The following is a 55,582-nucleotide window of genomic DNA, read 5'->3' as shown; positions in this document are numbered from 1 at the left end:
AGGTCGGCGAGGCCGATGTCCTCGCTGGCCGAGATCATCAGTCGGCGCGCGAGGAACTTGGGGTCCTCCCCCGCCTCCACCATCCGCGCCAGGTAGTGCAGCGCCGCGTCGACGTCCGATCCACGGATCGACTTGATGAGCGCGCTCGTGACGTCATAGTGCTGGTCGCCTTGCCGGTCGTACCGGACGGCCGCCCGGTCAACGGCGCTCGCGGCATCGTCAACGGTGATGCGGTCACGGTCCTGGGCCTGCGCCGCACCGGCCGCCGCCTCTAGGTAGGTCAGAGCCCGTCGTGCGTCACCCCCGGCGAGGCGTACGAGGTGGTCACGGGCCTCGTCCTCGAGCACCACCGCCCCCGCGAGGCCGCGCTCGTCGGCGACCGCACGCTCCACGAGGGTGGCGATGTCATCGTCGCTCAGCGGCTCGAGGGTCAGCAGCAGCGAGCGGGACAGCAGCGGCGAGATCACGGAGAAGTGCGGGTTCTCGGTGGTGGCGGCGATCAGCGAGACCCAACGGTTCTCGACGCCGGGCAGGAGCGCGTCCTGCTGCGCCTTGGAGAAGCGGTGGACCTCGTCGACGAACAGCACGGTCTCGCGCCCGCCCTGCGCCAGCATCCGGCGGGCGGACGCGAGCGTCTCACGCACCTCCTTGACGCCGGCCGACACCGCCGACACCTCGACGAAGCGGCGGTTGGTCTGATGGCTGACCAGGGAGGCGAGCGTCGTCTTTCCCGTCCCGGGCGGACCCCACAGGATCAGCGACATCGACTGGTCGCCGTGCACCATCCGCCGCAGGGGTGTGCCGGTGCGCAGGAGCGCCTCCTGGCCGACGAGCTCGTCGAGCGTGCGCGGCCGCATCCGGACCGCCAGCGGCGCGGCGCGGTGGGCCGCGTCGGTCAGGCTGCCGCCACCTGACGGTGCAGGGGCGACGTCGGGGACGTCGAAGAGCCCGTCCGGGGGTGCGCCGTCTGAGTCCACCCGCCCAGGGTACGCGGCCCGGTCAGCCGCTCTGGTCGACGTACATGTCAGCAAAGACGGGCATCGCGAGCAGCTGGTTGACGGCCATGCCGCCGACCCTGCTGCCGTGAGCCAGCACCACACCACCGTGGCCGAGGACGACCGCGGGATAGTGCTTGCGCCCGACCCGTTCATCGAGCGCGCCCCACGCGCGGGCCGCGTCGGCACCACTGAGGGTGTCGAGGGTCTTGTCGATCGCGTCGTCGACGTCCTCGGCAGCGAGCATCGACGGGTTCGGGCGGCTCGGGTCGTCGACGATCTCGCTCGACCACTGTGCTGGGAACCACGACGAGCCGGTGGGCCAGTCGGAGCACCAGCCGGAGTCGACGACGTTGTGCGGACCGTCCGGGTCGAACTGCATCGCGCGGATCTGCTTGGCGGTGGTCGCGACCGGCTGCGGCTCGAACCCGGCGCGCCGCAGTGCTGTCACCACGGCGTCCTTGATCGCGACCTTCTCGGGCACGTCGCTCGCGTAGTACCAGCGGACGGCGAACCCGAGCGCGTCCGCCTCCTCGAGCAGGGCGTGTGCGCGCTGCGCGTCCGTCCGGCGGCCGCCGTTGCCGAGCGGGTCGTACGAGCGACGGCCAGCAGTCCCCGGCGGGAGCAGGGTCGTGCCGGGGAGCCTTGTCGTCCCCACACTCTCGCGGCCGGCCTTCCAGGCGGCGTCGTACGGGTACGCCCAGCCGAGCGCCTGCCGGACGCGGCGGTCGGAGATCGAGCGGGTGTCGAGGTACCAGAGATAGGTGCACGGCGTCCCGGCCGCGACCAGCCGCTCGGGCGCGTCGTCGCGCATCCGCTCGAAGGTGTCGGCCGCCACCGAGTCGTACGAGAGCGCGTACTGCGCGTCGCCGGCGTCGTCGACCATCAGCCCGTCGATGCGGTCGGGATCCTGGCCCCACAGGAACGTCCACCCGTCCGCGTACTGGTGGCGTGCCGGGTCGGTCGCCGGGTCCCACCGCGAGTTGCGCTCGAGCGTCAGGGTCGTGCCGTCGCGATAGGTCGAGACCGCGTAAGGACCGGTGGCGACCGGCCGCCGACCGTACGCGGCGGGGTCGGCGTCGGCGCTGCGCGGCACCGGTGAGAACTGGGGGAACGACGCGAGATAGGGCATGTCGGCGAACGGGCGCCGCATGTGGAACGTGATCCTGCGGCCCGTGACCTCGATCGCACGGAAGTCGTCGCCGGCGTACCAGTCGGGTTCGTACCCCTCGCGCTGCTTCAGCTCGGCCTTCGTCGCGTACGGGCCGCGGTAGCGGTTGCCGTCGAGGAAGAACGTCTGGAGGTACGCGGGGGCACCCGGCAGCTCCGTGCTGGCGAACGCGCGCTTGACCCCGTACGCGACGTCGGCGGCGGTGATCGGCGCACCGTTCTCGAAGTTGACGCCGGGGCGCAGCGTGAACGTCCATGCGGTGTTGTCGTCGTTGGGGGTGCCGAGGTCGGTGGCGAGGTCGGGGACCAGCACCATCCGCCCGGTGTCGGGGTCGCGGTGGAACTGCGTCAACGACCGCGTGACGAGGCCCGACAAGATGCCCCGCGTGTCGGTGAACGACGACCTGGCCGGATCGAGCGACTCGGGCACGTGCGAGCTGAGGACGGTCAGGGTGCCTCCGCGGGTGGCGCCCTTGATCTCGGGTGCGGGCGCCGGCGCGTCGGGATCGCGTGCGCTGCCCTCGCGCCCTGCAGCGACGTGGTCGAGCGTCGTCACCGTCGGGGAGGATCGTGCGTCGTCGGCCACCGTGCAGCCCACGACGAGCGCACCGACACAGCACAGGGCGATCATGCGCCCGAGCCGGCGTCCCACCCTGACCTCCCTCGTCGTCTCGCCCGCCGACACGACGGCGGGCGCTCACAGGAGCCTAGGCGAGACCCCCGACACGTGACGACCACACGACGATAACGATCCGTACGCGCCCTGCACCCGCCGTGGCCCTCTGGGCCCCTAACATGTGGGTCCCATGAACGATCTCCAAGTGGCCACCCAGGAGCTGCGCGACCTCGGCACCCGCCTGACGACACTGTGCGACCGGTTGAAGTCCGCCGACGGCAGAGCCTCGTACGGCAAGGAGCACCTCGCGCACGAGGATGTCGTCGACGCCATGGACAAGTTCCGTAAGAACTGGGACGACAACCGTGACCACCTGGCCGACAAGCTCTTGAAGCTGGGCGAGCTCGCCACGGAGACCGCCAACGGGTTCGAGGAGGCCGACGAGAAGCTCGCCGCCGAGCTGGTGAAAGCGATCAAGGAAGCGAAGAAGGAGCCGTGACCAAACGCAGCGGAGACTGGGACCTCGTCGGGCACGCGTCCGACCCGATCGAAGCATCAGAGTCGGAGGTACGGACGGTCGCCGACGCGATGCGCTCCCGCGCCGACGAGGCCGACGAGATCAAGCGCATCCTGAAGGCCGTCTCCGACCTCGACGGCTGGCGCGGCAAGGCCGCCGAGGCATTCGCCGACAAGGCGGACGACGTCCTCGAGGACCTCGGCAAGGTCGTCCAGCGCTACGAGGCCGTCGCGACGGCGCTTGACAGCTGGAAGACCAACGTCGAGACCGGGCGCAACGACACCTGGAGCGCCCTCAAGAAGGCCGAGGCCGCCCAGAAGACCGTCGACGAGAACAAGCCGTTCGAGGGTGAGGGCGAGGCGCCGACCGGGCAGGACAAGACCGACGAGACCCGCGAGGGCGCCGAGGGCGACCTGGGCCGCGCGGTGTCGCAGATGCGCGAGGCGATGGAGGTGCTCAACCGCGCCGCCCGCGACCGCAAGAACGACATCGAGGACGCCGCCGAGATCTGGGACGACGGCTGGTGGGGCGACTTCAAGGGCTCCGTCCGCGACATGGCCGACGTCATCCATCGCGTCGTGGAAGTGCTGAAGATCATCGCGCTCGTCCTTGGCGCCCTGATCCTCGTGCTGGTGTTCACGATCGGCGCACCCTTCGCGCTCGTCGTCGCCGCTATCGTCCTCAGCGTCGCGATCCTGGCCGGCACGCTGCTTCTGTACGCAGCCGACACCGGGCACTACAGCGGTGCCGACGTCGGATGGGCCCTCGTGGATGTCGCTCTGTCGCTCGTGGGCGGCAAGGCTGCGTCCGCTGCGCTGCGCGGGATCAAGAGCCTCGCGCCACAGGTCGCCTCGCGCCTGAGCCAGACCACCAAGGCCGCTGCACTGAACAGGCTCATCAGTGGCAAGGTGACGCAGTTCAACAACGCCCTGAAGATCAGCAACCCGAGCAACAACCTCGCGCGCTGGACGCAGAAGCTGACCGGCGCCGCGGCGCAGGAGGGCCAACGTGCCGCCGACGACCTGATCGGGCTCATCAACACCGCCCCGACGAAGCTGCCGGCCACGGTCGCCGAGAGTCTGCGCAACGGTGGCCGCGAGCTGGCCGGGCTGAACCAGCAGCTCGCCGCACTGCGCCGCGCCACCGACGACGCCGCCCATGCCCTGCAGCTCGACAAGGTCGCGCGCAACATCAAGATCGAGCAGATCGTGTTCACCACCGACTTCGCCAACAAGGTCCGTGACGCCGTCGGGTCGGTCCCGAAGCTCCCTGAGACGTTCGACACGATCAGCGGCAAAGATCCTCAATGACTGAGACCCACCAGGTGAGCTGGGCGACGGGACGGGGCTTGTCGATCCCCGCTGCGCGCCACGTCCGCCTCGTCGCCGACGGCGGTGAGCTGTGGCTCCACGACTCGGACGCCGAGCCACGGCTCCTGGGGACGGCCGCCTCCCTCACCCGCGCACATCCGCGCACCCACAGCGAGCTGCGGTCGCTACGGCGGTGGCCCGCCGACCCTGCCGACGAGAGCCTGCTCCGACAGGTGCCCGCGTCTGGGGTGGTGCGCCGGATCGAGGCCGAGCGGGACCGTCAGGAGGCTCTCGCCCCCAGCGGCGCGCTGGTCCTGTCCGGCCCGGACGGACCGGTGATCACCGTGCCGCTCCTCGACGTCGTGCCGCCGGGAGCCCCTGCGAGCGACGCTCTGCGGGCCTCCGGTGCAGCGGCACTGGTCCGCGCGCTGGGGCTGACTCTGCAGGAGGGCCCCCCGCTCGACCGGACGCAGCGGGCCGCGGAGAGCCGGGTTCTGCTGCGGCCGCAACGTCGGCAGCTGAGGCTCGCCCGGCTCGTCTGGACGATGGCCGTGGTGTCCGTCGTCATCGTCCTGGTCGCCTTGCAGGCCGGCGTGGACTGGCCCGCGTGGCCGCACGCCGTGGCCTGCCTGCTCGCGGTCGCCGCCACCGCCGGCCTCGTACGAAGCCGCCTGGCATTCCGACGTCTCACCCGCACCCCGCTCGAGGCAGCCGGACGGTCGGTGTACGACGTGCCTGGCGGCGTTGCCGGGACGCAGGTGCAGTTCGGGCGTGACGACGTCGTGATCGTCCGCCCGTACGAGGCTCAGGAGATCTGGCTCCGTGGACCGGCCACGGGCGGGGTGGCGCTGGTCGAGCTCGGAGCCGCACAGGTGCACCTGCGAGATGCCGAGGGCGCGCTGTTGGCAGGATTCGACACCGCTGAGCTGGTGCCCGCCACCGCCGATGCGGACCGGTTGCGCGCCTGCTGCGAGACGGCCGGCATCGAGGTCACGGCCGGGAGGCTTGACGCCGAGGTCGGCACCGGTGCGACGACTCCGTTGCGACCGATCGATGGCCGGGCAGGGTGGGAGCTGACCGAACGAGAGTCCGGAGCACTGGGCCTCAGCGTCCCGATCGTCTGTGGTCTGGCCGCAGTCCTCGGGTTGGTCGCACCGCTCGGTCCAGGGGCGAAGGTCGACGCCTTCGGCTGGCTCCTCGTCGCCGCGGGCGTCGCCTGTGTCCTGGCGGTGCTGTGGGGCGCGGTCAGCCAGCAAAGGTGGCGCCGCAGCGTCGGACGCGATCATGGACAGTACGAGCAGGAGCGTGCACGTTGAGTGACATCGAGGCCACGGGACACGTCGACTGGGTTCCGATCCCGCTCGACGCCGACGCCGACAGCCTGGACGTTCGGTGGCGCGAACGCTTCGGCGACGCCCGCGAGGTCGTCGACTCGATCGCGTTCATGCTCGGCGTTCGGGCCAGCCTGCTGCGCGCCAACGCCGACGCGGACGCGAGCCAGGTGCTCAACCTGGCCGGCTGGGTGATGACCACCGAGCCCGACGATCTGTCGCGGCTGTCGGCATACGCGGTCCTGCGGGCGTTCCCCGCGAGCCCCGCCCTGGACGCCACGCACCTCGTGGCCCAGATCGTCGGCGACGAACCGGTGTTCTCCGGACCCGAGATCACCGAGATGGAGACCAAGTCCGGTACCGCGGTGAACGTCGTGTTCCGGCCGTTCGTGGGCGACGAGGTGCACGAGCACCTGATGGTGCTGTGGTCGCGGCCGGACCAGGGGATCTGCTACCAGCTGGCGGCCTACCAGTCCGACCTGCTCACCTCCTACCGGGTGCAGCCCTCGTTCGAGGAGCTCGCCGCGGGGATCGAGGGACTGTGAACACACGCGAACGCACCGTCGTGGTGGCACCGGGCTGGCGGGTGATCCTGCCAGCGGGCTGGATCTCGCTGCCGACTGACCCTGAGCAGGCGCCGCGGGCGATCACGGGGCTGGTCGACGCCGCACTCGAGGGCAAGCCCCGCGACGAGCTCATCACCACGCGCATCGAGATCGAGCGGACGTTGCGCGAGCAGTGCGACCAGGCTCACCGCCAGGGTGCCCGCTACCTGCACTCGCTGTTCGAGCCCATCGCCGGTGCCCTGGTCAGCGCCAGCCTGGTCGCCACCGAGTTCGTCGTCGAGGACACCGACTCGCTCGCCAACACGCTGCTGATGGACTTTCGGGAGGGCGACGCCGCGGTCGACGTCGGGTTCGTCGACGTCGGCGAGCACGGCGCGCTGCGCCGGGTGCGTGAGGAGGTCGCGACCGATCTGTTCCCCGACCAGCCGCAACCGGTCAACACCCTCAGCGTCGACTTCGTCGTGCGCCTGGACGCCACCCACTTCGGCCTGCTCACCTTCGCGACGACGACGATGCCGCTGCGCGACGAGCTGGTGCTCCTGTTCGACGCCATCGCCGCGACGCTGCACCCCGTCCCTGCCGCGGCGACCCCCACTGCCAGCTGAGCGAGCCGCCGCGACACCGCCCTACTCGGCCGGCGCCGACTTCGGCTCCGGCGGCGGCGCGTCGACGCCCGCCTCCTTGCGCTGCGCTGCCGTGATCGGCGCAGGCGCACCGGTCAGCGGGTCAGCGCCCGAGGCCGTCTTCGGGAAGGCGATGACGTCGCGGATCGTGTCGGCGCCGGTCAGCAGCGCCACCACACGGTCGATGCCGAGGGCGATGCCGCCGTGCGGGGGCGGACCGAACTGGAACGCCTCGAGCAGGAAGCCGAACTGCCCCTGCGTCTGCTCCGGGGTCAGCCCGAGCACCTCGAAGACCCGCTCTTGCATCTCCGAGCGGTGGATACGGATCGAGCCGCCACCGAGCTCGTTGCCGTTGAGCGTGATGTCGTACGCCTGGCTCAGCGCGGTGCCCGGGTCCTTGTCGAACGTGTCGGCGTACTCGGGCGCGGGAGCCGTGAACGGGTGGTGGATCGACGTCCAGGCCTCGTGCGAGTCGTCACCGACGTACTCGAACATCGGCGCGTCGTTGACCCACAAGAACTCCCACCGGTCGTGGTCGATCAGGCCGCAGCGCTCGCCGATCTCCACGCGGACCGCCGCGAGCAGCGCCTTGGCGGTGTTGTACTGGTCGGCCGCAAAGAAAATGCAGTCACCGGGCTTCGCGCCCGCGTGCGCCACGAGGCCCTCGCGCTCGGACTCGGACAGGTTCTTGGCGACCGGCCCGCCGAGGGTTCCGTCCTCGTTCACGAGCACGTACGCCAGCCCCTTCGCGCCGCGTGCCTTCGCGAACTCCTGCCACGCGTCGAGCGTGCGGCGCGGCTGGTCGGCGCCGCCGGGCATCACGACCGCGCCCACGTGCCAGTGGCGACCCTTCGGCGCGAACACGCGGAAGGGCGTGTCCGTGAAGTAGTCGGTGAAGTCCACAAGCTCGCAGCCGAACCGCATGTCGGGACGGTCGATGCCGAAGCGCGCGACGGCCTCGGCGAACGACATCCGCGGGATCGGCAGCGTGATCTCGTACCCGAGGATCTCGCGCCAGAGGCGCGCGAGGATCTCTTCGGTGAGAGCGTAGACGTCCTCCTCCTCGAGGAAGCTCATCTCGATGTCGAGCTGGGTGAACTCGGGCTGACGGTCGGCCCGGCTGTCCTCGTCGCGGAAGCATCGCGCGATCTGGTAGTAGCGCTCCATCCCCGCGACCATGAGCAGCTGCTTGAACAGCTGCGGCGACTGCGGCAGCGCGTACCAGGTGCCGGGACGCGTCCGGGCCGGTACGAGGAAGTCGCGCGCGCCCTCAGGCGTCGACGCCGTGAGGTTCGGGGTCTCGAACTCCAGGAAGTCGTGCTCGGCCATCACCTCGCGGATGATCCGGGTGACGGCGGCGCGAGTCCGCAGGTTCTTGGCCATCTCGGCCCGGCGCAGGTCGAGGTAGCGGTACTTGAGGCGGACCTCCTCGCCCACCGGGCTCGCGTGGAACTCCTCGACCGGGAACGGCAGCGGCGCCGACTCGCTGAGGACCTCCACGGTGTCGGCGATCACCTCGATCTCACCGGTCGGAAGGTTGGGGTTGTCGTTGCCCTCGGGACGCAGCTCGACGGTGCCGACGACCTTGAGGCAGAACTCGCTGCGCAGCGGGCGCGCAACCTCTTCGTCGCGGATCACGACCTGGGCGACGCCGGACGCGTCGCGCAGGTCGATGAAGGCCACTCCCCCGTGGTCGCGGCGTCGCGCCACCCAGCCGGCCAGCGTGACGCGGGTCCCGGCGTCGGTGGCGCGCAGGCTCCCTGCGTCGTGGGTGCGGATCACGATGTTGCTCCTCGGGTGTCGAGTGGGGTGATGACGGCAGGGCGGAGATCGTCCGCGGGCGGGGTCCAGGTGTCGCCGTCGGCATCGGCCTGGTCGCCGCTGCGGATGTCCTTCACCTGGTCGGCTCCGTCGCCGGCCGCGGGGAACCAGACGTACGGGATGCCGCGGCGCTCGGCGTACCGGATCTGCTTGCCGAACTTCTGCGGCGAGGCAGCGACCTCGGTGGGGATGCCCCGGGCGCGCAGTCGTCCGGCGATCGCGTTGCTCGCCGGACGCGACTCCTCGTCGACAAGAGCCACGAGGACGGCCGACGGGACGGCGCGTGAGGTCGTGAGGTGGCCGCGCGAGACCAGCGGGACCAGCAGTCGGGTCACTCCGAGCGAGATGCCGACGCCCGGGTAGACGTTGCGGCCGTCGTCGGCGAGCTTCTCGTACCGACCGCCGGAGCAGATCGAGCCGAGGTGCTCGAAGCCCTCCAGCTCGGTCTCGAAGACGGTGCCCGTGTAGTAGTCGAGCCCGCGCGCGATCCGCAGGTCGGCGGTCACCGAGACGCCCTCCAGCCTCACCTGGGCGAGCGCGTCCACGAGCTGGGTCAGCTCGTCGATGCCCTCGTCGAGCAGGGGGTCGCTCACGCCGAGCGCCCGGACCTGGCCGGCGAAGGACGAGTCGCGGCTACGGATGGCGGCGAGCGCGAGGCACTTCGACGACTGCGCGGGGTCGAGCCCCTCCTTGGCGAGCAGCTCGCGGATCGTGTCCTCGGGCAGCTTGTCGAGCTTGTCCATGACCCGCATGACGGCAGCGGTGTCTTCGACGCCGAGGCCACGGTAGAAGCCTTCGAGAAGCTTGCGGTTGTTGACCTGGATGCGCAGCGGCGGCACCGGCAGACCCGAGAGCGCCTCGGCCATCACCGTCGCGATCTCGACGTCGAAGTGGAACGGCAGCTCGTCCTTGGCGACCACATCGATGTCGGCCTGCACGAACTCGCGGAAGCGGCCCTCCTGCGGACGCTCGCCCCGCCACACCTTCTGGATCTGATAGCGCCGGAACGGGAACTCGAGCTTGCCGGCGTTCTCGAGGACGTACCGCGCGAACGGCACGGTCAGGTCGTAGTGGAGGCCGATCCCGGCGTCGCCCTCGGAGTCGGCCGCCTGGAGGCGTCGCAGGACGTAGACCTCCTTGTCGATCTCGCCCTTGCGCAGGAGCTGGTCCATCGTCTCGACCGCGCGGGTCTCGACCGACGCGAACCCGTGCAGCTCGAAGGTGCGCCGCAGGTGGTCGAGCACGTGCTGCTCGGCGAAGCGGTCGGCGGGGAGGAACTCCGGGAACCCGGACAGTGGTGTCGGACGTGCCACGTCAGGCTTCCTCTCCACCGCTGGGCGCGTACTGCGCGACGAAGGGGTTGGTCGCGCGCTCGCGCCCGACCGACGACTGGCCGCCGTGTCCGGGGAGCACGGTGACGTCGTCCGGGAGCCCCATGAACGACCGCAGGCTCGCGGCCATCTCGTCCATGTCTCCACCGACGAGATCCGTACGGCCGATCGAGCCGGCGAACAGGAAGTCGCCGGTGAACGCGACCTGGGAGACAGGCTCGTCGCCCGTGTAGTCGACGCGGTAGACGACAGTGCCCGGCGTGTGACCCGGCACGTGGTCGACCGTGAACCGCAGGCCCGCGGCCTCGATCACTGTGCCGTCGGTGGCGTCACGGACGTCGGCGGGCTCGTGGAACTCGGGGACGTCCTCCAGCCCGAACTGGGCGCGCAGCATCGACGCCGACTCGTTCGAGATCGCCGCCATCGGGTCGGCGAGGAGGTGACGGTCGGCGGGATGGATCCACACCGGCACGTCGTACTCCGCGGCGACGTCGGCCGCCTGCCACATGTGGTCGAAGTGGCCATGGGTCACGAAGACGGCGACTGGGGTGAGGTTCTGCTCGGTGACGACGTTGCGGATGCCCGTGAGCGAGTCCATGCCGGGATCGACGATCACGCACTCGGCACCGGGTCCGCGCCCCACGAAGTAGCAGTTGGCCGCCAGCGGGCCAGCGGGAAAAGCGGCGATCAGCACACGGGACAGCGTACGCGAGCGGCCGCAGCGCCTGCGAATCGCTGGGGGTCGACGACCAGGACGCACGGGCGCATAGGCGACCATCGTCCGGACTTCGACGCCTTCGGCCCGATGTGCTCCTAGACTGTGCCCGACACAAGCGACAAGGTGGAGACGTGAGCGAGATTCCCTCGAACCCTGCTGAGGCCTGGGGCCGCATCGACGACCAGGGGACGGTCTATGTCCGCACGCGCGAAGGCGAGCGGGTCGTCGGCCAATGGCCTGACGGTGATCCAGCCGAGGCCATGGCGCTCTTCACCCGCCGGTACGAGGGGCTGGCCGTCGAGGTCGAGCTCCTCGAGAAGCGCATCGCCTCCGACAGCCTCTCCCCCGACGACGCCCGGCGCGCCGTCGCGCAGGTGCGCGAAGCCGTCGACAACGCGGCGGCCGTCGGGGACCTAGAGGCGCTGAGCGACCGGCTCGACGCCCTTGCCCCGGTGATCGAGGCCCAGCGCGAGCGCCGCAAGGCCCAGCGTGCCGAGCGCGCTGCCGAGGCGGCCGTCCAGAAGGAGGAGATCGCACGGACCGCTGAGCAGATCGCCACCTCCGACGACTGGCGTCACGGCGCCGACCGGCTGCGCGAGATGCTCGAGCAGTGGAAGTCGCTCCCCCGCCTCGACAAGGCGGTCGACGACGAGCTGTGGCACCGGTTCTCCACGGCCCGTACGGCGTACACGCGCCGCCGCAAGGCGCACTTCGCCGAGCAGAACGAGAAGCGCGGTCAGGCCCAGAAGATCAAGGAGAAGCTGGTCGTCGAGGCTGAGGCGCTCGCCGAGTCGACCGAGTGGGGGCCGACCGCCGGCAAGTTCCGCGACCTGATGGCGCAGTGGAAGGCCGCCGGTCCTGCGCCGCGCGGCATCGACGACCGCCTGTGGAAGAAGTTCCGCGGCGCCCAGGACACGTTCTTCGGGGGAAGGGACGCCGCCAATGCGGCGCTCGACGCCGAGTACGCCTCCAACGCCGAGGTGAAGCAGCAGATCCTCGTCGAGGCCGAGGCGCTCCTCCCCATCACCGATCTCGACGCCGCCCGGACCGCGTGGCGCGGCATCACCGAGCGGTGGGAGGCGGCCGGCAAGGTTCCGCGGGCGCAGATCAAGGAGCTCGAGGGTCGGCTTCGTGCCGTCGAGAAGGCCATCTCCAACGCCGTCGACGACGAGTGGCGACGCTCCAACCCCGAGACCAAGGCCCGCGTCGACGACACCGTCAGCAAGCTCGAGAAGGCGGTCGCCGACCTCGAGGCCCAGGTGGACGCCGCGAAGGCGGCCGGCAACGACCGCAAGCTCAAGGAGCTGCAGGAGTCGCTGGAGGCCCGCCAGGCCTGGCTCGACCAAGCCCGGAAGTCCGCCGAAGACCTGACCTGACGCAAGGCCGCGCCGAGCCTTTCGGTGGTCGAGTAGCGCCGAAAGGCTTGGCGCTACTGGTTGACGCGGTAGACGTCGAAGACGCCTTCGACCGTACGGACGGCCTTCAGCACGTGACCGAGGTGCGCGGGGTCGCCCATCTCGAACGTGAAGGTCGACTTCGCGACGCGGTCGCGCCCCGTCGACAGCGACGCCGACAAGATGTTGACGTGCTGGTCGGACAGCACACGGGTGAGGTCCGACAGCAGCCGCGCCCGATCGAGCGCCTCGACCTGGATCGCGACGAGGAACATGCTCGACGCGCTCGGAGCCCACTCGACGTCGACGAGGCGCTCCTCCTCCTTGAGCAGGCTCGAGGCGTTCGTGCAGGTACGCCGGTGCACCGAGACTCCCTGTGCGCGCGTGACGAAGCCGATGATCTCGTCGCCCGGCACCGGCGTGCAGCAGCGCGCCAGCTTGATGGCCACCGAGCCGTCCATGCCCTTCACGATGACGCCGGCATCACCGCGGCGTACCCGGCGACGCCGCGACGACTCGTCGGGGACGATGACGGCCTCGGCGAGGTCCTCGCTCGCCCCCTCCTCGCCGCCGAGCAGCGCGAGCACCCGCTCCACGACGTTCTGAGGGCCGACCCGCCCCTCGCCCACCGCCGCGTACAGGGACGACACGTCAGCAAGGTGCAGGTCCTTCGCCACCGTCGCGAGCGTCTCGTGCTTGAGGAGTCGCTGCAGCGGCAGGCCCTCCTTGCGCATCTGGCGGGTCAGCGCGTCCTTGCCCCGCTCGATCGCCTCGTCCCGGCGCTCCTTGGTGAACCACTGCTTGATCTTGTTGCGGGCGCGTGGACTCTTGACGAACTCGAGCCAGTCGCGGCTCGGCCCCGCGCCGGGAGCCTTCGAGGTGAAGACCTCGACCGCGTCGCCGTTCTCGAGCTTGGACTCCAACGACACGAGACGGCCGTTGACGCGTGCGCCGATCGTGGTGTGCCCGACCTCGGTGTGGACCGCGTACGCGAAGTCGATCGGCGTCGACCCCGCCGGCAGCCCGATGACGTCGCCGCGCGGCGTGTAGACGTACACCTGGTCGGACAGGTCGAAGCGGAGGCTCTCGAGGAAGTCCTGGGACTCCTCGTTCTCCTGCTGCCACTCCAGCAGCTGCCGGATCCAGGAGAGGTCGTCCGTGCCCGAACCACCGGAGTCGGCAGCACCCTTGCCGCCGTCCTCCTTGTACTTCCAGTGGGCGGCGACACCGTACTCGGCGCGGCGGTGCATCTGCTGCGTCCGGATCTGGAGCTCGACCGCCTTGCCCTGCGGGCCCACGACCGTCGTGTGCAGCGACTGGTACATGTTGAACTTCGGGATCGCGATGTAGTCCTTGAACCGCCCGGGCACAGGGTTCCAGCGGGCGTGGACCACACCGAGGACGCCGTAGCACTCCGCGACCGACTCGACGAGCACGCGGATGCCGACCAGGTCGTAGATGTCGGCGAAGTCGCGGCCTCGCACGATCATCTTCTGGTAGATCGAGTAGTAGTGCTTCGGGCGGCCGGTGACTTTCGCCTTGATCTTGGCGTTCTTGAGGTCCTCGGTCACCTGGGTGATCACCTGGGACATGAAGTCCTCGCGAGACGGCGCCCGATCGGCGACCAGTCGCACGATCTCGTCGTACACCTTGGGGTGGAGCGTCGCGAACGAGAGGTCCTCGAGCTCCCACTTGATGGTGTTCATGCCGAGCCTGTGGGCCAGCGGCGCGTAGATCTCGATCGTCTCGCGAGCCTTGCGCTCCTGCTTGTCCTGGCGGAGATAGCGCAGCGTCCGCATGTTATGGAGGCGGTCGGCGAGCTTGATGATGAGAACCCGGATGTCGCGGCTCATCGCCACGATCATCTTGCGGATCGTCTCAGCCTCGGCGTTCTCGCCGTACCGGACCTTGTCGAGCTTGGTCACCCCGTCGACCAGACGCGCGACCTCCGCGCCGAAGTCCTTGGTGAGCTGGTCGAGCGTGTAGGGGGTGTCCTCGACGGTGTCGTGCAGCAGCGCCGCCACGATCGTCGGCGGCGTCATGCCGAGCTCGGCCAGGATCGTCGAGACCGCCAGCGGATGCGTGATGTAGGGGTCGCCGCTCTTGCGCTTCTGGCCGCGGTGCATCTTGGCCGCGATCTTGTAGGCGCGGACGATGACCGTCGCGTCGGCCTTGGGATGGTTGGTGCGGACGATGCGCAGAAGCGGGTCGAGAACGACAGGGTTGTCCGCCGACGAGCGGCCGCTGCCGAGCCTGGCCAGGCGGGATCGCACCCTCGCCGGAGTCGGGACGGACTCCTTGCGAGGCTCTGACTCGGTCCGCGCTCGATCGGCCACAGGCACCTCCGCCTCCATCGTAGGCCGCCATCCTAGGGGGCAACGGCCAGGACCGTGCGGCGGTCCCGCAGGAGCGGTGGACTATCCGAGCAGCATCGCGAAGACGGTCGCGCCGCCTGCGAGGACGAGGGCGACAACGACGACGACGGCGACCAGCTTGGTGCTCTCAGGGCTCACGCGCAGCATCGTACCGGGCACCGCCCGGGCGCCCGACCGGTCAGTACGTCCGCAGCGCCCCGAAGCGGTCGTGTGACAAGCGCGCACGGCCGCCCAGAGCACCGATCTCGAGGACGACGATGTTGGCGACGACCTTGGCGCCGGCCCGCGAGATCAGCTCGTCGACCGCCGCCATCGTGCCGCCGGTGGCGAGGACGTCGTCGACGACGACGACGCGGTCGCCCGGCGCGAGCGCGTCCTGGTGGATCTCGACGGTCGCCGAGCCGTACTCGAGGTCGTACTCGACCCCGTACGTCGCAGCCGGCAGCTTGCCGGCCTTGCGGGCCGGGACGAACCCGGCGCCGAGCGCGAGGGCGACAGGGGTCCCGAAGATGAACCCGCGCGCCTCGATGCCGACGACCTTGTCGATGTCGCCGGCGGCGATCTCGCGGCCGGCGGCGGCCAGACCCTCGACAGTAAGCCGCAGCCCCTCTGGGTCGGCGAGCAGCGGGGTCACGTCACGAAAGACGACCCCCGCGTCAGGCCAGTCCGCGATGTCACGGACGAGAGTGTCGAGCGCCTCGGTGAGGCTCGACGGCATCAGGCGGTGCCGTTCTCGTCCTGGGGACGCTCGGCCGGCTCGGCGGTCTCGTCGACCGCGGGCGTCGCGGAGTCGTCGATGATCTTCGCGACCACGTTGCGGTGGACCTCGATCTCGACACCCGGCGCGACCGACAGCGTCATCGAGTCGTCACCGAGCCCCACGACGGTGCCGAAGATGCCGCTCGTGATCATCACGCGCGACCCGATCTGCACCTTCTGCTGCATGTCGACGAACTCGCGGCGCCGCTTGCTCTGCGGCCGCATGATGAAGAAGTAGAAGACGAGGACGAGCAAGATGATCGGCAGCAGGGCTGCAACGTCGTTCACGGTGGCTCCAGGCGTGATGGTCGGGGGCTATGTCGTGCGTAGGAAAGTCTAGCGGTCGCCCCTCAGTCCAACGGCAGCGTGGGATCGGTCGCCGGCCTCGGCGCCCGCAGCCCGAGGTGCTCCCATGCGGCGGGCGTCGCGACCCGGCCCCGCGGCGTCCGTGCCAAGAACCCCTGTCGTACGAGGAACGGCTCGGCCACCTCCTCGACCGTCTCGCGCTCCTCCCCCACGGCGACGGCCAACGTCGACACCCCTACCGGCCCGCCCGCGAAGCTGCGGCAGAGCGCGTCCAGGACGGCGCGGTCGAGGCGGTCGAGCCCGAGCCGGTCGACCTCGTACAGGTCGAGGGCACGATGGGCGATGTCGAGGTCGACGACACCGCTCCCCCGCACCTCTGCGTAGTCGCGCACGCGGCGCAGGAGACGGTTGGCGATACGCGGGGTCCCACGGGAGCGCGAGGCGATCTCGAGGCCGCCCTTGGGGGTGGTCTGCACACCGAGGAGCGCGGCGGAGCGCTCGACGATGCGGTGGAGCTCGCTCGCCTCGTAATACTCCAGCTGCGCGGTGAACCCGAACCGGTCACGCAGCGGCCCGGGCAGGAGCCCCGCGCGCGTCGTCGCACCGACGAGGGTGAACTGCGGGATCTGCAGCGGGATCGCTGTCGCCCCTGGGCCCTTGCCGATGATGACGTCGACCCGGAAGTCCTCCATCGCCATGTAGAGCAGCTCCTCGGCGGGCCGCGACATGCGGTGGATCTCGTCGACGAAGAGGACGTCGCCCTCGTTGATGCCCGAGAGAATCGCTGCGAGGTCGCCGGCGTGCTGGATCGCCGGGCCACTGGTGAGCCGCAGCGACGTGCCGAGCTCGGCCGCGATGATCATCGCCAGCGTCGTCTTGCCGAGCCCCGGTGGACCGGAGAGAAGGACGTGGTCGGGGGTGCGCCCGCGGCCGCGGGCCGCGGTCAGGACGAGCGTGAGCTGCTCGCGGACACGCTCCTGGCCGATCAGCTCCTCGAGCGAGCGCGGCCGCAGCGCCGCCTCGTACGCCTGCTCCTCCGAGACGACCTCGGGGCGTACGAGCCGTGCTTCGAGCTCAGCCTGCTCGGCGGCGTCGAGGTGTCGGGCGTCGAGATCATGGTCGTCCATGGGTGCGGGCTCCTCCCTCATGCCTTCGAGAGCGTACGCAGGGCTGCGCGCAGCAGGACGGACACGTCGACCGTCCCGGCGTTCTCGACCTGCTCGGCGGCGACGGCCACGACAGCAGCGACGGCGTTATCGGCCTCGCGGGCGCTCCATCCCAGGCCGACGAGCGCACCGTGGACCTGGGGACGCCAGTCGGCCTCGCCCGGAGCGGCGGCCGCTGCGGCGGGAGCCGCCACCGTGCGTACGGCGCCGATGCGGTCCTTGAGCTCCAGCACGATCCGCTGCGCTCCCTTGGTCCCGATGCCAGGCACCTTCGTGAGCGACTTGAAGTCCTCCTCGGCGATCGCCCGTCGCAGCCCCTCGGGGCCGAGCACGGCGATGATCGCCTGGGCGACCTTCGGGCCGACACCGCTCGCGGTCTGGGCGAGCTCGAACGTGTCGCGCTCGTCGTCGTCCCCGAACCCGTACAGCGTCATCGAGTCCTCGCGCACCACCAGGCTCGTCGCCACCTGCGCCTGCTCGCCGTGCCGCAAGCCGGCGAGGGTGCCGGGCGTGCACTGGACGAGCATGCCGATGCCGCCGACGTCGAGCACGGCGGAGTCGAGGGCGGTGGCGGCGACCGTGCCGCGGACGAAGGCGATCATCGGGCCTTCCTTCTGTGGGGAGCGGGGGCAGCAGGGGGGCTGCTGGGGATCCGTGAACGGATGGGCTCGGCGGCGGTACGGGTCGGGCCGCTCGGCTTCCGGGCGGCGGCGAGCGCGGCATCGAGCCGGTTGACCGAGGTGCCACGCCATACGTGGCAGATGGCGAGCGCGAGTGCATCCGCGGCGTCAGCGGGCCTCGGCGCCACCTCCAGGCCGAGGATCCGCGTGACCATGGCGGTGACCTGGGCCTTGTCAGCGCGGCCGCTGCCGGTGACGGCGGCCTTCACCTCGCTCGGCGTGTGGAGCGCGACGGGGAGACCGCGGCGCGCGGCGGCGACCATCGCGACCCCGCTGGCCTGCGCGGTGCCCATGACCGTGGAGACGTTGTTCTGGCTGAAGACGCGCTCGACGGCGACGACGTCGGGCTCGTACGTCTCGATCGCCTCCGACAGCGCGCGCTCGATCGCGAGCAGGCGCAACGCGACGTCGTCGCCCGCGGGAGTCCGGATCACGTCCACGGCGATCGCCCGCAGCGGTCGTCCGACGCGTCCTTCGACGACGCCGACGCCGCACCGCGTCAGGCCGGGGTCGACGCCCAGGACGCGGATCATGGCCGTCACGCGCGGCCTCCCGGCGCACACCACAGCGAACACATGTTCGACACCCTAGCGGCGACCGGCCCAGCGGGTGAGCCGACGCGCCGAGGACGCCGACGACCCCTCCGCCGGGGCGGAGGGGTCGTCGGTACGGCGTGGCGGAGCAACTACTTCTTGAAGGCGTCCTTGACCTTCTCGCCGGCCTGCTTCAGATCAGACTTCGACTGGTCGCCCTTGCCCTCGGCCTCCTGCGCCTCGTCACCGCGCGCCTTGCCGGCGGTCTCCTTGGCCTTGCCCTTGAGGTCCTCGCCCTTGTTGCTGAGCTTGTCGTCGAGACCCATCGCAGTCATCTCCTCAAGATCGGTTCTCCGTTACAGAGGAGGGGTACCCAGCCGGCGCCGCACTACACGTCAGCCGTCGCCACCGCCACCGCCACCGCCACCGCCGTCGCCGCCGCCGAATCCACCGCCGCCGCCGATGCCGCGGTCGGAGTGTCCCGCCCCCTGCCCTGGCGCACCCAGCCTCCCCTGGTGCCCGGGCTGCGTCGGGGACGGTACGGCGCGTGCGACGGGTCGTCTACCGTGCTCGCACCCCACGGCAGGGCGTACAGCGCCTTCGCGATCTCCTTGATCCGGCGCTCCGTGTCGCGGCGCCCCGGCGCGGGCTCCACGTGCATCACGACGCCGTTGCAAGTCACAACGATCGGGCGCCATCCGAGCTCGGCCACCGCTGGTGGTCCGGCCGCCGCGCCGGCGAACTCCGGCATCCACGGCACAGGATCACCGAAGTCAGTGCGCCGCCGACGTGCGATCCGCCAGAACGTGCCTCCCGCTCGCAAGATGTCCATGGGTCATCCTGGCACCGGGACGGTGCGAGTGGAAGAGATCGGGAGAATGCGTCAACCGATCACGGGGGTCCGAACCCGATGAAGGTGTAGCCCGGGCCGCGCCCAGGTTCGCCCCACGCGCTGGTCGTGCCGAGGCTGAGACGCGGGCCGTACGGCACGTGCGACGGATCGTCCGCCGTGCTGGCGGCCCACGGCAGGGCGTACAGGGCCTCGGCGATCTCCTTGATCCGGCGCTCCGTGTCGCGGCGGCCCGGCGCGGGCTCCACGTGCATCACGACGCCGTTGCAGGTCACGACGATCGGGCGGCGCCCCAGCTCGGACGAGGTGGGTGGCTCGGCCACGCCGCCGGCGAACTCCGGCATCCACGGCACAGGGTCATCGACGTTGGCGCGCCGCCGCCGGGCGATCCGCCAGAACGTCCCTCCCGTCCGCAGGATGTCCATGCCTCATCGTGACACCGCGACCGTGCGGGCGGAAGAGATCAGGACGAAACGCCCGAGCTGCCCTGCCAGTCCGGGCCGAGCTGGTACGGGTCACCGGACGTGTCGACGAGCGTCGTCCGCGGGCGACGGCTGATGTCCTCGATGAGGGCCCGGATGCGCGCCCGTGAGGCTCGCCAGCCCTTGACGCGCTCCGTCCCGACGACGGTGCCGCCGCGGCGGACGACGACCGTCCACCCGAAGAACACCGCCCGGGCGAGCGCCACGACGGGCAGCAGCATGAGCAGGATCGCGAGCTCCAGGCCGAACACCATCATGCAGATCGCACCGAGCACCAGCACGGGCAGGAGGAAGACCAGCCACAGGGTCAGCAGGATCGGGTCGTCGGGGAGGTACGAGCCCCCTCCGCCGGTGGGAGGCAGATAGTCGAGCAGCTCTTTGGTGCGCATCCGCCACGGCATCCACCGCCGCCGCACGCGCCACTTCACGCCGTCGGCGTCACGGACCTTCATCGGGGATCTCCGCCGGCCCGGGTCAGCCGACCTGCGCCATGACCTCGTCGGAGGCGTCGAAGTTGGCGAAGACGTTCTGGACGTCGTCGCAGTCCTCGAGCGCGTCGATGAGACGGAGCACCTTGCCCGCGGCGTCGGCGTCGACCTCGACCGTCATCGACGGCACGAACGACGACTCGGCGGAGTCATAGTCGATGCCTGCGTCCTGCAGCGCCGTACGGACGGCGACGACGTCACCGGCCTCGCTGATCACCTCGAACGAGCCGTCATGGTCGTTGACGTCCTCGGCGCCGGCGTCGAGCACGACCTCGACGACGTCGTCCTCGGTGAGGGTCTTGCCCTCCTGCTCGGCCGGGACGATGACGACGCCCTTGCGGGAGAACATGTAGGAGACCGAGCCTGGATCGGCCATGTTGCCGCCGTTGCGGGTCATCGCCGTACGGACCTCCATGGCAGCGCGGTTCTTGTTGTCGGTGAGGCACTCGATGAGCAGCGCGACACCACCGGGGGCGTAGCCCTCGTACATGATCGTCGTGTAGTCGACGCCTGCGCCGTCGAGCCCGCCGCCGCGCTTGACCGCACGGTCGATGTTGTCGTTGGGGACCGAGGACTTCTTGGCCTTCTGGATGGCGTCGTAGAGCGTCGGGTTGCCCGTGGGGTCGGGTCCGCCGGTGCGCGCGGCGACCTCGATGTTCTTGATCAACTTGGCGAACATCTTGCCGCGCTTGGCGTCGATGACCGCCTTCTTGTGCTTGGTGGTCGCCCACTTGGAGTGGCCTGACACGGGATCCACCTGCTCTCGCTCTACGACTGCGGGACGATCGCGTCTCGCGACCGCCCTCGATCCTATCGCCCGCGGGTGTGACGTCACTCGCGCCACCGGCGGGCGCGACCGCTCCCCCGCGCCTGGGGTCAGATCAGCGCGCCGCGTGCACCGTACGGACGAACATGCGGTGCAGGCGGTCGTCGTGCCCGACCTCGGGATGGAACGACGCGGCAAGCAGCACGCCTTGGCGGACTACTACGGGGTGCGCGCCGTCCTCGCCCCGGTCGACGCTCGCGAGCACCTCGACGCCGGGACCGCAGCTCTCGACCCACGGGGCACGGATGAACACCGCGTGCATCGGCGCGTCGAGCCCTTCGACGCGCAGGTCGGTCTCGAAGGAGTCGACCTGCCGCCCGAACGCGTTGCGCCGCACCGTGACGTCGAGCCCTCCGAACGTCTGCTGGCCCGCAGCGCCGCCCTCGATCCGGTCGGCAAGCATGATCATGCCGGCGCAGGTGCCGAGGACCGGCATCCCCGCGGCGATCCGCTCCCGGATCGGCTCGCGCAGGTCGAAGGCCCGCGACAGCTTGTCGATCGTGGTCGACTCGCCACCGGGGACGACGAGCGCATCGACCGCTGCCAGCTCGCTCGTCCGTCGTACGGTCGACGGCTCGGCACCGCTGTCGGCCAGCATGCGCAGGTGCTCCCTGACGTCCCCCTGCAGCGCGAGGACGCCGACGCGCACGGCGCTCACGCGTCGCCGCCGCCCGCGCGCCGGTGCCAGAAGGCTCGGACCTCGATACGACCCTCGTCGAAGTGCGCCGCCAGACCGTGCGCGTCGAGCGCGACGAGCACCTCCTCGCAGAGCGGATCGCCGTCCGCGATGTTTGCGGAGTCTGGATGCCACGCGTTCAGCTCGAGCATGCCGTGGTCGACGGCGTGCCAGACGTCCGACGGAGTGAACCAGACGACGCCTCGTACGGCGCTCCCCTGCCCGGACGGCCCGCGCAGAACGGCGGCTGCGGCCCAGTGGTCGTCGACGCCCTGGAGGACGACCAGGCCCGCGGACTCCAGGCTCGCGAGCGCAGCCTGGAGGGCGTCGTAGTCCGTACGGGGCGGCCAGGTCGCCTGCTCCTCGGCGAGCGCCTGCCGCGCGTCGTCGACCAGGCGCTGGGCCTCGCCTTCGGGGTCGTCGAGCCCGGCGTCCTCGCGAGCAGCGACGGCGACGTCCCGTACCCAGGCGTCCGGCGCGGTCAGACCCGCCCGTACGAGGACCCGCGCGTAGCTGCGCAGGGCCTCGGCGTCGGTCAGCTTCGGGGCCGAGAAGAAGGGCACGCGCTCACCAGCCACGCTCGGCGAGCCGGTGCGGCTCCGGGACGTCCTCGACGTTGATCCCGACCATCGCCTCTCCGAGCCCGCGGGAGACCTTCGCAATCACGTCGGGGTCGTCGAAGTAGGTCGTCGCCTTCACGATCGCCGTCGCCCGCTCGGCCGGGTTGCCGGACTTGAAGATGCCCGAGCCGACGAAGACACCCTCGGCGCCCAGCTGCATCATCATCGCCGCGTCGGCCGGGGTCGCGATGCCGCCGGCGGTGAACAGCACGACCGGGAGCTTGCCCGCGGCCGCGACCTCCTTGACCAGCTCGTACGGGGCCTGGAGCTCCTTGGCCGCCACGTACAGCTCGTCGGCGGGCAGGTTTTGCAGGCGCCGGATCTGGTCGCGCAGCGTCCGCATGTGCGTCGTGGCGTTGGAGACGTCGCCGGTGCCGGCCTCGCCCTTGGAGCGGATCATCGCCGCGCCCTCGGTGATGCGGCGGAGCGCCTCGCCGAGGTTGGTCGCGCCGCACACGAACGGCACGGTGAACGCCCACTTGTCGATGTGGTGGGCGTAGTCGGCCGGCGTCAGCACCTCGGACTCGTCGATGTAGTCCACCCCGAGCGACTGCAGCACCTGCGCCTCGACGAAGTGACCGATCCGCGCCTTGGCCATCACCGGGATCGACACCGCCTCGATGATCCCGTCGATCAGGTCCGGGTCGCTCATCCGCGCCACGCCGCCCTGCGCGCGGATGTCGGCCGGGACGCGCTCGAGCGCCATCACGGCGACCGCGCCGGCGTCCTCGGCGATCTTGGCCTGCTCCGCGTCGACGACGTCCATGATGACGCCGCCCTTCAGCATCTCGGCCATGCCACGCTTCACGCGGGCCGTGCCGGTGCCCTGGTCGACGCTCTGGGCGGTGTCGGCAGGAGTGGTCGCGTGCTCGGTCATCGGTGTCACCTCGGGTCGGACGGCGGAGTCGGCCTCATCGTACGTCCGCGGCGGAGGACTCCTGATCCGGTCCGGCGATCGGGCGCTCCTTGCCGACGAGGTGCGGGGGCGGGGTGTCGTCGAAGGCCATCCGGTACGGCCAGGGCGCATGCCCTGCCAGCCGGGCCCAGCGGACGATCCGCTTGCGGCGCATGCGCTCGGTGCGCGCGACCAGGTCGTCGTGGAAGCGGTGGGCGAGCTGGACGCGCTCGCAGGCGTCGCCGAGGTCGCCGAGCATCTCGCGTTGCGGCTCGTCGGCCGAGGCCCACAGGGCGTCGACGTCGTCGGCGTCACCGAAGACGGTCCGCATGACCTCGCTCAGCGCCGTCTCGCGCTCCTCCTGGTCGACCTGGCCGATCGCGGCGCGGGCGGCGTCGGCGGCCTCCACGGCGACGAGTGCGCTCGCGGGGTCGAGGACGCCGCTGGTCGCGACGTTGCGCAGGCAGGTCGAGCGGTCGAGAAGCTGCCGATCGAGCGAGGCCTGGGCGGTGGCGAGGCGGATGTGCAGCCGGTCGAGCCGACCCGCCGTCGACGACAGCGCGACCGTGATCGCGGCGACGACCGCCCCGATGACGAGAACCCACTCCAGGGTGCTCATGCTCCGCCTCCTCCCAGCACGGTCTCGTACACGCTGATCACCTGGGGAGCGACCACACTCCAGTCGTACCGCCGTACGGCCTCGCGTGCCACCCCCGCGCGCTCCTCGCGTCCGGGGTCGTCGAGAGCGTCGACCAGCGTCTTGGCGAGCGAGACCGGGTCCTCGTTGGCGAACAGCGCGCCCAGGCGCCCGTCCTCGAGCACGTCGGCGAACGCCCTGATGTCGCTGGCGACCACCGGGGCTCCGGCGGCCATCGCCTCGATGAGCACGATCCCGAAGCTCTCTCCCCCGGTGTTCGGGGCGACGTAGACATCCGCCTCCGACAGCAGCCGCGCACGCTCCTCGTCGGAGACGCGCCCGACGACCTCGACGTGCTCACGCAGGCGCTCGGGCACCATCGCAGTGCCGACGCGCGGATCGCCGGCCCCTGCAACGATGAGCCGCAGGCCCGGGAACCTCTCGATCACCGCCGGGAGCGCGTCCAGCAGGACCGGGAGTCCCTTGCGGGTCTCCTCGAACCGACCGAGGAACAGCAAGGAGAAGGTCGAGCTCTCTCCAGCACGGCGCTCTGTCCCGCTGAAGTCGTCGACGAACAGGCCGTTGGGGATGATGACGGAGTCGCCGCCCTGGTAGTGCGCGACCACACGCTGCGCCTCGCGCGAGACGGTGATGCGCGCGCTCAGCTTCTCCATCGCCGGACGCAGCAGCGGCTCAGTCGCCGCCAGGGCCCGCGAGCGGCCGATCGACGTGTGGATCGTGGCGATCGAGACGCCGCTGGCCAGGCTCAACGCGATCAGCGACACGCTCGGCGTCGCCGGGTCGTGCACGTGGAGGACGTCGAAGTTGCCGTCGCGCAGCCAGCGCCGGGTCCGCGCCATCGCGATCGGTCCGAAGGACACCCGCGCGACCGCGCCGTTGTAGCGGACGGGCAGCGCACGCCCGGCCGGCGTCACGTACGAGGGAAGGTCGTCGTCGTCCGCGGCCGGGGCGAGCACGGAGACGTCGACCCCCAGCTCGCTCATCGAGCGCGTCAGGTCCAGGACGTGGTTCTGGACGCCGCCTGGCACGTCGAACGAGTACGGGCAGACCATCCCGATCCTCATCGTGCTCCCCCCTTGCCCGGCCGCCCTCCGTCGTCGCGCCGGTCCACCTCGAAGACGCGCTGCAGCATGTGCCAGTCGGCGGGACTGCGCCGGATGTCGGTGGTGAAGACGTCGGCGACGTCCTGCGTCATCGCCACCAGGCCGTCCTCGCCCGACCGCGTCTCGATCGGCTCGTGCACGGTCATGCGCAGCCGGCCCGCGTCGTCGTCGTAGCGCGAGGTCGCCACGAACAGCGTCGCACCCGTCTGCTGCGCGAGGAGGGCGGGGCCCACCGGCATCCGCGCCTTCTCGCCGAGCAGGTCGACGGGGATCCCGCTGCGCGACATGTCGCGGTCGGCGAGCAGGCATACGAACCCGCCCGCCCGCAGGTGCTCAGCGAGCTGCGGCATCGTTGGCGGGCCACCGGTCAGCGGGAGCACGGTCATGCCGATGCGCTCACGGAACGCCACGAACTCGTCGTACAGGCGCTCGGGCTTGAGCCGCTCCATCACCGTCATCAGCGGGACCTCGTGGGTGCACGCCCACGCCCCCATGAGGTCCCAGTTGCCCATGTGCGGCAGTGCCGCGATCATCCCGCGCCCCGCGTCGCGCAATGCGTACACACGCTCGGCATGGTCGACCACGATCGCGTCGTCGACGGCCGCGACGTCGCCGGTGAAGCGCGGCAGGCGGAACACCTCGCCCCAATAGCGCAGGTAAGACCGCATGGCGTCGCGCGTCACCGCGTCGAGCGTGGCCGCATCGGCGTCCGGCACCGCGCGCGCAAGGTTCGAGCGGAGGCGCTCGATGCCGCTGCCGCCACGGCCGTACAGCTGGTCGGCGGTCACCCGCAGCGCTCGGTCGACCACGGGCTGCGGGACGTGCACGGCGAGGTTCCACCCAGCCCGGTACGCCGCCGCCTCGACGTGGGTGCGGGTCCTCGCGACCGCCGTCCTTGCGGCCTGGGTGGGTCGGATCATGCCTGCGCCAGCGCCTGTCTGCGAACCATGAGGATCCGTTGCACGACGGTGATGGTGCTCGCCACCGCGAGAGTCCACAGCACGATCGTCCTCAGCACGGGAAGGTCGAACAGACCCGAGAGACCGGTCATCGCGAGCACCGCGACCAGTCGGTCGGACCGCTCGGCGATCCCGCCCTTGGCCTCCATGCCGAGCGCCTCGGCGCGCGCTCGCGCGTACGAGGTGAGCTGGCCTCCGACGAGGCACCACAGCGCGACGCTCGTCATCAGGAGGTCGTTGCCGTCACCGGCGTACCAGAGGACCAGACCGCCGAAGATCGCCGCATCGCCGATCCGGTCGAGCGTCGAGTCGAGGAACGCGCCCCATGCGCTCGAGCGACCCGACTTGCGGGCCATCAGGCCGTCGACCATGTCGGAGAAGACGAAGGCGGTCACGACGAGGACACCGACGAAGAACTCGCCTCGCGGGAAGAACCACAGCGCACCGGCCGTGACGCCCAGCGTGCCGACGAACGTCACGACGTCGGGGCTGATGCCCAGCTTGAGGAACAGGTCGGCGATCGGGCTCATGATCTTGGCCCAGGTCGCCCGGAAGCGTTCGAGCATCAGGCGTCCCACGCCTTCACGAGCAGGTCACGGGTCTCGGCGAGCAGCTGCGGCAGCACCTTGGTGTGTCCCGTGACGGTGATGTAGTTGGAGTCGCCCATCCATCGCGGCACGACGTGCTGGTGGAGGTGTTGCGACAACGACCCGCCGGCGACCGCGCCGAGGTTGAGACCGACGTTGAACGCCGCCGGCCCGCTCACCCGCTTGAGGACCCGCACGGCCTGCTGGGTCATCGCGGTCAGCTCGTGCGCCTCGTCGTCGGAGAGCTCCTCGAGCTCGCCCACGTGCCGGTTGGTGACGACCATGAGGTGGCCCGGGTTGTACGGGTGCAGGTTGAGCACCGCGTACACGTGCGCTCCCCGCGCGACGATCAGCGTCTCGTCGTCGGCGCGCTCCTGCATCCGGCAGAACGGGCAGCCCTCCTCGCGCGGACCCTCATCGGTGATGTACGCCATCCGGTGAGGGGTCCACAGACGGTCGAACCCCTCGAATCCCGCATCGGGACGGCCCCACGGATCACCCGCCCCGACCTCCGAGGTCATACCTGAACCCGGTCGGTGACCGCCTGGACGATCCGTGCGACCGCGTCGTCCACGTCCACGCCGTTGTCCTGGTCGCCGCTGCGGTAGCGGAAGGAGACGGCACCGGCCTCGACGTCGTCGTCGCCCGCGATCAGCATGAACGGGACCTTCTGGGTCTGGGCGGTACGGATCTTCTTCTGCATCCGCTCGTCAGACTCGTCGACCTCCACCCGGATCCCGTGCGCCTTCAGGCGCGCAGCGACCTCGTACAGGTAGTCGACGTGGCGCTCCGCGATCGGGATCGCGACGACCTGGACGGGTGCCAGCCACGGAGGGAAGGCGCCCGCGTAGTGCTCGACGAGCACGCCGAGGAACCGCTCGATCGACCCGAACTTCGCCGAGTGGATCATCACCGGCTGCTTGCGGGAGCCGTCCGCCGCGGTGTACTCCAGGCCGAAGCGCTTCGGCTGGTTGAAGTCGTACTGGATCGTCGACATCTGCCACGTCCGGCCGATGGCGTCGCGGGTCTGGACGGAGATCTTGGGGCCGTAGAAGGCGGCACCACCCGGGTCGGGCACCAGCTCGAGACCGCTGGCGACCGCGACGTCGTGGAGGACCTTGGTCGCGACCTCCCACTCCTCGTCGGAGCCGATGAACTTCTCGAGGTTCTGGTCGTCGCGCGTCGACAGCTCGATGTAGTAGTCGTCGAGCCCGAAGTCGCGCAGCAGTCCGAGGATGAAGTCGAGCAGGTGGCGGACCTCGTCGGCGGCCCCCTCCTCGGTGACGTACGAGTGGGAGTCGTCCTGACTGATCATGCGCACACGGGTCAGGCCCTGCAGGACGCCCGACTTCTCGTCGCGGTAGACCGTGCCGAACTCGAAGAGGCGCAGGGGCAGCTCACGGTACGAGCGGCCTCGCGAGGAGTAGATGAGGTTGTGCATCGGGCAGTTCATCGCCTTGAGGCGGTAGTTCTGACCGTCGACGTCCATCGGGGGGAACATGCCCTCGCCGTAGTACGGCAGGTGGCCCGACGTGAAGTAGAGGTCCTCCTTGGCGATGTGCGGGGTGCCGACGTAGGAGAAACCCTCCTCGATGTGGCGCCGGCGGACGTAGTCCTCCATCTCGCGCTTGATCACGCCACCCTTGGGGTGGAAGACCGGCAGCCCCGGGCCGATGAGGTCGGGGAACGAGTAGAGGTCGAGCTCGTTGCCGAGCCTGCGGTGGTCGCGACGCTGCGCCTCCTCGATGCGGTGGAGGTGCTCGGCGAGCGCCTCCTTGCTCTCCCAGGCGGTGCCGTAGATGCGCTGGAGCTGCTTGTTCTTCTCGCTGCCCCGCCAGTACGCGGCGGCGCTGCGCATCAGCGTGAATGCCGGGATGCGCTTGGTCGTCGGCAGGTGCGGGCCGCGACATAGGTCGGTCCAGGCGACCTCGCCCTTGCGGTTGAGGTTGTCGTACATCGTGAGCCCGCCGGAGCCGACCTCGACGCTCGCGCCCTCGGCCGCACCCTCCAGGTCGCCGTCGCCGGCGGTGCTCTTGAGGCCGATCAGCTCGAGCTTGTACGGCTCGTCCGCGAGCTCGACGCGCGCCTCGTCGTCGTCGATCGGGCGACGCGAGAACCGCTGGTTCTCCTTGACGATCTTGCGCATCCGGGACTCGATCTTCTCGAGGTCCTCAGGGGTGAACGGCTTCTCGACGTCGAAGTCGTAGTAGAAGCCGTCTTCGACTGGCGGGCCGATACCGAGCTTGGCCGCGGGGAACAGGTCCTGGACCGCCTGCGCCATCACGTGCGCCGTCGAGTGGCGCAGAATGTCGCGACCGTCCTTGCTGGAGATGGCGACGGGCTCGATCGTGTCGCCGGGCTCGAGGTCGTACGAGAGGTCCTTGAGGGCTCCGTCGACCTTCACGGCGATGACGTCGGGATCCTCGGCGAAGAGCTCCCACGCCTTCGTACCCGTCGCCAAGGCGCGGTCCTGTCGACGCGCGGGACCGACGACGGTGACGTTGAGCTCGGACACGGTGCTCCTTCGGGACGTTCGAGACGGGTTGGCTCGATGCTATCCGCCCCGGCCGTCACGCCGCGCACCCGATTCAGCGCCAGCCAGCCAGCCAGCCAGAAGGAGGTTGATGTAGACGCGACCGAGGGGCGCGAGGAGGTTGACGTCGTCACGGAAGACGAGGCCGACACCGATGCCGAGGAGCTGGGCGACCAAGGCCGAGGAGTCACGACGAGCGCGGTTAGGTTCCACGTATCCACGGTGGCTCCCTCGATCGGCGATCGACGCCGTGAACGGCGTCGCAAGCGCCGCGACAGAGATGGCGTCGAGCGTCACGCCCCCGTCACCGGAGCAACCGGCTCGGGTGCGACGTCCCGCGAATCGCGGCGCGCGGGCTGCGCGGCACGCATCCTGCGGAGGAGATGGCGGGCGTCGCGGTCGACGCCCTGGATCATCGTCGATGAGACCGCGTACTGGAGCTCGAGCCCGAGGAAGGACAGGCCGGGCACCGACGAGACGCCGCGGTCGTGGAGGGCCTCGCCGTCGTCGCCGAAGGCACCGGGCGCGTCCAGGAACCGGTGGTCCGGACGCGACCCGGTGCACCAGACGACCGTCGACACGTCGGGCACCTCGTCGTCGCACGAGACCGCCCGGCCACCCACGACCGACTCGATCCTGTCGATCTGGACGACCCCGGCGTCCTCGAGATCGGCCAGCTTGTTGCGGACGAGCATCACGCCGTGGCCCTCGGCCTTCGCCATGAAGCGTCGCCCCATCGGCGTGCGCCGCGTGAGCACGCGCCGGAACACGAACATCACGATCGGCGTCATCACGCGGCCGGCGACGCCGTCGATGTCGAAGGGGACCTGACCGGGGTGCCGTCCGGCGAGCCAGGTCCGATGCCCGGCGTCCGCGGCCTCGAGCGCGACGTCAGTCCCGGAGTTGCCGGCACCGACCACCAGGACGCCGCCGGGCGCGAGCTGGTCCGGTCCGCGGTAGTCGAGCGAGTGGATCTGCCGGACGGCGGGATCGAGGTCCGCCGCGAGCGCGGGGACGATCGGAACCGCGTGCGCGCCGGTGGTGACGACGACCTTGTCGGCGAGGTAAGCCCCCGCGTCCGTCTCCACCCGGAACCCCTCCCCCTCGCGGGTCACCCGACGGACCGGCTCGCCGGTCCTGACCGGGATCTCGAAACGGCGCGCGTACTCCTCCAGATAGTCGGCCATCTCGTCGCGCGTCGGGAACCCCCGCACAGGGATCCGCCAACCCGGCAGGCTCGCGTACCGCGGCAGGCTGAAGAGCCGCAGCGAGTCGTACCGGCGGCGCCACGAGTCGCCGACCCGAGGCGCCGCCTCCAGGACCACGAAGTCCTCGTCGGCGCACTGGAGGCGGTATCCCATCACCAGCCCGGCCTGACCGGCACCGATCACGACCGTGCCAACCTTCTGTTCGCTGCCCTGCGTCTCGGTTCCCTGCGTGCTCATGGCTCCCCCTCGTCGTCGGGTTCGACGCTAGGAGCGCAAGGAGCGGCGCCGCTTCCGTCGGACGCACCAAGCCGACGCCGGGCACATGGGTAGTTCTGCCCACGAGGTGCTCAGACGAGGCGGTGCTCGAAGGCGTACGCGGTCGCGGCGGCACGGTTCGGGAGTGCGAGCTTGCCGAAGATGTTGCTCAGGTGCCGCGCGACGGTCTTCTCCGAGAGGACGAGCTCGGCCGCGATGGCACGGTTCGTCGCACCGGTCGCGACCAACCGGAGCACCTCCAGCTCACGCGGGGAGAGGGGGCCAGACGCCGCGGCGTCGCCTGCGACGCCGAAGGGGGTCCCCACGGCTCCCAGCCGGTCGAGCGCCGCGCGTGCGGCGTCGGCCTCCATCACGGCGGCGTCGGTGTCCCCCAGAGCGTCGCAGGCCCGCGCGACGAGGCTGCGTGCCCGTGCCGCCTCGTACGGCGCATCGACGTCGCGCCAGAGCGTCCAGGCCCGTCGCAGTCTCGGCAACGCTGCTCGCGCGTCCCCACGAGCGAGGAGGACGGCGCCGCTCGCGTGCTCGACGAGCGCCCGCAGGAACGGCGGAGCGTCGGGTCCACCCATCGATGCGAGCGAGGCGGCGGCGTCCTCGGCCGCTCCGACGTCGGCCATAGCGAGGCAGATCTCGACCCGTGCCGCGAGCTGCAGCGGACGTGCACGGGGATCGTCAGACTCTTCCCCGAGCACGCGATCGAGGCCGGCCAGCGCCACATCGGGCCTCCCCTGGGCCAGCCGCAGGAGCGCAAGTCCGGGTTGGACCTCGAGGCCGAGCTCCGACGCGCGCTGGTACGCCGCCTCCGCGTCGGCCAGGCGTCCGCGCAGTCGCGCGAGCTCGCCCACGCGGTAGTGGGCCGCGGCCACGGCCGGCTCCGGCCGTACGTCGAGGAGCACGCACGCCTCGTCGGCTCGCTCGGCGGCCTCGCTCCAGTTGCCCCGCAGCTGAAGGATCTCCGCACGGTGGACGAGACAGGTCCCGCGGTAGGCGACGGCACCGCGGTGATCGTCGACCCACGCGGTCAGGGCACGCGTCCACTCCTGCGCACGCGCGAGGTCGAAGTGGCCCATGCACATGTCGATGACCGCGCAGTACAGCAGGCCGGCGACCTGAGGCTGGACCCGGCCCGCGGAGACGTAGGTCATCGCCTCGTCCATCACGGCCGTGCACTCCGCGTCGCGGCCGAGCAGGTGCAGGCACCGCCCACGTCCGAGCAGCGCGAGCACCAGGACGTCGGTCTCGCGGTCACGCGCCGCGATCTCGACCGAGCGCTCGAAGTCCGGGAGCGCGCCGGCGGGGTCTCCGCTCCACATGCGTGCCACCGCGGCCTGCTGCGCCAGCATGCCCTGCACCCGCGGGTCGTTGTCGTCCGCGAGCCGCCGCAATCGCGCCGTCCATCCCTGCGCCTGCGCGATGTCGCCGCGCATCATCAGGTGCCACCCGATCCAGAACCCGCACACGACGGCGTCCGCACGGCGTCCGCCCGCGACGTAGTCGTGCAGGGCACGCTCGCGCAACGGCACGACCTCGTCGTCGCGGCCGAGCATGAAGGCAGCGACCGCGAGGCGCTCGAGGTCCTCGGCCGGCAGATCGTGCTCGCGGTCGGCGTCGCGCAACGTCTCGTACTCTGCAGGCCAGTCCGGCACGTGCTCAGCGTACGACCGCGCATGGCACCGTGGTGCTCCGTTGACGAATGCCACGGCACCTGCACGAGGGCCGTTTCGTGTCGGATGGCCCGGCCGGACCCCTCGCCGTACAGTCGACAGATGCACGTACCCGACGGCTTTCTGGACGCGCCGACCTCGGTTGCCACGGGTGTCGTCGCCGTCGTCGGCGTCGGCCTCGCCCTCCGGGGCGCGCGCCGTGAGCTGGACGAACGGACTGCCCCGATGGCGGGACTGGTGTCGGCATTCGTGTTCGCGACACAGATGATCAACTTCCCGGTCGGCGCCGGTACGAGCGGGCACCTCCTCGGCGGTGTTCTCGCGGCCGTCCTGGTCGGGCCCTGGACCGCGGTGCTGTGCATCAGCACGGTTCTGCTGGTCCAGTGCCTCCTCTTCGCCGACGGGGGCATCACGGCCCTCGGCACCAACATCACGCTGATGGCGCTCGTCGGCGTGGGGGTCGGATGGCTCGTCTTCCTGCTGCTCCGGGCCGTGCTGCCGAACCGGCTGACCTTGGTCGCCCCGGCTGCGGCGCTCGCCGCGCTGATCTCGGTCCCAGTCGCCGCTCTCGCGTTCACCGGCCTCTACGCCATCGGCGGCGAGGCGCCGATCCCGCTGGGATCTCTCGCCACCGCGATGGTCGGCTGGCACAGCCTGATCGGGGTGGGCGAGGCATTCATCACCGGGCTCGTCGTCAGCACCGTGCTCGCGGTGCGCCCCGACCTCGTGTACGGCGCACGCCCTGCCATGGAGACGCGGACCCTCGAGCTGCGCCATCCGAGCGGGTCGGCGGCATGAGGTCACACCGGAAGTCGGTCTCGACCCGCGCCGTCGTCCTCGTCGGTCTGCTGATCGCACTCGTGCTCGCCGGTTTCGTCAGCTACTACGCCTCGAGCCGCCCGGACGGGCTCGAGTACGTCGCCACCGACAAGGGGTTCGACACAGCGAAGGAGCACAAGTCCTCAGCCGGCAGCCCGATGGAGGACTACTCGACCAAGGGCGTCGACGACCCCCGACTCTCCGGCGCGGTCGCCGGCGTCACCGGTACCGTCCTGGTCCTGGTGATCGCCGGGGGTGTCGCCCTGGTCGCGCGACGCCGCGGCCATCACTCCGCCTGAGACCCGCCTCGAGATGGCCGCAGCGCACGGACACAGGTTGTACTTCTCGGGAGACTCCCCGGTCCACCGCGTCCCCGCACACCTCAAGGTCCTTGCGCTGCTGGGGTTCATGATCGTCGTCGTCGCCACTCCGGGGTCGGCGTACCCCGTCTTCGGGGTCTACGCCACCCTCCTGCTCGCGCTGATCGTCGTGGCGCGCGTGCCGTTCGGCTTCCTGCTCCCAAGGATGCTCGTGGAGGTCCCGATCGTCCTGTTCGCAGTCCTCATGCCGTTCATCGCGACCGGACCGCAGACGACGTTCCTCGGCCTGACAGTGAGTGAGCACGGGCTCGAGGCGGCCGCGTCGTTGCTGATGAAGGCGACGATCGGCGTCGTGGCGAGCCTGACGCTCGCGGCGACCACCGAACCGCACCACCTCCTTGCCGGCCTGGGTCGGCTGCGACTGCCTCACGAGATGGTCCAGATCATGTCCTTCATGATTCGTTACCTCGACGTCGTCACCGACGAGATGCGCCGCATGCGCATCGCGCGCGAGTCACGGGGGTTTCGCGCCTCTTCGTTCCGCCAGTGGGGGGTGCTCGGTCGTACCGCCTCGGCGCTCTTCATCCGTTCGTACGAGCGCGGCGAACGGGTCCACCTCGCGATGCTGTCGCGTGGTCACGACCCGCACGGTGGTGGGTCGTGAGCGTCCCAGTGATCGACGTCCGGGGGCTGGCCTACGCCTACCCCGACGGCAGCCAGGTCCTGTACGGCGTGGACTTGCACATCCATGCCGGTGAGCGGGTCGCTCTCCTGGGGCCAAACGGCGCGGGCAAGACCACGCTCGTACTGCACCTCAACGGCATCCTGCTCCCCGGCGCCGGCACGGTCGCGGTCTCGGGCCTGGCCGTCGAGAAGCGGAACTTTCGGGAGATCCGGCGGCGCGTCGGCATCGTCTTCCAGGATCCCGACGACCAGCTGTTCTCCGCCACCGTCCGCGACGACGTCGCCTTCGGCCCGGCCAACCACGGACTACGGGGCGAGGACCTCGAACGTCGGGTCCAGCACGCGTTGGAGCAGGTCGGCATGGCCGCATACGCCGACCACCCGCCGCACCATCTCTCGTTCGGGCAGCGGCGACGGGTGGCCGTCGCCACGGTCCTGGCGATGGAGCCGGAGATCCTGGTGCTCGACGAACCGTCCTCGAACCTCGACCCGATGGCGCGTCGCGAGCTCGCCGACATCGTGCGGTCGTTGTCGGTCACCGTTCTGATGGTGACGCACGACCTCCCGTACGCCCTGGAGCTGTGCCCACGGTCCGTCGTGCTCACCGACGGGGTCGTGGCCGCCGACAGCGACACTCGGAAGCTGCTCGCCGACGAGGACTTCATGCGCGCCCATCGACTCGAGCTGCCGTTCGGGTTCGACCCGAGGACGGTGTGACGGGCGGTCCTTGCGACAGACGGTGTCAGCGCCTACACGAGTCGGTGCTCGAAGGCGTACGCCGCCGCGGCCGTGCGTGACTCGACCTGCAACTTGACGAAGATGTTCGAGAGGTGACGAGCCACCGTCTTCTCGCTCAGTACCAGCGCCCTCGCGATCTGGGTGTTGGTCCGGCCAGACGCGACCAACCGCAGGACTTCGACCTCGCGTTCCGTCAGACCAGCCGGACGGTCAGCCGGGCGCAGCAGTCGGTCGGCCTCCGCGGTGGACGGCGTCGCCCCCAGCTCGCGGAACGTGGCGCGCGCGGTCTCCAGCTCCTGGCGAGCCGACTCTGCATCCCCGAGCTCGCCCAGGGCGCGACCAGTCACGAGTCGCACTCGCGCCACTTCGTAGGGGTTCTGTGCACGGGTCCAGAGCTGGCGCGCCTTGCGCAGGAGGGGCAATGCCCCAGCGGCGTGTCCCGAGGCGAGCTCCGTCAGGCCCGAGGCGAACGCCGCGTACGCATGCAGCGCCTCGGTGCCCACGTGCGCGGCCACGCGGTGCAGCCGGGCGACGACGGCACGGGCCTCCTCCAGGGCGCCAGCGGCGACCAGGACGTCGACCGCCGGTGGCAGCAGCCGGCACTCGGCGACCAGCTCCGACTCCTCGGCGACGAGCCGCCGTACGGCGACCAGCGCGGCGTCGTCCGCCCCCTGCGCGAGCCACAGCAGCGCCAGCCCTGGCTGCGGGTCGTGACCGTGCTCACTCGACCGCTGGTAGGCCGCCTCGGCCTCGTCGTACTCCCCACACTGGCGTAGGACGTCCCCCCGCTCGGACTCCGCGAGACCAATCGCGGCCGGCGAGTCGGCCAGGCGGTAGCGGTCGATCGCGCTCCCGAACTCGTCCAGCGCCTCGGGCCAGGCGCCATGCACGCGCATCAGCTGTCCTCGGTGCACCGAGCACTGGCCGGTGAAAGCCACGAGGCCGGGCTGCGCGCTGCACCAACGGTGCAGGCCCGACGTCCACTCGGCCACGCGGCCGAAGTCGGCAATTTCCTGGCACCCCTCGATGGCGGCACAGTAGACGTGGCCGAAGACCACCGGCGTCAGCTCATGAGCCGCAGCACCGACCATCGCCTCGTCAAGGAGCGCCAACCCGTCGCCGACACGACCCGAGTAGATCGCGAGCCTTCCCTGGCTGCTCAGGCCGAGTGCGAGCAGGTCGGCGTCCCGGCACCGCCTCCCCACGACGGTGACCTCTTGCGCGGACTCAGCCGCGGCGGGAACGTCCCCCGCTCCCAGGTGGCGGTACATGTGCAGGAGAGCGACATATCCATGCTCGACCGCGTCGTCGTCCACGCCCTGGAGCAGCCGCTCGGCGCGGGTGGTCCAGCCACTCTCCAGCGCATGCTCACCGCCACTGCCGAAGATCATCGCGAGGTGGAAGCAGCAGCGCATCGCACCAGACGTCTCCCCCGCCTGCTCGTACAGCGCGAAGCTGCGCTGGTGGAAGTCGACACAGGCGTCGCGGCGCCCCAGCAGGTACGCCGCCAGCCCTGCCGCGTGCAGGTCATCCGCGCTCATCTCGTCGGGCGCGGAGTCGGACCAGATGTCGAGGGCGGCAGTCCACTCCCCCTGCTCGAAGTCCCTTCGCGCCCGCACCAGATCCTCGACCACGCCCACGCGGGACACCTCCCTGTCCGACGGCACTCCCGGCGACCTTCGAGCCAGGCGAACGGCGGCAACGCATCGGCCGTCCTACCCATTGTCGGTCCACTGTGCTGGTTGGTTCGTCCGATGCACACCCGCGCCTCCGCCGCCTAGCGTCGATCACGACCGACACCCGGGCTGAGATTGCGAAAGCCCACGACGCCGAAGGGGGTCACTGAGATGACCGTCCACGACACCTCCGCCGAGCACGCGGAGTTCGCGCCTGCCGAGGCGTGGGACGCGATCGCCGCCGCGTACGCCGAGCACGTCGCGCCGGGCGAACAGTCGCTCTCGGCCGCTGCACTTCGCCTAGTCGGGCTGACTCCTGACGAAGCGTTCCTCGACGTCGCCGCGGGCCCGGGCGGCCTGGGACTGACCGCCGCCCGCCTGGGAGCCACCGTCCTGGCGACCGATTGGGCACCCGCGATGGTCGCCCAGTTCGAGGAACGAGCCCGCACCGAGGGACTCACCAACGCCACCGCACGGGTGATGGACGCCCACGCCCTCGATCTCGAGGACGATCGCTTCGACGTGACCGGGTCCCAGTTCGGGGTCATGCTCGTCCCGGACCAGGCGGAGGCCCTGTGCGAGATGGTGCGGGTGACCAAGGCCGGCGGGCATGTCCTGGTCATCGCTTACGGCTCGCCCGCGGAATTCGAGGCTCTGCAGGGCTTCATCTCGGCCCTGCAGACCGTAGCCCCCGACTTCGAAGGGCTGCCCGATCCACCCCCGTTGGAGTTCCAGCTCTCCGACCCCGACGTCCTGAGCGAGCGCCTTGTCGCCGCGGGCCTCCAGGATGTGCAGGTCGACACCACCCAGCAGGAACGACTCATGTTGTCCACGGGCCAGGAAGCCTGGGACTGGATGCTCTCCAGCAACCCGATCGCCGGGATCATCCTGGACGACGTCGGCGTCAGCGAGCATGATCGCGCCAGGATGCGTTCCACCTTGGACGAGACGATCCGCAACCGGGCGGGTGAAGCCGGTGTTGCCGTTCTCACGGCCCCCCTTAACATCGGATGGGGCCGCAAGGTCGACGACCGATGACCGGTTCCGTCCTCGTCGTCGGCGTCACTCGAGGGGTTCGGCCCGCTTGAGCCTGAGCTCCTCGATGTCGAGCCCGTCCATGCGACGCCTAACCTCACACCGCGGGGAACCCGACCGGCTGGGGATACCTGGTCATGTCCGTGAGCGTCAGCCCGTCGGCGAGCAGGCGCGAACCGCGCTTTTGCCACGACCGTCCGCTGGTTGCCGTGCCGTCTCGTGACGGACATTCCACGCAACGTCCGACGCGCCGCGCGAGGTAGCCCCGACGGTCCACGCTCCCATGTGCGGAACTGCCGCAACACGCCACGTGCCCACGAGGGCAGACGAAAGGCCCCAGACCCTGCGATTTCGCAGGTCAGGGGCCCTGTAGCGGTGGGCGATACTGGGTTCGAACCAGTGCGACCCGCCTTGCTTCGTTCGTCGAAACTTCGCATACTAATAATCTGACCTGTGCCTTTAGCCCTCAAACGGAGCGGCCCAAAGGTGCTCATTCAAGACCACGAGTGGCCATCCCAAGACCACGCATAGACCACGACACGGGGAGGGTCGGTATGCCTCGCGCACCTGAGAAGCGCCAGTTCGGCCAGATCGAGCGGTTGCCGAGCGGACGATTTCGCGCGCGCTATACCGACCCCACCGGACGCGTCACCGACGACGGTTCCCAGCTGCGCCACAACGCCCCGCACACCTTCACCACCCGAGGCGACGCTGAAGCGTGGCTTGTGGACGAACGCCGTGCAATCTCGCAAGGGACCTGGTCTCCCCCGTCGGTGCGTGGCGCCGCGAGAAGCGCTTCGCGCCTGACGTTCGGCGAGTATGCCGCGCGATGGCTAGCAGCCCGCAAGGTGAAAGGTCAGCCACTGGCCGACCGCACGCGGGATCACTACCAGGATCTGCTCGATCGGATCATCCTTCCGACCTTCGGCGACATCGCTCTCAAGGACATCTCTCCCGAGCTTGTGGCACGGTGGTACGACGCGGCGGCGCCGGAGACACCGACCTACCAGGCGCACGCCTACTCGCTTCTCCGCGCGATCATGCGCACGGCAGCAGACCCGACCAAGAACAACGGCACGCCGCTGATCCCCTTCAACCCGTGCGGCATCTCCGGCGGCGGGTCCGCTAGCCGCAAACGCTTGGTCCGGCCCGCCAGCCTGGACGAGATCACCACGATCCTCGTCAACATGCCGGAACGCCATCGGTTGATGGTCCTGCTCGCCGACGGCTGCGCCCTCCGCTTCGGCGAGCTGGCCGAGCTGCGTCGGCACGATGTCGACACGAAGAACGCCATCATCCACGTTCGCCGCGGCGTCGTGCGTTCCACGTCAGCCGGCGTCATCGCGAAGGCACCAGAAAGCGAAGCCGGAATCCGCGACGTCCCGATCCCACCCGACATCGTCGACGCCGTCATCGAGCACAAGAAGCGCCACGCCGAGCCAGGCGTGCTCGGCCTCATCTTTCCCGGCGCCAACGGCGGCCACCTCTCCCCCAGCGCCTTTTACGGCAAGGCGGCGAAGAAGCGCCGCGGGAAGATCCCGACAAAGGGTTGGGGCTGGTACGAGGCCCGCCGCATCGCCGGCCGCGACGACCTCCGCTTCCACGACCTCCGCCACGGTGCACTCACCGAAGCCGCCCGACATGGCGCAACCCTCGCCGAACTCATGGCCCTCGGCGGCCACTCGACGAGCCACGCGGCGATGCGCTACCAACAGGCCGCCTCCGACCGCCTGGCCGACCTCGCCCGCAAGCGCGCCGAAGCCCGCGGATGGACCGGCAGCTGATGTCGTCACTTATGCCAGGCACGACCGACGACCTCGGACACCTCTCAGAAGCCCATGTATACCGGTTGGCTCCGCAACGGACTCGGCCAAACCTCGGACCCTGACCAACAGTCCTGGATGGAAACGTCGTCGTCGCCTGTAAGTAAGGCGAGTACGAGACGCGCACGCCGATCACGGAGGACATCGCCCACGCGGCCCCGCCACCCTGCACGCTAGTCAGTAGCCCTTTCGCCGGCGAAGCACTCGCCGCGTCGGAGGCTGCGATTCACGACGCGCATGAGCGCACTCGTCCTCTCCTCTCCAGTTTCCACGCGCTGAATGCACATCGCGCGATCGGCAGCGAGTCATCCGTGACCTGGTGGGAGCGCGTCCCGCGAGTCGGATGCTCGTACGAGAAGCCCGACAGTTCCGCAGCGGGTGTCGATTCCTCAGCGCCTGCGGCGCTGTCGTCCGCCGGATCCGACCCTAGGACTTGAACCCGCGACCCCTGCGAGAAATCAGGCCCTTTGCGAGAGGTGCTGAGAAGGTCCGGCGGGCACGGAACTCGATTGACGTTGCATGGAACGACTGTCCCGTGCAGCAGTCCCAGGCGAGGTCCGACGATCACAAAGGAACGCGGACACGGCCCTGCAGCAGCGCAACCGGAGGTCTCCGGGCGCTGGGGCAACGGACCAGCCTGACCTGGTCGTCGCGGAAGGCCGGAGGCGGTAAGACTGCAGCGACGCGGGTATCACCTGCTCACCGAGGCCCGCCGCAGCCGCCTTCACGAGGCCGTAAGAACCCGGCCAACTACCTTGTCGGGGCAACCAAGCAGGTCTAGGGCATGGGCACGCACCATTCGCTCTAGCACCGCGACGACCTGCTGCAGCTCGTAGGCGTCGTACCCCTTCGTGCCGTGGGCAAGATCGTTGCGGATGATCCGGAGCGCATCGGCGGCATTCCTGGCGTTGACTGGCGCCGCCTTGGTCGCAGTAACCAGCGGCGTTGCCTCCAACTGCCCCTTCACGTCGCCCGGGAGCCTCCTCGCCAGCCAGTTGATCGCCGGTTCAAGCCCACCTGGCGGCCGCTTGCTGATGTTGCGCTCCAGAAACTTCAGCTGCTTGGCGTCGAGCGAACCCTTCGCCAGCGCGATGACCTGGTCGCGATCTTCGGCGTGCTTCTTCTGACGTCTGGCATACGAGGCTTTCGTTTCGTACCCGTGGGCGCCTTCGATTGCCTGAAGGAGCAGGAGGAAGCGCGAGCGCGGATGTTGGTCGCGCGCGTGCAGCATCGCCCCATAGGTCTCCACCAGCGGGTGGTGATCTGACTCAAGCTTCTGCCAGGTTCGCACCAACTGGAGCAGCGAGACGCCATCGGCCTTGAGTCGCAAGGGTGACATGATCTTCTCGATCTCGTCACGCGAGGACTCGAACGGCTCCTGCGTAATCCCCAGGCCGAACAGCTGGCCTTGTGCTCCGGCCCATCGTCGGAGCCGGGGTAGAGGCTCAGGTAGGTGATCTCTTCGGCGCGGCCGGTGGCGATCGAAACCACCCGGCGCAGCGGCGTCACCCAGTCGTCGAGAAGCTGGCGAAGCGGCACCGGCTGCTCGAGCCTGCACCACGCCACCGGGCTGAAGCCCATGCCGAAGGTGTAGGGATCAAACGAGCGGAACGAGCCGAAGTACGTCAGGCCGACCGTGGCGTCCGTGTCATTCCACTCCTGCCGGAAGTCCTTCGGATCCAGTTCGGCCGCCCACGTCCCCGCGATCCCCTTCGGGAACTTGGTGTTCTTGATCGGCGGGACACCGGCGATGGCATCGAGTCCACCGATCTGCACCTCGCACTGCGTAAAGAGCGCCCCCTCGGACGCCACGTCAGCGAGGGTGATGATTGCGGCCGCCGCGTTGATGATCGCCTGGTCCGACACCCAGTAGGTCACGCGAGCGTTGATGAGGATGACGCTCGCGCCGTTCGACAGCCTGCCCGTCACGACGGGCGCGTCGACGTGCTGCGGGAACCCGGTCACACCGGGAGCCATGTGCTCAAGCGCATCGTCGAAGTCGCCGTGAGTCGTGCCCTTCGGTGGCTTCCCGGCTTCGACGGTCAGCGCCCCATACGCCTCGAACGTCCCGCCCGCGGCGGTCGGGAGCTGCCACGTCGCGAGGTAGTCGTCCGGCGCAAACGACAGCTTGAGGGCGGCTTTACGAGTCATCGTCCATACCGCTTGATGCGAGCCACCCAGTCCTTGAAGCGGACAAGTTCTGCCTCGAGTTCGTCAGGCTCCGGCGCGATGAAGTTCGTCTCTGGAGCCTGATCGTGGCGCGGCGCCCACTCCGACGCCTGGGCGTAGCCGGACTGGTAGTCGTTGTCATCCTGCTCGGTGATCCCGACGAGCATCTTGAACATTCGCGGCCTGACCTCGTTTGTGCCACGGTCGACCAGTTCGTTGACAACGTTGAGGTTGACTGCCCGCTCCCACGCTTGAGACAAACGACCACCCCACTCCTGGGCGCGACGCGTGTACTCGTCGGAGTCGAGCTGGTCCCGCTGTCCCCGTAGGCGAGCGAGCTCAGCCGTCAGCCAGTCGATGCGCGACGGAATGTCCTTCACGTTCCATGGGTGCTTGTCCGCTACGAGTCCTGGGCGCTCGCCCTGGCGGAGAATGGCGCGCTCGGTCACCGCGACGCCAAGATCACGCGCAGCCTTGTTGAGCCCATTGACGAACGTGGCTTCGTGCGTGAACACGATGACTTGTCGATCCTGAGCCAACTCCACGAGTCGTCTGGCGACGCGCGAGCGTCGGCCCGCGTCAAGCGAAGAGACTGGGTCGTCGAATACGACGGCGGACTTGGAGCCGTCGAACTCCACCTCGGTGAGGAAGCCAGCCAGGCCGAGGGCTGTTTGTTCGCCCTCGGAGAAAACGTCGTCGATGTCGGCGTTGAGCGTCGCCCCCAACAATCTCGGCTGGTGCTCCAAGGTTGCATCACGACGACCGCCGGTTGGATCGAGCGTCACCTTGCGAAGATGGAGTCGCTCGGTCTCACGGGTGAACTGGTCGCGGACCACGCTCGTGACGTGCTCCGTCGTGAGCGTCGTGGCCTTGCGAGTGATGCCGGTCGTATCAGTTTGTCGCCGGGCGGCTTCGATCTTGGCACGCGCCTTCAGTCGCTCCACCTCGGCGGCGAGGTTCTCTTTAGCCTCCGCGAACTGCCGGCGCGCCTGCGCCTCGGCAACCTCGACCTTCAGGGCACGAACCTTCTCGTTGAAGGTCTCCGCGTCGATGGCCGCGCTGGCATCCGTAAGCGCCTGCTGACGTTCCTGGATCGCTGCAGTTGGTGAGGCGGAGCAGGGCGCCGGCTGGTCCTCGCGACTGCCGTCGAGCCATTCGACTGACTCGGCTGCGACTGTGGCTGCGGTGGCGATCCAGGTCTCGATGGCAGCGACGTCTTGACCGCCTGCCTGCAAGTGCCCCAGGGCCGTCGTTACTGCGACGGGAGGTGCCTGGAGCAGCGCCACCCGATCCCGTTGCCGTGTCAGGTCGCGCTCGGCAGCGTCCGCTTCGCGCGAAGTGGTGTCCATGACGAACGCTTCGAAGCGAATTAGGCGGTCAGCGCCTTCCGGGGAGAGCGGCTGCTGACAGAGAACGCAGACCGCCCCGTCCTGGGTAGCGGGGTACGTGTGCTCGTGATACGCGGCCGTTGTCGAGTACGTGCGAGCAGCATTCCAGAGTGCACGCCACGCGGCAGACCCGACGCCCGGCAGGGGCTCGGCATCGAACGTCCTCTCCGAAGCGATTTTCGCAGCGGCACGCAGTTCAAGCGCCTTCTTCTTGTCCTCGCTCAGCTGGTTGAGCGCGTCGCCGTCCACAGCCGAACTGAGCCGGTCGACGTATTCATTGACCGTGCCCCAATGCGCCGCGAGTTGGCGCAGACGGGCCTTCTCGTTGTTGGGATCGCTTCCATCCAGGCGCGCCAGTTCCTGGAGCTTCTGCGACAGGGCGGTGTCGTGCCCCGCTTCAAGCGCCGTCGCTTCGTCGATCTGGGCCTGCGTCGTCTCAGCGCTGAGCGAATCCAGAAAGGCCCTCGCCTGGGTGCCGCTGGCGAGCAATGGCAGCTCCGGGCGTGATGCGGCGTTAGCCGAGAGGCGCCGGGTCAGTTCTTGCTGGACCTCTTCGCATGCGTGGGACAGTCGGTCCAAGAGGGTCAACGCGGACGGCCTGTAGCTGATCTCGGACGCTGCCGTTACGTAGGCGTCGCCGCACTCTTCGTCGTAGAAGCGAACGGCCGAGAGTTCGTGGGAGCTTGAGTTCCCCAGTGACCAGTCTCGCGACCTGTCGCCGACTTTGAACGTGAACGAGGCACTCTGATCGCTCTGCTGGCTGGCGAAGACGTCGCCAAGCAGCTCGGCCTTGACACGGGCGGTGACCGCCTGACGGATGAGGCGGGCGTAGCCCGACTTTCCGCTGGCGTTGTCGCCGTAGATGATCGTGAGTCCAGATTCTCCGAAGGCGAGTCGTTGTTCTGGCAGCAGGGCGTTGACACCGGAAACATCGGCTACGGCCAGGAGTCGGACGGGCTCACCGTTTTCGGACGTACCGGGCACGTCCTGTGCCGTGATTCCGGGCGAAGGTGGGAAGGTGCGGGCGATGAGGTGGTCGGCGATGGTCGCGACGTCCTCCGCGGACAGGCCCTCGTTGCGACAGAAGCGGGCGACGGCATCCTTCTGCCAGAAGAACCTGCTGGCGACCCACTCGGCAAGATCCTCCTCGAGTGTCATTCGGCCGGGTCCTCGTTCGAGCTCTGTCCAGAACCGCACCCGCTGCCCCCAGCAAAGCCGGCACCGATCACGTCCACGTCTCCTCGGCCAGTGGCGCCTCGTTTAGCTCGTCGCGGCGGTTCCGCCAGTCTGGCATGAACTGATCCATCAGGGCCACGAAGCGCTCGCCGTGGCCGCGCTCAAGCAGGTGCGTCAGTTCGTGGACGACGATGTAGTCCAGGCAGCGCGGGTTCTTCTTGGCAAGTTCGGGGTTGAGCCAGATCGTGCGGGAGTTGGCGACGCAAGTCCCCCACTTGGTCTTCATGCGCCGGACGACGACCTTGTCGGCTTCCACCCCGATGATCGGCTGCCACTTCTCCAGGATCGGCGGCACGGCGGCCTTCAGCTCTCGCCGGTACCAGCGATCCAGCGCGGCCAGTCGCCCGTCAGCATCTGTGCCCTCGGGCGTCACGACCCAGAGCGTCTTGCCCTTCGGCTCGACGCTGAAGTGCCCGCTCGTGCGGGACACGTCGAGGATGTAGCGCTCGCCCCACACGTAGTGGGTCTCTCCCGACAGCATCTGCCGCTTGGTCTGCCGCTCAGCCTTCTGGAGCTGTTCGCGCTGCCGCTTGATCCACGGGAGTCGCTGGACGATCGCGAGTCGGACGGTGAAAGGAAGCGAGGCGAGATGACACGGGCGGCGAGCGGCTCGAGCGGTGGCACGACCTTGACTGTCCCATCCTTGCGACGCACCACCGCGCCGTTCTTCCAGAGGTGACCAGTCGACCGCCCGATCCACACCTCCCGGCACGCGCCATCCAATGGCCAACCCTGGGCGATCAGCTCCTGGAACCGACGCCGCTTCTCCGTCATCGGCCGCCGGCCGGGCCCCTTCTTGACACGACGAGGCGACAGACGAGAACTCCCTTCGGGTTGTCCCTGTTTGCAACGGTCGCTGGAAACCACCGCGACGAAACTGTTCAGTTTTCGATCGTCGCCGACACCCAGAGCAAAGTGGAGCGCTCTCCCCCCTGCCGAGACCCGCCGCGTCGATTTAGCATGCGAATAGCCCTCGTCGTGAGTGAGGTCTCGCAGCGAAGACACCGTGCGGCCGACAGCAGCCTCGACTGCCTGCTGACGGTCCTCCATCGATGTGAGCCTCCGGCCGTCGAGCGCCCTCCGGATCAGGTCGCGCTGCCAATCCGCGATGGGCGTCGGCGGGGAAACAGCACGAGTCGCTTCTGCGTGCGGATCGTCGCCGAAGAGAGCCATGTCGTCCGTCACAAGGGAAGCCTACGAAAGCGGTCGCACCCGCCACGCGACCGCAAGCCGAAGTCCACGAAGCGGGCCGATCACAGCCGTCCAGCCAAACTTCATGGCGTTCCAGAACAAGAGGAACACCAGCACGTTCAGCCAGCCGAGGCCGGGGCGGGCGGCGACCTCGATGGCGAGCGCGGTCAGCCCGAGGTAGGCAGGGGTGGCGACGAGGGCGACGGGGATGGCCCACTTGAGGCCGCGTGGCGAGCGCAGCCAGTCGACTGCGCGGTTGGTGGGCATGTAGAAGCGGAGGTAGCCGCGGATCGCGGCGCTGAGGTGCCAGAGTGCGGTGAGCATGAGGGTCTCCTTCAGTCGGGGCACACCCTCCTTCCCTACGCCTGATATCCGACAGGACGGGCGCACCATCGCCCGTCCTGGGGATAACCCAGCCGGCGCTGACGCTGTGCACCGCTACGCAAGCGCACGTCCCTGCTGCTCGACCGTTCGACTGCGCCGCTCCTGGCTCACAGCCGCTCCCTCGGAGATCGCCCGGGCACGACGAATCGCCTGCTCGGCACGAGCGACATCTCGCTTCTGCGCCAGCGTGCGGGGATCGCCGAGAGTTCTGTGCCCCTCCACCTGGTAGCGGTCGCGGTAGGCGGCGACGGTCCTCACTTGGTGGAGCCAGCGACGACGTGCGGCCTCGGTCGCGGGCAATGTGCCGAGCCGCTTGAGCCACGGCTGCCTCTCTTCGACGGCCTTCTCTGCGAGGGCGAGCGCCCGTCCCTCCATCAGGTCGGCGCGCTCGGTAAGCGCCTTGACCATCATCTCGTCCATCGGGCCGCCGGCGACGGGAATCAGCCCGACGACCAGCTTCGGCGACGGGCGATGCTTACGTTGCTTCGACTGGGCTGCTTTCTGGAGTCGGCTGATGAGTACGGCGCCGATGTCCTCGGCATCGTCGAGGGACCGACGCTTGACGAGTGGCGGCAAGAGTCGGCCGACGTCGTGGTGGTTGGCCTCGGCCCTGCGCAGTTCGACCGTGAGCGGGCCGAACGACTCGGACGCCAGCACGTGCTCAACCTGGGCGTCGGTCAGCCCACTGTTCTTGACCGCCTCAACCCACCGCTCGCGCTGGGCGACGGCGCCGATCGTCTCGTACTCCGCTCCGAGCTGGGCTATGGACGTCCAGCGCTCCTGCTCCGCCTCGATCATGTGGTGGGCCGACACTTCGCCGCCGATGTGCTGGAGCACGCCGTATAGGACGGTGTGGGCGTTCACCTTGTCGGGCTCGGGAGGGGAGTGGCCCTCGTCGGGTTTGTCGAGGGCGACGTAGGCGACGTTGGAGTCTCGGCCGCGGGTCATGGAGACGTAGAGGTTCTCGCGCGTGGTCGAACTGGTGACGACAACGTGAGAGGTGTCGGCGGTGATGCCTTGGGCGCGGTGGGCGGTTACGGCGTACCCGAGCTCGACGTGCTCGGCGACGTAGCTGGCCGGCAGCGACGCCGCTTCCTCGAGTCCGGTTCCGACTCGCCGCACGTCCATCGAGCCGTCCTTGCCGACGCGGGTGACGCGCCAGCCGTCGCCGTTGCGGACCCACCCGCCTCCTCTGGGACCGGCGCAAGCTCCCACGCGAGATTGCGGTCCCTCCCCCGGTCCCGTTGCTCCCACTCAACGCCCAGGACCTGCGTCAGGCGATCGGCCAGGACGGCGTTGTAGTGCTCGGAGATCGCGACGACAGCGGCGTGCATCGGTCGCCCGTCGAGGCTCCGCCATCGCTTGTCCGCCACCGTCTTCACCTTGTTGGAGATGACGACATGAGTGTGGAGCTGCGGGTCGCCTAGGCGCGAATCCCAGTGGTCGTACGCTGTGGCAGCGACGCCGACGACGTCTGCCTCACCCTCGACGATCTCGTCGCCCGGCAGATGCTCACCCCGATAGCGGCGTCGTTCCTGCGCGCCGCAGTCCGCGCCCGCAAGAGCATCGCCGTCTCCGGATCGCAGGGCGCTGGCAAGACGACCCTCGTACGCGCATTGTGTGCCGAGATCGATCCGCTGGAGGCGATCGGCACCTTCGAGACCGAGTACGAGCTGCACCTGCACGAGCTGCGCGACCGACACCGCGTCGTCCACCCGTGGGAGGCACGTCCCGGATCCGGCGAGCGCGGCGCCGACGGCCGCCAAGCCGGCGAGTTCACTCTCGACGATGCGTTGGTCGACTCATTCCGGTTCAACCTCTCCCGCCAGATCGTCGGCGAGGTCCGCGGCAAGGAGATCTGGGCGATGATCAAGGCGATGGAGTCCGGTACCGGCTCCATCTCCACCACCCACGCCTCCGACGCGGTCGCGGCGATCCGCAAGCTCGTCACCTGCGCGATGGAAGCCGGGCCGCACATCACCCATGCCCTCGCGACCAGCAAGCTGGCGTCGACCATCGACCTGATCGTGCACCTCGACCTCCGTACGGTTCAGAGCGCCAGCGGGTCGACCCGGCGACGGCGGGTGGCGGAGATCATCGCGCTCGACCCCGGCGAACGCGAGACCGGCTACGCCACCACTCACGTCTTCGCACCCGACGCCGACGGTACGGCGATGGCCGGCGTACTCCCTGACGCGTACCGCGCGCTCGCCTCGTACGGATTCGACCTCGGCGGCTACCTTGCCCAGCAAGGGGTACGGCCGTGACCGCGCTCGTCCCCGCCGTCGCCGGCGCACTCGTGATCGGTGGGCTGATCGCGCTCTTACTCGGCCTGCGCCCGTCCCCCGCGGTCGACCGCCCGTCCCGGCTGCGCCGGTTCCGCGGACTGTCCCGACGAACACGATTGCTCGCCATCGCAGGCGTCGGCTCGGGCGCCGTGGCGCTCCTGGTGACCGGATGGGTCCTAGCACTCGTTGTCGTGCCGGTCGCGTTCGTCGGGCTCCCGGTCCTGCTGTCGTCGTCCGCGGCGGCCGAACGGATCGAGCGGCTGGAGGCGATGGAGGAATGGACCAGGTCGCTGGCCGGGGTCCTGACGGTCGGCGTCGGGCTCGAGCAGGCGCTCGTGGCGACACTGCGTTCGACACCGACCGCGATTGCTCCTGAGGTGACGCGGCTCGTTGCCCGCTTGCGCGCGCGGTGGGTCACCGAGGACGCGCTGCGTGCGTTCGCCGATGAGCTCGATGACGCTACGGGCGACCTCGTCGCGGCGAACCTAATCCTCGGCGCACGGCGCAGGGGCGCGGGGCTGGCGAGCGTCCTCGACGGCCTCGCCGAGTCCGTCGCCGCTGACGTACGCGCCCGCCGTCAGGTCGAGGCCGACAGGGCGAAGCCCCGTGCGACTGCTCGCTGGGTGACACTGATCAGCGTCGGTGTGCTGGTGGTCCTCGCCACGTCGGGGACGTACGTCGAGCCGTACCGGAGTCCGTTCGGACAGGTCATCCTCGTGGCACTGCTGTCGGCGTACGTCGCGACGCTCGTATGGATGAAGCGGATGGCGTTGGGGCGGGCGATGCCGCGGTTCTTGTCAACCGCGTCCTCCTCGCCGGCGAATGGTGGTGCGGCATGACGACGGGACTCCAGCTCGCGCTGCTCGGCGGCGCCCTGCTCGGCCTGGGCGTCGTGCTGGTCGTCGCCCGACTGCTGCCTGCCGAACCGGACCTTGCCGAGTCGCTCGGCAGGTTGTCGCCCACCCGGACGCGGGCGAGCTCGGCGGTGACCACAGCGATGGGCAAGGAACGGATCGGGGTCTGGGCGATCCGCGTGCTCCCGCCGGGTGTCTGGGTCAGGACCCCGACCCGCGAGCTGGCGCTGCTGCGGATCCCGCTCGCCCGGTTCTACGGCGACAAGATCACGATGGCGCTGACGGGGCTTGTGCTCCCGCCACTACTGGCGGTGTTCTTCGCCCAGATCGGCATCGGGCTGCCGTTCGCGATCCCTGCGATCGCTTCGGTCGGGCTGGCCGTGGTGATGTTCTTCCTGCCGAACTACAACGCCGTCGACGATGCCCGCAAAGCGCGGCTCGAGTTCGCCCGCGCGCTCGGCGCGTACATCGATCTGGTGGCGCTGGAACGCAACAACGGCTCCGGCGTCCGGCAGGCGATGGAGGCCGCGGCCGAGGTCGGCGACTCGTGGGTCTTCACCCGGATCTCCGAGGAGCTGACGCGTTCCCGCTGGTCGGGGCAGCCGCCCTGGGATGCGCTGCACACGCTGGCCGACGAACTGGGCCTGCCCGAGCTCGACGACTTCGCCGACATCATGCGGCTGTCCGGTGAGGAGGGTGCGTCGGTGTACGCCAGCCTGCGCGCCCGCTCGGCCGCCATGCGCACCGCGATGCTCAACGACGAGGTCGCCGAAGCCAACGCCGTCGGCGAGCGGATGACGATCCCCGGCTCGCTGCTCGGCGTCATATTCATGGCGCTCCTCGTCGCCCCGTCCCTGCTGCGGATGTTCAGCAGCACCTGACCGTCAACGACTCCAGGACTCCTCGAAGGAAGGAACGCGAATGAACCGAATAGTGGCACTTCTGCTGGCCCTCGGCCCCAGCGGCGACGCCCGGCTGCACGACCGGGAGGAACGCGGCTCAGTTACAACCGAGCACGTGCTGTGGGCGGTGGCCGTCATCGCCATCGTCGGCATCGTGGTCGCGGCGGTAAAGGCGTATGTCGAAAGCCAGGCCGGCAAGCTCAGCTAGCGCACGGCGCGACGAGCGCGGCTCGGTATCCATCGAGCTGCTCATCGTGCTGCCCGCGCTCTTCGCGGTGATGTTCCTCGGAGTCCAGGCCGCGCTGATCCACCACGCCAAGAGCGTCGCGATCGCCGCCGCGCAGGAGGGCGCACGCGCGGCTGGCGGCGAGGAAGGTACGGCGAGCGACGGCGTGCGGGCAGCGAACGGATTCCTCGCCAAGGCCGGCGGCAGCGACGTCATCACCCGAACTCGCACGACCGCGCGGCGCGCCACGACCAATGTGACGGTCACCGTACAAGGACGGAGCCTGAGCGTGATCCCCGGCTGGCGCCCCAGGGTGGTCCAGTCCGCGTCGCGGCCGGTGGAGAGACTCACAGCGCCATGACGGCCTGGAAGCGGTGGAGGGATGATCACGGCTCGGCAGCCATCGAGGCCGCGATCGGTGTGCCTGCGTTCGTGCTCTTCATCGGGCTGATCATCGCCGGTGGACGCATGGCGACGACGCACTCGGCCGTCGAGTCAGCTGCCGCCGACGCCGCCCGCTCCGCCTCCATCGCGCGCACCTCGAGCGCGGCGACGAACGATGCAAGCGCTGCCGCGCAGGCGAGCCTGGCCGACCAGGACATCCGCTGCCTACGGGTGAACGTGAACGTCGACGTGTCCGACTTCTCCAAGCCCGCCGGGGAGCCCGGTGCCGTCGCGGCCACCGTCGGCTGCGTCCTCGCACTCTCCGACCTCTCCGTACCCGGCGTGCCCGGCAGCCGTCTCATCGAGGCGACGATCAGCAGCCCGATCGACACCTGGAGGGAGCGCAGATGAGGCGCCGTACCGACGAACGCGGATCCATCAGCCTCTGGCTGATCACCGCGAGCATCGTGACGACGACGTGTGTGGGGCTCGCCGTCGACCTCGGTGGACAAGTCCACGCCCAGCAGCGCGCTCACGACATCGCAGCACAGGCGGCGCGCACAGGCGGCGAGCGAGTACAAGCACCGGCGATCGAGGGGCGCTACCTCGCCGTCGACACCGCAGCAGCGCACCGCGCAGCCGAGGACTACCTGGCCGCCGCCGACGTCGCCGGGACGGTCACCGTCACCGGCGGAGACACCATCACCGTGAGCGTGATCGACACCTACAGTCCCAAGTTCCTCAGCCTCATCGGCCTCGGTGACATGACGGTCACCGGCGAAGCCTCAGCCCGCCTGATTCGCAACATCGGAGGAAACGAAGAATGACCCAGCCCACGATCCGGCAGCGACTCCTCGGACTCGGTGCGACGCTCGCGATCCTGCTGCTCGTCGCCGGGATCCCCGTCGTCCTCGTCGCCCTCGGTGCGACGCCATGGCGGGCTGACCTCGGCGACCTCCGCACGCTGCTTTCGTCCCCTGACGACGGCACGCTCGCCGTGGTCGTCATCGCGGCGGTCGCTTGGATCGCGTGGCTCGTCGTCGCCGTCTCCGTGGTCGTCGAGGTCCTCGCGCAGGTGCGAGGTCTTCCCGCGCCGACGCTGCCAGGTCTCGGCGCGCCGCAACGTGCAGCCGGGGAGCTCGTCGCCGTCGCAGCGTTGCTGTTCGTCGCCGCGCCAACGGTCGCGGCGGGGTTCCCGGCGCCGCCCGCTCACGCGGCTGCCGCGCCGCTGCGAGCAGCGCCCGTCCCAGCGGCAGTCGAGACTGCGGCCGTCCCTTCCGTAGCTGCGCCCGTCCCTGCTGCGGCCGGGACTTCGCCCAAGGAGCGATCGACCGTCGACTACACGGTCAAGCGCGGCGACAGCCTCTGGAGGATCGCCGACCAGCTACTCGGCGACGGCGCACGGTTCCCCGAGATCGTCGAACTCAACCACGCCGTACTCAACGGGCGACCCGACTTCATCCTGGCGGGAACCGTGCTCAAAGTGCCTCACGAGGCAGACGAGCCGGCAGGCGACTCTCCGCCCGGTGGGTACGCGGTGAAGCCCGGCGACACCCTCTCCGGAATTGCCGAGGCGGAGCTCGGAGACCCCGCCCGATACGGCGAGCTGGCCGAAGCGTCACGCGGCACCGTCCAATCCGACGGCTCCAGACTCACCGATCCAAACCTGATCCGACCAGGGTGGGAAATCACGATTCCCGGACCGGCGAACCGCGTCGCCGACGTGCCAGACAAGCCAGTCGACGTCGGGCCGCCCGCCCCCGCGGCACCACCACCTGTCACTCCTCGGCCTGAGCCCGCGCTCACGCCAACGCCCGCGAAGACGGCTCCGCCTGAGCCGGCGCCCGCCGCCGACCACGCCGACGGCAACAGTGAGGCCGAAGCTTCCACCCCCGGCTGGCTGCTCCCCGGACTCACCGGTTCAGGGGCGGTCCTGGCCGCGGTCGTGCTGCTCGCGGTGCGTGCCCATCGCAACACCCAGCTCCGGTACCGGCGACCCGGGCAGAGGGTCGCCGCTCCCCCACCAGAGCTCCGCAACGTCGAGAAGACCGCCTTCGCCTCCGGCGCTCCACTCACAGACGCCATCAAGCACCTCGATCGCGCACTCCGCCATCTGGCCGGCGCCTGCGAAGACGAGAGCCGCACACTCCCACCAGCCGTCACCGTCACGCTTGCGCGAGACATCGCAACCCTTCACCTCGCCACGGACGCCGACCTGCCCGCACCGTGGACGGGTGAAGGCGCGGAGTGGTCGACGCTCCTCGGCACAGACGTGCCTGACCGACCCGATGTCCTCCCGCCGTACCCGATGTTGGTCTCGGTCGGCCAAGACGGCTCGGGCGCCCTCCACCTCGTGAACCTCGAACACCTGCGGGTTACCAACCTGGCCGGCGACTCGAACGCGACGACCGCGCTCGGCCGCCACATCGCCGCCGAGCTTGCGCTCAACCCGTGGGCGGTGCTCGTCGACGTCACCGTGATCGGCCTCGGCGAGGAACTGGCCCCGCTCGACCCACTCCGACTGCACCACCACGTCAACGATGATGGAGTCGTCGCGTCGATCGCCCGGGACCTGACCGCGGCGCGAGAGGCTGGCGGCGACGACCCCGACCCGTACCGGGCGGTCGTCACCGCCGGGCCGGGAACGGCGGAGCTCGCCGACCTGCTCGCCTCACCCGTGCCCCGCCTGGGTGCGGCCGTGATCTCGCTCGGTGCGCCCGTCCCCGGCTCAACCCTCATCGAAATCGACCACGACGGCCACCTTCACGCCCCTTCGCTCCGACGGAACCTCCAGGCGGCTGGCCTCATGGCAGACGAGGCAGCGGCGTGCGCGGCCATCGTCGACCTGACACGTGAAAGCGAACCCGAGCGGATTCCACCCTTCGACGAGGCGGCCGGCAGCTGGAAAGCGCTCGCCGACCACGCTGGCCTGCTCCGCGCGGAAGTGACCGACCCCCGCGGGACGGACCCCGCCGGAAACGAGTCTCTACTCCCCCGCTCGACGGAGGAGTACGTCGAGGTTGCCGCAACGACGGCTGCGGATGTCGAGACCCTTGCCCCGGTGGTGCCAGCATCCGTCCGACGGAAGGTCGAAGACGCAGATCCGGCACTCGACGAGGATGTCGCCGAGTGGTTCGACCCCGACAGCGTTCGACCCCGCCTCACCGTCCTCGGTCCGGTGAAGGCCTATGTGTTCGGCGAGACCGTCCCGGCGATTGCCAAGCGCAGGCCGTACTTCGTCGAGATGCTCGCCTATCTCGCGCTCCACCCGGGCGGCGTCACCGGGGGCGCGGTCTCCGACGCGTTCTCGACCGCCGCCTCCCGCGCGCGGACGGACCTCGGCATCCTGCGCACCTGGCTCGGCACCAATCCGCGTACAGGCACGCCGCACCTTCCGGCCGCCAACGAGTCGGCGACATTCCGCGAGACGGGCGTGAAGGCATACCAAGTCGAAGACGTGCTCGTCGACGCCGACCTGTTCCGCCGACTCCGAGCCCGAGGAGAGGCACGCGGCGCAGAAGGCATCGCGGACCTGAAGACAGCCACCACGCTCGTCGCTGGCCAGCCGTTCAGCCTGCTCCGCGAACGCGGGTGGAGCTGGCTGCTCGACGACGAGCGCCTCCACGAAACCATCGGATGCGCCATCGTCGACACCGCCCACATCCTCGTGGTCGATGCACTTGAGAAAAACGACCTGCCAGCCGCCCGCGAAGCCGCTGAGACCGCATGCACGGCGGCACCGTACGACGAAATCTGCCGACTCGACCTCGTCAAGGTCACCGCCGCCGAAGGCCATGAGGAGGCAGCGGAGAAGATGCTCGCCGACGGCGTCGTCAACCGCACCGACGACCACCTACCACCCGTCACCCTCCCAGAACGGACGTCGGCGGCGCTCGACGGCGACGCCCCGGATGGCCGGACGACGCCGCACCGGAAGTAAGATTCGGCGCCGTCTGTGAGAGAACTGGGTGACCAAATCGCAACGAGCCTCAAGGGAGTCGATCCCACCTGATCACAGGGCCGCCGCTCGGCAAGAGATCGCGATTCTCCTGGGCCCTCGTCGGCTACATCAATCATCGCCTACGGCGTAGCTACATCGCCGGCGGAGTCGTCACGGTCCGGCCGATGAGCGGCGGGCGGGCCGGCGCGTCATTCCGGGGCCCCACCGCTCCTCGATCAGACTGCTTCTCCCGGCGAAGCCGGCGCCCGCCCTGTCTTCACCGCGCGGGGCGTGGTGGTCCGGCGACTGCCGGACTCTGCGGCTCACAGACTCCGGGAGAAGGCAATAGCTCCCTTGGAGGATTCAAGTTGAGTAGCAAGGCCTTTTGTCAATAGGTAGATACGCCCGGTTTCCGCGATGTGATGTGACCCACCCTCATCTCACGGCAACTCAGCCGTCCGAGATCGGGGAATCAACATGAAGCTTCGCAAAAGGCATCTCACAGCTGCTGCGGCGGCGCTGGCGCTAGGGGCCGGCGTGCTCGGAGGCGCGGGAGCGGCAAGTACGGCACGGGCAGAGCAGACATCTGCCGCCGGTGCAGTATCGGCGGCAACTCCAAATCCGGCGCCGACCGAAGTAGTTGGTCAGGGCACCGCTGCAGCGGACGTCACCGCCACCGAACTGGCGCGGGAAGTGGTGCCAGATACTCGGCAGACTCGTGACGGCGCGGTGGAAGCATTCACCGCGTTCGCTGGCTGGCTTACCTCCTCACCCGCGGTGAAGAAGGAGCCCGAGCTGGCCGTCTCGGCGATCGGAGAGGACCTGCTCAACCCGGGTGAGGCTCAGATGCTCGCCAACATGCAACGCGCTGATGACATGTACTTCGACCTCGGGGCTGGCGGCTACCGCATTCTCGCGCACTCCGGCGACGCGGATCGCCCCGATCAGGTGATGCTCGAGGTCGCCGCGCCGCTGCGGAACGCCGGCAAGACCCGCTGGATCATCGCCGGCGGAGTGGTCGCTTGGCGCGACGGCGCCTGGCACTTGGTGAGCATCATGCCCAAGGAGGTCGAACAGCCCAAGGAGGTCGACACCGAAGCTGAAGAGCTGACCGCCTCAGATCAGGGCAAGGTGTTCGACGGACTCGGCTGGAAGCTGTTCGCCGAGCAGGGCCAGTGAGGCGCACCATTATGCGCCAATACCGTGGTGCGGTCCTGTCCGCACTCCTCGCCCTTGCAGCGGCATCGGTCCTCCTGCTCGTCAGCAACTCGCCTGCGTCGGCGGCGGCCACCGACAGGGTCCTCATTACCGGCGACTCGATCACGCAAGGCTCCTCAGGCGACTACACGTGGCGCTATCGCCTCTGGGACAAACTCCAGTCCACGGAAGCCGGGCAGGTCGAATTCGTCGGCACAAGGTCCGACCTCTACGACAACGTCAACGACGGTTTCGGATCCCAGCACTACGCCGTCAACTTCGCCGGCGAGAAGCA

Annotated in this window: 58 protein-coding genes (2 of these 58 running past the window's edge); 22 read left to right on the top strand and 36 right to left on the bottom strand. The window is 69.6% G+C overall.

Annotation, left to right across the window (positions count from 1 at the left end; all coding sequences use genetic code 11):
* A protein-coding gene (locus ACFSDF_RS14160) for a replication-associated recombination protein A (RefSeq protein WP_243843139.1) crosses the window boundary here: on the bottom strand, positions 1-977 show its 5' portion. Its footprint begins 418 nt before the window's first position; 977 of the gene's 1,395 nt are visible here — the first part of the coding sequence; the start codon lies at positions 975-977; its stop codon lies off the left edge, out of view.
* Positions 978-999: 22 nt separating this feature from the next.
* Positions 1,000-2,817: an ABC transporter substrate-binding protein gene (locus tag ACFSDF_RS14155; RefSeq protein ID WP_243843138.1), complete on the bottom strand. Its 1,818-nt coding sequence runs from the start codon at positions 2,815-2,817 to the stop codon at positions 1,000-1,002.
* Between the two features lie 154 nt (positions 2,818-2,971).
* Between ACFSDF_RS14155 and ACFSDF_RS14150 the strand changes: the two genes are divergently transcribed.
* The 5 genes from ACFSDF_RS14150 to ACFSDF_RS14130 are packed head-to-tail and all read left to right on the top strand — an operon-like array spanning position 2,972 to position 7,110.
* Positions 2,972-3,280, top strand: a complete 309-nt coding sequence (locus ACFSDF_RS14150) for a hypothetical protein (RefSeq protein WP_167008960.1) — start codon at positions 2,972-2,974, stop codon at positions 3,278-3,280.
* A complete protein-coding gene (locus ACFSDF_RS14145; protein ID WP_167008957.1) occupies positions 3,277-4,608 on the top strand; it encodes a WXG100 family type VII secretion target in 1,332 nt (443 codons plus the stop codon). The genes ACFSDF_RS14150 and ACFSDF_RS14145 overlap by 4 nt, the downstream gene beginning before the upstream one ends.
* Entirely contained in the window at positions 4,605-5,924 is a 1,320-nt protein-coding gene (locus ACFSDF_RS14140) for a hypothetical protein (RefSeq protein WP_377157954.1), read from the top strand. Before ACFSDF_RS14145 ends, ACFSDF_RS14140 begins: the two co-directional genes overlap by 4 nt.
* Positions 5,921-6,484 carry a hypothetical protein gene (locus ACFSDF_RS14135; protein WP_377157952.1) on the top strand — a complete coding sequence of 188 codons (564 nt, stop codon included), beginning with the start codon at positions 5,921-5,923 and terminating at the stop codon, positions 6,482-6,484. Before ACFSDF_RS14140 ends, ACFSDF_RS14135 begins: the two co-directional genes overlap by 4 nt.
* Positions 6,481-7,110, top strand: coding sequence for a hypothetical protein (locus tag ACFSDF_RS14130; protein ID WP_167008949.1), 630 nt, complete (start codon positions 6,481-6,483; stop codon positions 7,108-7,110). Before ACFSDF_RS14135 ends, ACFSDF_RS14130 begins: the two co-directional genes overlap by 4 nt.
* 21 nt (positions 7,111-7,131) lie before the next feature.
* Here ACFSDF_RS14130 and aspS read toward each other — a convergent pair whose 3' ends face one another.
* Genes aspS through ACFSDF_RS14115 form a run of 3 tightly spaced genes read right to left on the bottom strand, consistent with a single transcriptional unit; the run spans position 7,132 to position 10,974 of the window.
* Complete coding sequence (gene aspS, locus ACFSDF_RS14125) at positions 7,132-8,910, bottom strand: aspartate--tRNA ligase (RefSeq protein ID WP_377157950.1); 1,779 nt, start codon at positions 8,908-8,910, stop codon at positions 7,132-7,134.
* A complete protein-coding gene (gene hisS, locus ACFSDF_RS14120) occupies positions 8,907-10,262 on the bottom strand; it encodes a histidine--tRNA ligase (RefSeq protein WP_167008944.1) in 1,356 nt (451 codons plus the stop codon). Before hisS ends, aspS begins: the two co-directional genes overlap by 4 nt.
* Position 10,263: 1 nt before the next feature.
* Positions 10,264-10,974 (bottom strand): MBL fold metallo-hydrolase, encoded by a 711-nt coding sequence (locus tag ACFSDF_RS14115; RefSeq protein ID WP_167251802.1) that lies wholly within the window; start codon positions 10,972-10,974, stop codon positions 10,264-10,266.
* A gap of 155 nt (positions 10,975-11,129) precedes the next feature.
* On the opposite strand from ACFSDF_RS14115, the gene ACFSDF_RS14110 reads away from it, so the two are divergent.
* Entirely contained in the window at positions 11,130-12,374 is a 1,245-nt protein-coding gene (locus tag ACFSDF_RS14110; protein WP_243845166.1) for a DUF349 domain-containing protein, read from the top strand.
* Between the two features lie 53 nt (positions 12,375-12,427).
* Here ACFSDF_RS14110 and ACFSDF_RS14105 read toward each other — a convergent pair whose 3' ends face one another.
* The 23 genes from ACFSDF_RS14105 to ACFSDF_RS13995 all read right to left on the bottom strand — a co-directional run bounded on the left by ACFSDF_RS14105 (position 12,428) and on the right by ACFSDF_RS13995 (position 32,015).
* The gene (locus ACFSDF_RS14105) at positions 12,428-14,746 is read right to left on the bottom strand and encodes a RelA/SpoT family protein (RefSeq protein ID WP_167251803.1); all 2,319 of its coding nucleotides are present in this window, start codon (positions 14,744-14,746) and stop codon (positions 12,428-12,430) included.
* Between the two features lie 199 nt (positions 14,747-14,945).
* Positions 14,946-15,485: an adenine phosphoribosyltransferase gene (locus ACFSDF_RS14100; protein ID WP_167008935.1), complete on the bottom strand. Its 540-nt coding sequence runs from the start codon at positions 15,483-15,485 to the stop codon at positions 14,946-14,948.
* Positions 15,485-15,814, bottom strand: a complete 330-nt coding sequence (gene yajC / locus ACFSDF_RS14095) for a preprotein translocase subunit YajC (protein WP_167008932.1) — start codon at positions 15,812-15,814, stop codon at positions 15,485-15,487. The genes ACFSDF_RS14100 and yajC overlap by 1 nt, the downstream gene beginning before the upstream one ends.
* Positions 15,815-15,876: 62 nt before the next feature.
* Positions 15,877-16,959, bottom strand: coding sequence for a Holliday junction branch migration DNA helicase RuvB (gene ruvB / locus ACFSDF_RS14090; protein ID WP_167008929.1), 1,083 nt, complete (start codon positions 16,957-16,959; stop codon positions 15,877-15,879).
* 17 nt (positions 16,960-16,976) lie between these two features.
* On the bottom strand, positions 16,977-17,600 hold the full coding sequence (gene ruvA, locus ACFSDF_RS14085) for a Holliday junction branch migration protein RuvA (RefSeq protein WP_167008926.1): 624 nt from the start codon (positions 17,598-17,600) through the stop codon (positions 16,977-16,979).
* The gene (gene ruvC, locus ACFSDF_RS14080; protein WP_220471303.1) at positions 17,597-18,199 is read right to left on the bottom strand and encodes a crossover junction endodeoxyribonuclease RuvC; all 603 of its coding nucleotides are present in this window, start codon (positions 18,197-18,199) and stop codon (positions 17,597-17,599) included. Before ruvC ends, ruvA begins: the two co-directional genes overlap by 4 nt.
* A 164-nt stretch (positions 18,200-18,363) precedes the next feature.
* Positions 18,364-18,546, bottom strand: coding sequence for a CsbD family protein (locus ACFSDF_RS14075; protein WP_347877951.1), 183 nt, complete (start codon positions 18,544-18,546; stop codon positions 18,364-18,366).
* Positions 18,547-18,599: 53 nt separating this feature from the next.
* Complete coding sequence (locus ACFSDF_RS14070) at positions 18,600-19,043, bottom strand: hypothetical protein (RefSeq protein WP_377157945.1); 444 nt, start codon at positions 19,041-19,043, stop codon at positions 18,600-18,602.
* 59 nt (positions 19,044-19,102) lie between these two features.
* Entirely contained in the window at positions 19,103-19,486 is a 384-nt protein-coding gene (locus ACFSDF_RS14065; protein ID WP_167008920.1) for a hypothetical protein, read from the bottom strand.
* Between the two features lie 38 nt (positions 19,487-19,524).
* On the bottom strand, positions 19,525-19,995 hold the full coding sequence (locus ACFSDF_RS14060) for a hypothetical protein (RefSeq protein WP_377157943.1): 471 nt from the start codon (positions 19,993-19,995) through the stop codon (positions 19,525-19,527).
* 22 nt (positions 19,996-20,017) lie between these two features.
* The gene (locus ACFSDF_RS14055; RefSeq protein WP_167008914.1) at positions 20,018-20,779 is read right to left on the bottom strand and encodes a YebC/PmpR family DNA-binding transcriptional regulator; all 762 of its coding nucleotides are present in this window, start codon (positions 20,777-20,779) and stop codon (positions 20,018-20,020) included.
* 133 nt (positions 20,780-20,912) lie between these two features.
* Positions 20,913-21,515 carry a pyridoxal 5'-phosphate synthase glutaminase subunit PdxT gene (gene pdxT, locus ACFSDF_RS14050; RefSeq protein WP_167008911.1) on the bottom strand — a complete coding sequence of 201 codons (603 nt, stop codon included), beginning with the start codon at positions 21,513-21,515 and terminating at the stop codon, positions 20,913-20,915.
* On the bottom strand, positions 21,512-22,096 hold the full coding sequence (locus ACFSDF_RS14045; protein WP_377157941.1) for a DUF6891 domain-containing protein: 585 nt from the start codon (positions 22,094-22,096) through the stop codon (positions 21,512-21,514). The genes pdxT and ACFSDF_RS14045 overlap by 4 nt, the downstream gene beginning before the upstream one ends.
* Positions 22,097-22,100: 4 nt before the next feature.
* Positions 22,101-23,030, bottom strand: coding sequence for a pyridoxal 5'-phosphate synthase lyase subunit PdxS (pdxS, locus tag ACFSDF_RS14040; protein WP_167008908.1), 930 nt, complete (start codon positions 23,028-23,030; stop codon positions 22,101-22,103).
* Between the two features lie 34 nt (positions 23,031-23,064).
* Positions 23,065-23,667, bottom strand: coding sequence for a hypothetical protein (locus tag ACFSDF_RS14035; RefSeq protein ID WP_167008905.1), 603 nt, complete (start codon positions 23,665-23,667; stop codon positions 23,065-23,067).
* The gene (locus ACFSDF_RS14030) at positions 23,664-24,770 is read right to left on the bottom strand and encodes a glycosyltransferase family 4 protein (RefSeq protein ID WP_167008903.1); all 1,107 of its coding nucleotides are present in this window, start codon (positions 24,768-24,770) and stop codon (positions 23,664-23,666) included. The genes ACFSDF_RS14035 and ACFSDF_RS14030 overlap by 4 nt, the downstream gene beginning before the upstream one ends.
* Positions 24,767-25,729 (bottom strand): phosphatidylinositol mannoside acyltransferase, encoded by a 963-nt coding sequence (locus tag ACFSDF_RS14025; RefSeq protein WP_167008897.1) that lies wholly within the window; start codon positions 25,727-25,729, stop codon positions 24,767-24,769. The genes ACFSDF_RS14030 and ACFSDF_RS14025 overlap by 4 nt, the downstream gene beginning before the upstream one ends.
* The gene (gene pgsA / locus ACFSDF_RS14020) at positions 25,726-26,334 is read right to left on the bottom strand and encodes a phosphatidylinositol phosphate synthase (protein ID WP_167008894.1); all 609 of its coding nucleotides are present in this window, start codon (positions 26,332-26,334) and stop codon (positions 25,726-25,728) included. The genes ACFSDF_RS14025 and pgsA overlap by 4 nt, the downstream gene beginning before the upstream one ends.
* Entirely contained in the window at positions 26,334-26,876 is a 543-nt protein-coding gene (locus ACFSDF_RS14015; protein WP_167008891.1) for an HIT family protein, read from the bottom strand. The genes pgsA and ACFSDF_RS14015 overlap by 1 nt, the downstream gene beginning before the upstream one ends.
* Positions 26,873-28,870, bottom strand: coding sequence for a threonine--tRNA ligase (gene thrS, locus ACFSDF_RS14010; protein WP_377157938.1), 1,998 nt, complete (start codon positions 28,868-28,870; stop codon positions 26,873-26,875). The genes ACFSDF_RS14015 and thrS overlap by 4 nt, the downstream gene beginning before the upstream one ends.
* A 39-nt stretch (positions 28,871-28,909) precedes the next feature.
* Positions 28,910-29,185 carry a hypothetical protein gene (locus ACFSDF_RS14005; protein WP_377157936.1) on the bottom strand — a complete coding sequence of 92 codons (276 nt, stop codon included), beginning with the start codon at positions 29,183-29,185 and terminating at the stop codon, positions 28,910-28,912.
* Positions 29,182-30,333 (bottom strand): flavin-containing monooxygenase, encoded by a 1,152-nt coding sequence (locus tag ACFSDF_RS14000; RefSeq protein ID WP_377157934.1) that lies wholly within the window; start codon positions 30,331-30,333, stop codon positions 29,182-29,184. The genes ACFSDF_RS14005 and ACFSDF_RS14000 overlap by 4 nt, the downstream gene beginning before the upstream one ends.
* Before the next feature lie 110 nt (positions 30,334-30,443).
* A complete protein-coding gene (locus ACFSDF_RS13995; RefSeq protein WP_377157932.1) occupies positions 30,444-32,015 on the bottom strand; it encodes a LuxR C-terminal-related transcriptional regulator in 1,572 nt (523 codons plus the stop codon).
* 120 nt (positions 32,016-32,135) lie between these two features.
* Between ACFSDF_RS13995 and ACFSDF_RS13990 the strand changes: the two genes are divergently transcribed.
* The 4 genes from ACFSDF_RS13990 to ACFSDF_RS13975 are packed head-to-tail and all read left to right on the top strand — an operon-like array spanning position 32,136 to position 34,573.
* A complete protein-coding gene (locus ACFSDF_RS13990) occupies positions 32,136-32,831 on the top strand; it encodes an energy-coupling factor ABC transporter permease (RefSeq protein WP_377157930.1) in 696 nt (231 codons plus the stop codon).
* On the top strand, positions 32,828-33,151 hold the full coding sequence (locus tag ACFSDF_RS13985) for a PDGLE domain-containing protein (protein ID WP_208322526.1): 324 nt from the start codon (positions 32,828-32,830) through the stop codon (positions 33,149-33,151). Before ACFSDF_RS13990 ends, ACFSDF_RS13985 begins: the two co-directional genes overlap by 4 nt.
* A gap of 13 nt (positions 33,152-33,164) precedes the next feature.
* The gene (cbiQ, locus tag ACFSDF_RS13980) at positions 33,165-33,836 is read left to right on the top strand and encodes a cobalt ECF transporter T component CbiQ (RefSeq protein WP_377157928.1); all 672 of its coding nucleotides are present in this window, start codon (positions 33,165-33,167) and stop codon (positions 33,834-33,836) included.
* Positions 33,833-34,573: an energy-coupling factor ABC transporter ATP-binding protein gene (locus tag ACFSDF_RS13975; protein WP_377157926.1), complete on the top strand. Its 741-nt coding sequence runs from the start codon at positions 33,833-33,835 to the stop codon at positions 34,571-34,573. Before cbiQ ends, ACFSDF_RS13975 begins: the two co-directional genes overlap by 4 nt.
* 32 nt (positions 34,574-34,605) lie before the next feature.
* On the opposite strand, the gene ACFSDF_RS13970 is transcribed toward ACFSDF_RS13975, so the two are convergent.
* Positions 34,606-36,234 (bottom strand): LuxR C-terminal-related transcriptional regulator, encoded by a 1,629-nt coding sequence (locus tag ACFSDF_RS13970; RefSeq protein WP_377157924.1) that lies wholly within the window; start codon positions 36,232-36,234, stop codon positions 34,606-34,608.
* Between the two features lie 207 nt (positions 36,235-36,441).
* Here ACFSDF_RS13970 and ACFSDF_RS13965 point away from each other — a divergent pair, with 207 nt between their 5' ends.
* A complete protein-coding gene (locus ACFSDF_RS13965; protein WP_377157922.1) occupies positions 36,442-37,308 on the top strand; it encodes a class I SAM-dependent methyltransferase in 867 nt (288 codons plus the stop codon).
* Between the two features lie 551 nt (positions 37,309-37,859).
* Positions 37,860-39,089, top strand: a complete 1,230-nt coding sequence (locus ACFSDF_RS13960) for a site-specific integrase (RefSeq protein ID WP_167009361.1) — start codon at positions 37,860-37,862, stop codon at positions 39,087-39,089.
* A gap of 763 nt (positions 39,090-39,852) precedes the next feature.
* On the opposite strand, the gene ACFSDF_RS13955 is transcribed toward ACFSDF_RS13960, so the two are convergent.
* The 7 genes from ACFSDF_RS13955 to ACFSDF_RS13925 form a co-directional block, all read right to left on the bottom strand.
* On the bottom strand, positions 39,853-40,095 hold the full coding sequence (locus tag ACFSDF_RS13955) for a hypothetical protein (protein WP_167008867.1): 243 nt from the start codon (positions 40,093-40,095) through the stop codon (positions 39,853-39,855).
* An 86-nt stretch (positions 40,096-40,181) separates the two neighbouring features.
* Complete coding sequence (locus ACFSDF_RS13950) at positions 40,182-41,279, bottom strand: ApeA N-terminal domain 1-containing protein (protein ID WP_167008864.1); 1,098 nt, start codon at positions 41,277-41,279, stop codon at positions 40,182-40,184.
* On the bottom strand, positions 41,276-43,843 hold the full coding sequence (locus tag ACFSDF_RS13945; RefSeq protein WP_167008861.1) for an AAA family ATPase: 2,568 nt from the start codon (positions 43,841-43,843) through the stop codon (positions 41,276-41,278). The genes ACFSDF_RS13950 and ACFSDF_RS13945 overlap by 4 nt, the downstream gene beginning before the upstream one ends.
* A gap of 67 nt (positions 43,844-43,910) precedes the next feature.
* Positions 43,911-44,621 carry a YgjP family zinc-dependent metalloprotease gene (locus ACFSDF_RS13940; RefSeq protein WP_377157919.1) on the bottom strand — a complete coding sequence of 237 codons (711 nt, stop codon included), beginning with the start codon at positions 44,619-44,621 and terminating at the stop codon, positions 43,911-43,913.
* 494 nt (positions 44,622-45,115) lie between these two features.
* Positions 45,116-45,436 carry a sulfate permease gene (locus tag ACFSDF_RS13935; protein ID WP_167008855.1) on the bottom strand — a complete coding sequence of 107 codons (321 nt, stop codon included), beginning with the start codon at positions 45,434-45,436 and terminating at the stop codon, positions 45,116-45,118.
* Positions 45,437-45,550: 114 nt separating this feature from the next.
* On the bottom strand, positions 45,551-46,624 hold the full coding sequence (locus ACFSDF_RS13930) for a helicase C-terminal domain-containing protein (RefSeq protein ID WP_167008852.1): 1,074 nt from the start codon (positions 46,622-46,624) through the stop codon (positions 45,551-45,553).
* Positions 46,531-46,989 carry a relaxase domain-containing protein gene (locus ACFSDF_RS13925; RefSeq protein WP_208322547.1) on the bottom strand — a complete coding sequence of 153 codons (459 nt, stop codon included), beginning with the start codon at positions 46,987-46,989 and terminating at the stop codon, positions 46,531-46,533. The genes ACFSDF_RS13930 and ACFSDF_RS13925 overlap by 94 nt, the downstream gene beginning before the upstream one ends.
* Here ACFSDF_RS13925 and ACFSDF_RS13920 point away from each other — a divergent pair.
* From ACFSDF_RS13920 to ACFSDF_RS13875, 10 genes are all read left to right on the top strand, one after another.
* Positions 46,936-47,763 carry a CpaF/VirB11 family protein gene (locus tag ACFSDF_RS13920; RefSeq protein WP_243843132.1) on the top strand — a complete coding sequence of 276 codons (828 nt, stop codon included), beginning with the start codon at positions 46,936-46,938 and terminating at the stop codon, positions 47,761-47,763. The genes ACFSDF_RS13925 and ACFSDF_RS13920 overlap by 54 nt on opposite strands.
* Positions 47,760-48,623: a type II secretion system F family protein gene (locus tag ACFSDF_RS13915; RefSeq protein ID WP_377157916.1), complete on the top strand. Its 864-nt coding sequence runs from the start codon at positions 47,760-47,762 to the stop codon at positions 48,621-48,623. The genes ACFSDF_RS13920 and ACFSDF_RS13915 overlap by 4 nt, the downstream gene beginning before the upstream one ends.
* A complete protein-coding gene (locus ACFSDF_RS13910; RefSeq protein WP_167008846.1) occupies positions 48,620-49,519 on the top strand; it encodes a type II secretion system F family protein in 900 nt (299 codons plus the stop codon). Before ACFSDF_RS13915 ends, ACFSDF_RS13910 begins: the two co-directional genes overlap by 4 nt.
* Positions 49,520-49,571: 52 nt before the next feature.
* Complete coding sequence (locus ACFSDF_RS13905) at positions 49,572-49,748, top strand: hypothetical protein (RefSeq protein WP_167007272.1); 177 nt, start codon at positions 49,572-49,574, stop codon at positions 49,746-49,748.
* Entirely contained in the window at positions 49,717-50,127 is a 411-nt protein-coding gene (locus tag ACFSDF_RS13900) for a TadE/TadG family type IV pilus assembly protein (RefSeq protein ID WP_377157914.1), read from the top strand. The genes ACFSDF_RS13905 and ACFSDF_RS13900 overlap by 32 nt, the downstream gene beginning before the upstream one ends.
* Positions 50,124-50,561, top strand: coding sequence for a TadE/TadG family type IV pilus assembly protein (locus ACFSDF_RS13895; RefSeq protein WP_167008840.1), 438 nt, complete (start codon positions 50,124-50,126; stop codon positions 50,559-50,561). The genes ACFSDF_RS13900 and ACFSDF_RS13895 overlap by 4 nt, the downstream gene beginning before the upstream one ends.
* Entirely contained in the window at positions 50,558-50,977 is a 420-nt protein-coding gene (locus tag ACFSDF_RS13890) for a pilus assembly protein TadG-related protein (RefSeq protein ID WP_167008836.1), read from the top strand. Before ACFSDF_RS13895 ends, ACFSDF_RS13890 begins: the two co-directional genes overlap by 4 nt.
* On the top strand, positions 50,974-54,090 hold the full coding sequence (locus ACFSDF_RS13885) for a LysM peptidoglycan-binding domain-containing protein (RefSeq protein ID WP_377157911.1): 3,117 nt from the start codon (positions 50,974-50,976) through the stop codon (positions 54,088-54,090). The genes ACFSDF_RS13890 and ACFSDF_RS13885 overlap by 4 nt, the downstream gene beginning before the upstream one ends.
* A 477-nt stretch (positions 54,091-54,567) precedes the next feature.
* Positions 54,568-55,269, top strand: a complete 702-nt coding sequence (locus ACFSDF_RS13880) for a hypothetical protein (protein WP_167008829.1) — start codon at positions 54,568-54,570, stop codon at positions 55,267-55,269.
* Positions 55,266-55,582, top strand: the 5' portion of a protein-coding gene (locus ACFSDF_RS13875) for a hypothetical protein (RefSeq protein ID WP_377157909.1). Its footprint extends 58 nt past the window's final position; 317 of the gene's 375 nt are visible here — the first part of the coding sequence; the start codon lies at positions 55,266-55,268; the stop codon falls past the right edge of the window. The genes ACFSDF_RS13880 and ACFSDF_RS13875 overlap by 4 nt, the downstream gene beginning before the upstream one ends.

This window comes from Mumia zhuanghuii (assembly GCF_042681565.1).
In the GTDB taxonomy this organism is placed as follows: Bacteria; Actinomycetota; Actinomycetes; order Propionibacteriales; family Nocardioidaceae; genus Mumia.
Note: the sequence above shows the minus strand (reverse complement) of the source record. Positions and strands in the feature narration are given on the sequence as shown.

Excerpts from the sequence above, each read along its gene's own strand:
- ACFSDF_RS14150 (WP_167008960.1), top strand. The coding sequence starts at position 2,972 with ATGAACGATCTCCAAGTGGCCACCCAGGAGCTGCGCGACCTCGGCACC.
- ACFSDF_RS14140 (WP_377157954.1), top strand. The coding sequence starts at position 4,605 with ATGACTGAGACCCACCAGGTGAGCTGGGCGACGGGACGGGGCTTGTCG.
- ACFSDF_RS14105 (WP_167251803.1), bottom strand. The coding sequence starts at position 14,746 with ATGGAGGCGGAGGTGCCTGTGGCCGATCGAGCGCGGACCGAGTCAGAG.
- ACFSDF_RS14100 (WP_167008935.1), bottom strand. The coding sequence starts at position 15,485 with ATGCCGTCGAGCCTCACCGAGGCGCTCGACACTCTCGTCCGTGACATC.
- ruvB (WP_167008929.1), bottom strand. The coding sequence starts at position 16,959 with ATGGACGACCATGATCTCGACGCCCGACACCTCGACGCCGCCGAGCAG.
- ruvA (WP_167008926.1), bottom strand. The coding sequence starts at position 17,600 with ATGATCGCCTTCGTCCGCGGCACGGTCGCCGCCACCGCCCTCGACTCC.
- ACFSDF_RS14075 (WP_347877951.1), bottom strand. The coding sequence starts at position 18,546 with ATGACTGCGATGGGTCTCGACGACAAGCTCAGCAACAAGGGCGAGGAC.
- ACFSDF_RS14070 (WP_377157945.1), bottom strand. The coding sequence starts at position 19,043 with ATGGACATCTTGCGAGCGGGAGGCACGTTCTGGCGGATCGCACGTCGG.
- ACFSDF_RS14065 (WP_167008920.1), bottom strand. The coding sequence starts at position 19,486 with ATGGACATCCTGCGGACGGGAGGGACGTTCTGGCGGATCGCCCGGCGG.
- ACFSDF_RS14060 (WP_377157943.1), bottom strand. The coding sequence starts at position 19,995 with ATGAAGGTCCGTGACGCCGACGGCGTGAAGTGGCGCGTGCGGCGGCGG.
- pdxS (WP_167008908.1), bottom strand. The coding sequence starts at position 23,030 with ATGACCGAGCACGCGACCACTCCTGCCGACACCGCCCAGAGCGTCGAC.
- ACFSDF_RS14035 (WP_167008905.1), bottom strand. The coding sequence starts at position 23,667 with ATGAGCACCCTGGAGTGGGTTCTCGTCATCGGGGCGGTCGTCGCCGCG.
- ACFSDF_RS14030 (WP_167008903.1), bottom strand. The coding sequence starts at position 24,770 with ATGAGGATCGGGATGGTCTGCCCGTACTCGTTCGACGTGCCAGGCGGC.
- ACFSDF_RS14025 (WP_167008897.1), bottom strand. The coding sequence starts at position 25,729 with ATGATCCGACCCACCCAGGCCGCAAGGACGGCGGTCGCGAGGACCCGC.
- pgsA (WP_167008894.1), bottom strand. The coding sequence starts at position 26,334 with ATGCTCGAACGCTTCCGGGCGACCTGGGCCAAGATCATGAGCCCGATC.
- ACFSDF_RS14015 (WP_167008891.1), bottom strand. The coding sequence starts at position 26,876 with ATGACCTCGGAGGTCGGGGCGGGTGATCCGTGGGGCCGTCCCGATGCG.
- ACFSDF_RS14000 (WP_377157934.1), bottom strand. The coding sequence starts at position 30,333 with ATGAGCACGCAGGGAACCGAGACGCAGGGCAGCGAACAGAAGGTTGGC.
- ACFSDF_RS13990 (WP_377157930.1), top strand. The coding sequence starts at position 32,136 with ATGCACGTACCCGACGGCTTTCTGGACGCGCCGACCTCGGTTGCCACG.
- ACFSDF_RS13985 (WP_208322526.1), top strand. The coding sequence starts at position 32,828 with ATGAGGTCACACCGGAAGTCGGTCTCGACCCGCGCCGTCGTCCTCGTC.
- cbiQ (WP_377157928.1), top strand. The coding sequence starts at position 33,165 with ATGGCCGCAGCGCACGGACACAGGTTGTACTTCTCGGGAGACTCCCCG.
- ACFSDF_RS13965 (WP_377157922.1), top strand. The coding sequence starts at position 36,442 with ATGACCGTCCACGACACCTCCGCCGAGCACGCGGAGTTCGCGCCTGCC.
- ACFSDF_RS13960 (WP_167009361.1), top strand. The coding sequence starts at position 37,860 with ATGCCTCGCGCACCTGAGAAGCGCCAGTTCGGCCAGATCGAGCGGTTG.
- ACFSDF_RS13950 (WP_167008864.1), bottom strand. The coding sequence starts at position 41,279 with ATGACTCGTAAAGCCGCCCTCAAGCTGTCGTTTGCGCCGGACGACTAC.
- ACFSDF_RS13945 (WP_167008861.1), bottom strand. The coding sequence starts at position 43,843 with ATGACACTCGAGGAGGATCTTGCCGAGTGGGTCGCCAGCAGGTTCTTC.
- ACFSDF_RS13935 (WP_167008855.1), bottom strand. The coding sequence starts at position 45,436 with ATGCTCACCGCACTCTGGCACCTCAGCGCCGCGATCCGCGGCTACCTC.
- ACFSDF_RS13930 (WP_167008852.1), bottom strand. The coding sequence starts at position 46,624 with ATGGACGTGCGGCGAGTCGGAACCGGACTCGAGGAAGCGGCGTCGCTG.
- ACFSDF_RS13910 (WP_167008846.1), top strand. The coding sequence starts at position 48,620 with ATGACGACGGGACTCCAGCTCGCGCTGCTCGGCGGCGCCCTGCTCGGC.
- ACFSDF_RS13900 (WP_377157914.1), top strand. The coding sequence starts at position 49,717 with ATGTCGAAAGCCAGGCCGGCAAGCTCAGCTAGCGCACGGCGCGACGAG.
- ACFSDF_RS13895 (WP_167008840.1), top strand. The coding sequence starts at position 50,124 with ATGACGGCCTGGAAGCGGTGGAGGGATGATCACGGCTCGGCAGCCATC.
- ACFSDF_RS13890 (WP_167008836.1), top strand. The coding sequence starts at position 50,558 with ATGAGGCGCCGTACCGACGAACGCGGATCCATCAGCCTCTGGCTGATC.
- ACFSDF_RS13885 (WP_377157911.1), top strand. The coding sequence starts at position 50,974 with ATGACCCAGCCCACGATCCGGCAGCGACTCCTCGGACTCGGTGCGACG.
- ACFSDF_RS13880 (WP_167008829.1), top strand. The coding sequence starts at position 54,568 with ATGAAGCTTCGCAAAAGGCATCTCACAGCTGCTGCGGCGGCGCTGGCG.